The 57,039-nt window shown below is 55.9% G+C and carries 54 protein-coding genes (1 of these 54 only partly in view); 33 read left to right on the forward strand and 21 right to left on the reverse strand.

What is annotated here, in order from left to right:
• Positions 1–88: 88 nt before the first annotated feature.
• A complete protein-coding gene (locus F9C28_RS07330) occupies positions 89–385 on the reverse strand; it encodes a helix-turn-helix domain-containing protein (RefSeq protein WP_233148972.1) in 297 nt (98 codons plus the stop codon).
• Between the two features lie 239 nt (positions 386–624).
• Positions 625–1,776 carry a D-alanyl-D-alanine-carboxypeptidase/endopeptidase AmpH gene (gene ampH, locus F9C28_RS07335; protein ID WP_332909405.1) on the reverse strand — a complete coding sequence of 384 codons (1,152 nt, stop codon included), beginning with the start codon at positions 1,774–1,776 and terminating at the stop codon, positions 625–627.
• 171 nt (positions 1,777–1,947) lie between these two features.
• On the opposite strand from ampH, the gene F9C28_RS07340 reads away from it, so the two are divergent.
• Both F9C28_RS07340 and sbmA read left to right on the forward strand, forming a co-directional pair.
• A complete protein-coding gene (locus F9C28_RS07340) occupies positions 1,948–2,466 on the forward strand; it encodes an isochorismatase family protein (protein ID WP_199014664.1) in 519 nt (172 codons plus the stop codon).
• Positions 2,467–2,668: 202 nt separating this feature from the next.
• On the forward strand, positions 2,669–3,895 hold the full coding sequence (gene sbmA, locus F9C28_RS07345; protein ID WP_199014584.1) for a peptide antibiotic transporter SbmA: 1,227 nt from the start codon (positions 2,669–2,671) through the stop codon (positions 3,893–3,895).
• A gap of 37 nt (positions 3,896–3,932) precedes the next feature.
• Here sbmA and F9C28_RS07350 read toward each other — a convergent pair whose 3' ends face one another.
• From F9C28_RS07350 to F9C28_RS07360, 3 genes are read right to left on the reverse strand one after another with little or no spacing between them, the layout of a single operon-like run.
• On the reverse strand, positions 3,933–5,468 hold the full coding sequence (locus F9C28_RS07350) for a DHA2 family efflux MFS transporter permease subunit (RefSeq protein ID WP_199014665.1): 1,536 nt from the start codon (positions 5,466–5,468) through the stop codon (positions 3,933–3,935).
• 5 nt (positions 5,469–5,473) lie between these two features.
• Entirely contained in the window at positions 5,474–6,655 is a 1,182-nt protein-coding gene (locus F9C28_RS07355; protein WP_199014585.1) for an efflux RND transporter periplasmic adaptor subunit, read from the reverse strand.
• Between the two features lie 17 nt (positions 6,656–6,672).
• Positions 6,673–7,125: a MarR family transcriptional regulator gene (locus tag F9C28_RS07360; protein ID WP_199014586.1), complete on the reverse strand. Its 453-nt coding sequence runs from the start codon at positions 7,123–7,125 to the stop codon at positions 6,673–6,675.
• Positions 7,126–7,286: 161 nt separating this feature from the next.
• Between F9C28_RS07360 and F9C28_RS07365 the strand changes: the two genes are divergently transcribed.
• Positions 7,287–8,372: a DUF1615 domain-containing protein gene (locus tag F9C28_RS07365; protein ID WP_408641455.1), complete on the forward strand. Its 1,086-nt coding sequence runs from the start codon at positions 7,287–7,289 to the stop codon at positions 8,370–8,372.
• Here the strand turns inward: F9C28_RS07365 and F9C28_RS07370 are convergent.
• Complete coding sequence (locus tag F9C28_RS07370) at positions 8,369–8,674, reverse strand: DUF2755 family protein (protein ID WP_199014588.1); 306 nt, start codon at positions 8,672–8,674, stop codon at positions 8,369–8,371. The two genes, F9C28_RS07365 and F9C28_RS07370, sit on opposite strands and share 4 nt — an antisense overlap.
• Before the next feature lie 267 nt (positions 8,675–8,941).
• On the opposite strand from F9C28_RS07370, the gene F9C28_RS07375 reads away from it, so the two are divergent.
• On the forward strand, positions 8,942–9,154 hold the full coding sequence (locus F9C28_RS07375) for a DUF2754 family protein (protein ID WP_199014589.1): 213 nt from the start codon (positions 8,942–8,944) through the stop codon (positions 9,152–9,154).
• Between the two features lie 5 nt (positions 9,155–9,159).
• Here the strand turns inward: F9C28_RS07375 and ddlA are convergent, their stop codons facing one another.
• Positions 9,160–10,260 carry a D-alanine--D-alanine ligase gene (gene ddlA, locus F9C28_RS07380; RefSeq protein WP_199014590.1) on the reverse strand — a complete coding sequence of 367 codons (1,101 nt, stop codon included), beginning with the start codon at positions 10,258–10,260 and terminating at the stop codon, positions 9,160–9,162.
• Positions 10,261–10,510: 250 nt separating this feature from the next.
• Here ddlA and F9C28_RS07385 point away from each other — a divergent pair, with 250 nt between their 5' ends.
• From F9C28_RS07385 to F9C28_RS07395, 3 genes are all read left to right on the forward strand, one after another.
• Positions 10,511–11,734, forward strand: coding sequence for a multidrug efflux MFS transporter (locus tag F9C28_RS07385; protein ID WP_199014591.1), 1,224 nt, complete (start codon positions 10,511–10,513; stop codon positions 11,732–11,734).
• 428 nt (positions 11,735–12,162) lie between these two features.
• On the forward strand, positions 12,163–12,405 hold the full coding sequence (locus tag F9C28_RS07390; RefSeq protein WP_199014592.1) for a sigma-S stabilization anti-adapter protein IraP: 243 nt from the start codon (positions 12,163–12,165) through the stop codon (positions 12,403–12,405).
• 418 nt (positions 12,406–12,823) lie between these two features.
• Complete coding sequence (locus F9C28_RS07395; RefSeq protein ID WP_199014593.1) at positions 12,824–13,138, forward strand: PsiF family protein; 315 nt, start codon at positions 12,824–12,826, stop codon at positions 13,136–13,138.
• A gap of 78 nt (positions 13,139–13,216) precedes the next feature.
• Here the strand turns inward: F9C28_RS07395 and proC are convergent, their stop codons facing one another.
• Positions 13,217–14,026, reverse strand: coding sequence for a pyrroline-5-carboxylate reductase (gene proC / locus F9C28_RS07400; RefSeq protein WP_199014594.1), 810 nt, complete (start codon positions 14,024–14,026; stop codon positions 13,217–13,219).
• Positions 14,027–14,241: 215 nt separating this feature from the next.
• Here proC and F9C28_RS07405 point away from each other — a divergent pair, with 215 nt between their 5' ends.
• On the forward strand, positions 14,242–14,694 hold the full coding sequence (locus F9C28_RS07405) for a YaiI/YqxD family protein (RefSeq protein ID WP_199014666.1): 453 nt from the start codon (positions 14,242–14,244) through the stop codon (positions 14,692–14,694).
• A 7-nt stretch (positions 14,695–14,701) separates the two neighbouring features.
• On the opposite strand, the gene F9C28_RS07410 is transcribed toward F9C28_RS07405, so the two are convergent.
• Complete coding sequence (locus tag F9C28_RS07410) at positions 14,702–15,454, reverse strand: DUF2076 domain-containing protein (RefSeq protein WP_199014595.1); 753 nt, start codon at positions 15,452–15,454, stop codon at positions 14,702–14,704.
• 354 nt (positions 15,455–15,808) lie between these two features.
• Here F9C28_RS07410 and aroL point away from each other — a divergent pair, with 354 nt between their 5' ends.
• The 3 genes from aroL (at position 15,809) to ppnP (ending at position 17,696) form a co-directional block, all read left to right on the forward strand.
• Positions 15,809–16,333, forward strand: a complete 525-nt coding sequence (gene aroL / locus F9C28_RS07415; RefSeq protein WP_199014596.1) for a shikimate kinase AroL — start codon at positions 15,809–15,811, stop codon at positions 16,331–16,333.
• Positions 16,334–16,651: 318 nt separating this feature from the next.
• Positions 16,652–17,329: an AroM family protein gene (locus tag F9C28_RS07420; protein ID WP_199014597.1), complete on the forward strand. Its 678-nt coding sequence runs from the start codon at positions 16,652–16,654 to the stop codon at positions 17,327–17,329.
• An 82-nt stretch (positions 17,330–17,411) separates the two neighbouring features.
• A complete protein-coding gene (gene ppnP / locus F9C28_RS07425; RefSeq protein ID WP_199014598.1) occupies positions 17,412–17,696 on the forward strand; it encodes a pyrimidine/purine nucleoside phosphorylase in 285 nt (94 codons plus the stop codon).
• 30 nt (positions 17,697–17,726) lie between these two features.
• On the opposite strand, the gene F9C28_RS07430 is transcribed toward ppnP, so the two are convergent.
• Positions 17,727–18,623, reverse strand: a complete 897-nt coding sequence (locus tag F9C28_RS07430) for a LysR family transcriptional regulator (RefSeq protein WP_199014599.1) — start codon at positions 18,621–18,623, stop codon at positions 17,727–17,729.
• Between the two features lie 90 nt (positions 18,624–18,713).
• Between F9C28_RS07430 and F9C28_RS07435 the strand changes: the two genes are divergently transcribed.
• Positions 18,714–19,460, forward strand: coding sequence for a pirin family protein (locus F9C28_RS07435; protein ID WP_199014600.1), 747 nt, complete (start codon positions 18,714–18,716; stop codon positions 19,458–19,460).
• 47 nt (positions 19,461–19,507) lie between these two features.
• Here the strand turns inward: F9C28_RS07435 and rdgC are convergent, their stop codons facing one another.
• Entirely contained in the window at positions 19,508–20,419 is a 912-nt protein-coding gene (gene rdgC / locus F9C28_RS07440) for a recombination-associated protein RdgC (RefSeq protein ID WP_199014667.1), read from the reverse strand.
• Positions 20,420–20,589: 170 nt separating this feature from the next.
• Here rdgC and mak point away from each other — a divergent pair, with 170 nt between their 5' ends.
• Positions 20,590–21,495 (forward strand): fructokinase, encoded by a 906-nt coding sequence (gene mak / locus F9C28_RS07445; protein ID WP_199014668.1) that lies wholly within the window; start codon positions 20,590–20,592, stop codon positions 21,493–21,495.
• A 43-nt stretch (positions 21,496–21,538) separates the two neighbouring features.
• On the opposite strand, the gene sbcC is transcribed toward mak, so the two are convergent.
• Together sbcC and sbcD are read right to left on the reverse strand one after the other, a co-directional pair.
• The gene (sbcC, locus tag F9C28_RS07450; protein ID WP_199014601.1) at positions 21,539–24,694 is read right to left on the reverse strand and encodes an exonuclease subunit SbcC; all 3,156 of its coding nucleotides are present in this window, start codon (positions 24,692–24,694) and stop codon (positions 21,539–21,541) included.
• Positions 24,691–25,911: an exonuclease subunit SbcD gene (gene sbcD, locus F9C28_RS07455; RefSeq protein ID WP_199014602.1), complete on the reverse strand. Its 1,221-nt coding sequence runs from the start codon at positions 25,909–25,911 to the stop codon at positions 24,691–24,693. Before sbcD ends, sbcC begins: the two co-directional genes overlap by 4 nt.
• 235 nt (positions 25,912–26,146) lie before the next feature.
• Here sbcD and phoB point away from each other — a divergent pair, with 235 nt between their 5' ends.
• From phoB to malZ, 5 genes are all read left to right on the forward strand, one after another.
• Complete coding sequence (gene phoB, locus F9C28_RS07460) at positions 26,147–26,836, forward strand: phosphate response regulator transcription factor PhoB (protein ID WP_199014603.1); 690 nt, start codon at positions 26,147–26,149, stop codon at positions 26,834–26,836.
• A gap of 23 nt (positions 26,837–26,859) precedes the next feature.
• Complete coding sequence (gene phoR / locus F9C28_RS07465) at positions 26,860–28,146, forward strand: phosphate regulon sensor histidine kinase PhoR (protein ID WP_199014604.1); 1,287 nt, start codon at positions 26,860–26,862, stop codon at positions 28,144–28,146.
• 447 nt (positions 28,147–28,593) lie between these two features.
• Positions 28,594–29,913 (forward strand): branched-chain amino acid transporter carrier protein BrnQ, encoded by a 1,320-nt coding sequence (gene brnQ / locus F9C28_RS07470; RefSeq protein ID WP_199014605.1) that lies wholly within the window; start codon positions 28,594–28,596, stop codon positions 29,911–29,913.
• 79 nt (positions 29,914–29,992) lie between these two features.
• The gene (gene proY / locus F9C28_RS07475; RefSeq protein ID WP_199014606.1) at positions 29,993–31,360 is read left to right on the forward strand and encodes a proline-specific permease ProY; all 1,368 of its coding nucleotides are present in this window, start codon (positions 29,993–29,995) and stop codon (positions 31,358–31,360) included.
• A 159-nt stretch (positions 31,361–31,519) separates the two neighbouring features.
• Complete coding sequence (malZ, locus tag F9C28_RS07480) at positions 31,520–33,352, forward strand: maltodextrin glucosidase (protein WP_199014607.1); 1,833 nt, start codon at positions 31,520–31,522, stop codon at positions 33,350–33,352.
• On the opposite strand, the gene F9C28_RS07485 is transcribed toward malZ, so the two are convergent.
• Positions 33,324–34,241 (reverse strand): LysR substrate-binding domain-containing protein, encoded by a 918-nt coding sequence (locus tag F9C28_RS07485; protein ID WP_199014608.1) that lies wholly within the window; start codon positions 34,239–34,241, stop codon positions 33,324–33,326. The genes malZ and F9C28_RS07485 overlap by 29 nt on opposite strands.
• 313 nt (positions 34,242–34,554) lie before the next feature.
• Between F9C28_RS07485 and F9C28_RS07490 the strand changes: the two genes are divergently transcribed.
• Genes F9C28_RS07490 through F9C28_RS07500 form a run of 3 tightly spaced genes read left to right on the forward strand, consistent with a single transcriptional unit; the run spans position 34,555 to position 37,701 of the window.
• Positions 34,555–35,196 carry a hydrolase gene (locus tag F9C28_RS07490; RefSeq protein WP_199014609.1) on the forward strand — a complete coding sequence of 214 codons (642 nt, stop codon included), beginning with the start codon at positions 34,555–34,557 and terminating at the stop codon, positions 35,194–35,196.
• A 60-nt stretch (positions 35,197–35,256) separates the two neighbouring features.
• Entirely contained in the window at positions 35,257–35,808 is a 552-nt protein-coding gene (locus tag F9C28_RS07495; RefSeq protein ID WP_199014610.1) for an antibiotic biosynthesis monooxygenase, read from the forward strand.
• A 24-nt stretch (positions 35,809–35,832) separates the two neighbouring features.
• Positions 35,833–37,701 carry an amidohydrolase gene (locus tag F9C28_RS07500; protein ID WP_199014611.1) on the forward strand — a complete coding sequence of 623 codons (1,869 nt, stop codon included), beginning with the start codon at positions 35,833–35,835 and terminating at the stop codon, positions 37,699–37,701.
• Positions 37,702–37,813: 112 nt separating this feature from the next.
• Here F9C28_RS07500 and F9C28_RS07505 read toward each other — a convergent pair whose 3' ends face one another.
• Both F9C28_RS07505 and acpH read right to left on the reverse strand, forming a co-directional pair.
• Entirely contained in the window at positions 37,814–38,134 is a 321-nt protein-coding gene (locus F9C28_RS07505; RefSeq protein WP_199014612.1) for a putative quinol monooxygenase, read from the reverse strand.
• A 105-nt stretch (positions 38,135–38,239) separates the two neighbouring features.
• Positions 38,240–38,821, reverse strand: coding sequence for an ACP phosphodiesterase (gene acpH / locus F9C28_RS07510; RefSeq protein WP_199014613.1), 582 nt, complete (start codon positions 38,819–38,821; stop codon positions 38,240–38,242).
• 121 nt (positions 38,822–38,942) lie between these two features.
• Between acpH and queA the strand changes: the two genes are divergently transcribed.
• The 6 genes from queA to F9C28_RS07540 all read left to right on the forward strand — a co-directional run bounded on the left by queA (position 38,943) and on the right by F9C28_RS07540 (position 46,442).
• Positions 38,943–40,016 carry a tRNA preQ1(34) S-adenosylmethionine ribosyltransferase-isomerase QueA gene (gene queA / locus F9C28_RS07515; protein ID WP_199014614.1) on the forward strand — a complete coding sequence of 358 codons (1,074 nt, stop codon included), beginning with the start codon at positions 38,943–38,945 and terminating at the stop codon, positions 40,014–40,016.
• A 175-nt stretch (positions 40,017–40,191) separates the two neighbouring features.
• Positions 40,192–41,322 (forward strand): tRNA guanosine(34) transglycosylase Tgt, encoded by a 1,131-nt coding sequence (gene tgt / locus F9C28_RS07520; RefSeq protein WP_199014615.1) that lies wholly within the window; start codon positions 40,192–40,194, stop codon positions 41,320–41,322.
• Between the two features lie 14 nt (positions 41,323–41,336).
• Positions 41,337–41,669 carry a preprotein translocase subunit YajC gene (gene yajC / locus F9C28_RS07525; protein WP_199014616.1) on the forward strand — a complete coding sequence of 111 codons (333 nt, stop codon included), beginning with the start codon at positions 41,337–41,339 and terminating at the stop codon, positions 41,667–41,669.
• Positions 41,670–41,696: 27 nt separating this feature from the next.
• Positions 41,697–43,544, forward strand: coding sequence for a protein translocase subunit SecD (gene secD, locus F9C28_RS07530; RefSeq protein WP_199014617.1), 1,848 nt, complete (start codon positions 41,697–41,699; stop codon positions 43,542–43,544).
• A 10-nt stretch (positions 43,545–43,554) separates the two neighbouring features.
• Positions 43,555–44,526, forward strand: coding sequence for a protein translocase subunit SecF (gene secF, locus F9C28_RS07535; RefSeq protein WP_199014618.1), 972 nt, complete (start codon positions 43,555–43,557; stop codon positions 44,524–44,526).
• A gap of 755 nt (positions 44,527–45,281) precedes the next feature.
• Complete coding sequence (locus tag F9C28_RS07540) at positions 45,282–46,442, forward strand: porin (protein WP_199014619.1); 1,161 nt, start codon at positions 45,282–45,284, stop codon at positions 46,440–46,442.
• 367 nt (positions 46,443–46,809) lie between these two features.
• Here F9C28_RS07540 and F9C28_RS07545 read toward each other — a convergent pair whose 3' ends face one another.
• Together F9C28_RS07545 and F9C28_RS07550 are read right to left on the reverse strand one after the other, a co-directional pair.
• Positions 46,810–47,691, reverse strand: a complete 882-nt coding sequence (locus F9C28_RS07545; RefSeq protein WP_199014620.1) for a nucleoside-specific channel-forming protein Tsx — start codon at positions 47,689–47,691, stop codon at positions 46,810–46,812.
• A 318-nt stretch (positions 47,692–48,009) separates the two neighbouring features.
• Complete coding sequence (locus tag F9C28_RS07550; RefSeq protein ID WP_199014621.1) at positions 48,010–48,543, reverse strand: DUF3251 domain-containing protein; 534 nt, start codon at positions 48,541–48,543, stop codon at positions 48,010–48,012.
• Between the two features lie 158 nt (positions 48,544–48,701).
• Here F9C28_RS07550 and nrdR point away from each other — a divergent pair, with 158 nt between their 5' ends.
• The 6 genes from nrdR to pgpA all read left to right on the forward strand — a co-directional run bounded on the left by nrdR (position 48,702) and on the right by pgpA (position 52,780).
• Positions 48,702–49,151 (forward strand): transcriptional regulator NrdR, encoded by a 450-nt coding sequence (gene nrdR, locus F9C28_RS07555; RefSeq protein WP_199014622.1) that lies wholly within the window; start codon positions 48,702–48,704, stop codon positions 49,149–49,151.
• A gap of 4 nt (positions 49,152–49,155) precedes the next feature.
• Positions 49,156–50,259, forward strand: coding sequence for a bifunctional diaminohydroxyphosphoribosylaminopyrimidine deaminase/5-amino-6-(5-phosphoribosylamino)uracil reductase RibD (ribD, locus tag F9C28_RS07560; RefSeq protein WP_199014623.1), 1,104 nt, complete (start codon positions 49,156–49,158; stop codon positions 50,257–50,259).
• A gap of 86 nt (positions 50,260–50,345) precedes the next feature.
• Positions 50,346–50,816, forward strand: a complete 471-nt coding sequence (gene ribH, locus F9C28_RS07565; RefSeq protein WP_199014624.1) for a 6,7-dimethyl-8-ribityllumazine synthase — start codon at positions 50,346–50,348, stop codon at positions 50,814–50,816.
• A 22-nt stretch (positions 50,817–50,838) separates the two neighbouring features.
• Positions 50,839–51,258 carry a transcription antitermination factor NusB gene (gene nusB / locus F9C28_RS07570; protein WP_199014625.1) on the forward strand — a complete coding sequence of 140 codons (420 nt, stop codon included), beginning with the start codon at positions 50,839–50,841 and terminating at the stop codon, positions 51,256–51,258.
• 51 nt (positions 51,259–51,309) lie between these two features.
• Positions 51,310–52,281: a thiamine-phosphate kinase gene (thiL, locus tag F9C28_RS07575; RefSeq protein ID WP_199014626.1), complete on the forward strand. Its 972-nt coding sequence runs from the start codon at positions 51,310–51,312 to the stop codon at positions 52,279–52,281.
• The gene (pgpA, locus tag F9C28_RS07580; RefSeq protein ID WP_199014627.1) at positions 52,265–52,780 is read left to right on the forward strand and encodes a phosphatidylglycerophosphatase A; all 516 of its coding nucleotides are present in this window, start codon (positions 52,265–52,267) and stop codon (positions 52,778–52,780) included. Before thiL ends, pgpA begins: the two co-directional genes overlap by 17 nt.
• Before the next feature lie 860 nt (positions 52,781–53,640).
• Here pgpA and F9C28_RS07585 read toward each other — a convergent pair.
• From F9C28_RS07585 to ispA, 3 genes are all read right to left on the reverse strand, one after another.
• The gene (locus F9C28_RS07585; RefSeq protein ID WP_199014628.1) at positions 53,641–54,615 is read right to left on the reverse strand and encodes an aldo/keto reductase; all 975 of its coding nucleotides are present in this window, start codon (positions 54,613–54,615) and stop codon (positions 53,641–53,643) included.
• Between the two features lie 70 nt (positions 54,616–54,685).
• Positions 54,686–56,548: a 1-deoxy-D-xylulose-5-phosphate synthase gene (dxs, locus tag F9C28_RS07590; protein ID WP_199014629.1), complete on the reverse strand. Its 1,863-nt coding sequence runs from the start codon at positions 56,546–56,548 to the stop codon at positions 54,686–54,688.
• Between the two features lie 17 nt (positions 56,549–56,565).
• Positions 56,566–57,039: the 3' portion of a (2E,6E)-farnesyl diphosphate synthase gene (gene ispA / locus F9C28_RS07595; protein ID WP_199014630.1), read on the reverse strand. 429 nt of this gene lie beyond the right edge of the window; the window shows 474 of its 903 coding nt (coding positions 430–903); its start codon lies off the right edge, out of view; it ends in the stop codon at positions 56,566–56,568.

Here is a 57,039-nt window from a genome sequence, read left to right on the forward strand (position 1 = left end):
TTTTGAACTTTTGCTTTGTCACAGGATGTCGCTACAGGGTCAGGAGTGTGGTGATCTGATCCTAATTTCGGCTAAAAGTTCGATTTATTCAACAAAGCCAGGTGCGGGTATAAGATTGCTGGGAGCTGAAGCCGTATTTTTCCGCGATGGCAATGATATTGCGATCGCTGAATTTTAAATCGATGACCGACCGCATTAATTTCGCATTGCGAATATAGCTGGCGGCGGTAATAGACATCCGGGCGTAGAACAACCGCTGGAAGTGCCATTTAGAATATCCTGTTTTGCGCGCCAGATCGTCCAGAGTAACACGTTCATGAATATTTTCGTCAATCCAGTGTAATGTCTGATCGATAACGCCATTGGTGAAAGAGTCCCTTTTCATCCCGTTATTCCTCATGTGAATATTTAACGTACTGCGTCCATTATGCTTGAATCATTTCTTATTCGGAGTGATGTTGTCCTGTGATTAGTTTAGTTATCTGTTTTTTTGTAAAGCAGCGTGAGTATAACGCCTGTTCTCACTGTTCTACTTTATAGAATAAACCACATGTTGATATGTGGTAACAAGTGCTTTTGCACGAAAAAGATAATCCGGCAGGGATATTCCCTGCCGGATGTCAGTCAGATACTTGGGGAAGTGGCGGTATTGGTGCGCGGTGTGCTCAGCTCGGACACCAGATCGTTGATGCCGTCGCTCATGTTTTTAAAGCGGGTCAGCGGTGAACGGGTGATAACCACAAACGCGCCGACATTACTCTGGGGCACCATCGCCATATAGGTGATAAAGCCGCCGCCACCGCCGGTTTTCTGAATAATACCCGGGTGGCCCGCCTTCGGTGCCATATAGACCCAACCCAGCCCCAGGGCATCTGCCCGGCCTGGGACATCCATTCCCACTACCCGGCGGAACTGGCTGCGCTGATAGATAAGGGTTTGCATCCGGTCCGCCTGGCGGCTGCGGGCGTGGAAATCAGAAGAGAGGAATTGCTGCATCCAGCGCATCATGTCGTCCGGGGTGGAATAGACCCCGCCGCTGCCCATGGCGGCCAGCGTATTGTTACAGGGGCTGGCGCCTTTTTCTGCCACCATCAGGCGGGCGCACTGGTCAGGCGAGGGGGTAAAGGTGGTGTCCTTCATCCCCAGTGGGCGGGTGATCTGCTCTTCGAAAAGCTGATCATAAGGTTTACCCGCCGCCCGGCCAAGGGCATCGGCCAACAGATCGAAGGCCACATTGGAATAGCCCACCACGCTACCCGGGGCGGCGGTCAGCTTCGCGGTAGAGAGCCAGTGCCAGCGCTGTTCTTTGGTGGGCCAGACAAACACCGGGCGGCGCGCCGGTCCGCCGGGCTGTTCCCGGGGCAGGGCGCTGGTGTGGGTGGCCAAATTCACCAGATCAATCGGTTTACCATCAAAACTGGGCACCCGAGTACCGGCCGGGGCATATTTGCTCAGCGGATCGTGAAGATTTACTACCCCCTGATCCAGCAGCTTCACCAGCATTTCGCTGGTCATGAGTTTGGTCAGTGAGGCGATGCGGATCACTGAGTCCATCTGCGGGTGAACGTTATTGCCTGGCCGGGTTTCCCCGAAACTGCGAAAAACACGCTGATTACCGTCAATGACCACAATGGCCATCCCGGTGGCGCCACTGCCGTAAAAAATGTGGCTGGCGTAGCGGTCGACGATGTCCGATGAAAAGACCGGATCCGGCGACGTTTGAGCATGGCTAATGGCTGGTAGTATGGATAATGCCAGCGCAACGAGTTTGGTGATATGACGTTTCAAGAAGGAACCCACTGCACAAAGAAATTTATAATATCCGTATTTATACTACTCCGCTGCGTTGTGCAAAGGGATGTTGGTTAATTGATGTAATCAATGTCACTATTTCCGGCCTGCATACCGGTGATTGCAGCAAAAATGGACCGCACAAGAGGTGAGATCATGGTAGGGGTTGTGGTGGTTGTGGATATGCAAAACGGTGTTCTGGCGTTGCCCCGTCATCAGGTGGCGCACTGTATTGACCAGATTAACGCGCTGACCGCCGCCGCGGAGCAGACGATTTTCATTCAGCACAGCGAAGGGGAAATGGTACCGGGCAGCACGGCGTTTGCTCTGGCACCCGGGATACACCAGCCGGATAATGCGTTATATGTGACAAAAACCGCCTGTGATGCCTTCTGGCAGACGGCCCTGGCCCAGGTGCTGGCGGGTATCGGCCAGCGGGCGTTTATTATTTGTGGATGTGCTACCGATTATTGTCTTGATACCACCATTAAAGTGGGGGCCAGCCTGGGCTACCGGATCACCGTGGCGGCGGATGCTCACACTACCGCCGATCGCGAGGCGGTAAGTGGCGCAGCACTGATTGCTCACCACAATCAGGTATGGGCAACATTAACCCTGCCGGGGAATCCGGTGCAGGTTAAGCCGGTGGCGGTAATTATGGCCGCTAACCGGTGACAATAAGACATAAACCGGATTTTCAGACGTAAAATCATTGCCCCAGGTCATGCTTTGAAACAAGATTTCCCAGTCCGCTACTGCACTTAGCGATAAGGTAACAGGCCGGTGCGAGTATGCGCCGCGATGGAATGCCTCCCGCTGCACACCTGTTGGGGGATAGTGAGCGGGAAGAACAACAAAAATCCACAGGAGTTTCCAGATGTTTAAGTCTTTTTTCCCCCGGCCGACGGCATTTTTTACGTCGGCATTTATTTGGGCGCTTATCGCCATTATTTTTTGGCAAGCGGGCGGTGGAGGCTGGCTGGAGCATGCCGTTGGGGCAACCAAAGATTTGCCGGTCAGTGCCGCCCGGTTCTGGACCCGGGGCAATCTGGTGTTTTATGCCTATTATGCGGTGTGCGTAGGGCTGTTTGCCGGGTTCTGGTTTATCTATAGCCCTCATCGCTGGCAGAAATGGTCGATCCTCGGTTCGGCGCTGATTGTGTTTGTCACCTGGTTCCAGGTGGAAGTGAGCGTGGCGATTAACGCCTGGTATGCGCCGTTCTACGACTTGATCCAGAAGGCGCTGAGCTCGGCGAATAGCGTACAGATTGGCCAGTTCTACCGCGAGATAGGGATCTTCCTCGGCATTGCGTTAATTGCCGTGACCGTGGGGGTGATGACCTATTTCTTTATCAGCCACTATGTCTTCCGCTGGCGTACCGCCATGAACGAATACTATATGGCCAACTGGCAGCATTTGCGCCATATCGAAGGGGCCGCCCAGCGTGTCCAGGAAGATACTATGCGTTTTGCCTCCACCGTTGAGGATATGGGGGTCAGTTTTATCAATGCCATTATGACCCTGATTGCCTTTTTACCGGTGCTGGTGGCGCTCTCTCCCCATGTTCCGGACCTGCCGATTATCGGCCATATTCCTTATGGTCTGGTGATTGCGGCCATTGCCTGGTCCCTGCTGGGTACCGGGTTACTGGCGATTGTCGGGATTAAACTGCCGGGGCTGGAGTTTAAAAATCAGCAGGTGGAAGCCGCCTACCGTAAGGAGCTGGTGTACGGTGAAGATAATGCTGACCGCGCCCAGCCCCCCACGGTGCAGACGCTGTTTCGCAATGTGCGCCATAACTACTTCCGGCTCTATTTCCATTACACCTACTTTAATATCGCGCGCATCCTCTATTTGCAGCTCGATTCGGTGTTCGGGATTTTCCTGCTGTTGCCTTCGGTGGTGTCGGCGGGGATCACCCTCGGGTTGATGACCCAGATAACCAACGTGTTCGGCCAGGTGCGCAGCGCGTTCCAGTATCTGATCAGCTCCTGGACCACGCTGGTGGAATTGATGTCTATCTATAAGCGTTTGCGCAGTTTTGAGCGCCAGCTCAATGACAGCCTGCTGCGGGAACAGCAAGAGCAGCACATCGCCGGTTAATCCCCGTCCCGCCGGAGTACCGGCGGGCCTTTCCCCGCTAATGCCCCGCCGCCGGGGCGCCACTGCCGCCATCGCGCATAAACGGCGGTTTGGCAAACCAGATAATCACCATCAGCCCCATAAATCCCCAGCCCAGCAGATGGAAGTAGTCGATAGTCGACATCATATAGGCCTGGTTTTCGACCAGCCGGTCAATCTGCGCCATCGTGGTCTGGCTGGCGCCGCCGATATGCTGAAGGTAACGCTGGGTGGCCGGGTCCCAGACGGAGACGCTCTCCGCCAGCCTGGCGTGGTGGAATATTTCCCGCCGGGACCAGATCCAGGTGGTCAGCGACGAGGCGAAACTTCCCCCCAGCACGCGCAGGAAGGTGGCCAGCCCTGAACCGTCGGGAATATCATTACCCTGCAAGCGGGACAGCAAGATGGTGGTGATCGGCATAAAAAATAGCGCCACCCCCACCCCCATAAACAGCTGCACTTCCGCAATGGTGTCGTAGTCGACATCGGTGTTAAAACCGGCGCGCAACAGGCAGGAGCTCCCCATAACCAGAAATGAGAGCGAGGCCAGCAGGCGTAAATCAACGCGCCCGGCGTAGCGCCCGACAATCGGGGTCAGCATCAGGGGGATAACCCCCATCGGGGCTGAGGCCAGCCCGGCCCAGACGGCGGTGTAGCCCATTTGGGTTTGCAGCCACTGGGGCAGAATAATATTAATGGCAAAGAAGGCCGCATATCCGAGGCTCAGGGCAAGGGTGCCGACGGTGAAGTTACGGTCGGCAAACAGGCGCAAATTCACGATCGGGTGCCGGTCACCCAGTTCCCAGATAACAAACGCGACCAGTGCCACCAGGGAGATAAGCGACATGGTGACAATCGCGTCGGAGGCGAACCAGTCCAGATCGTTGCCTTTATCCAGCACCACTTGTAGCAATCCAACCCCGAGGACCAGTAACCCAATGCCGATATAGTCGATAGGCACCCGCTGGGTGTGCTCTTCCCGGGCGCGTAACTGCCCCCAGACCGCAATAGCCGCAAAAATACCGATCGGCACATTAATATAGAAAATCCACGGCCAGGTGTAGTTATCGGTTATCCAGCCCCCGGTGATTGGGCCGACAATGGGCGCCACCACGGTGACCATCGACAGCAGCGCCAGCGCCATAGTGCGCTTTGAGGACGGGAAGATAACCAGCAACAGGGTCTGGCACATGGGGAACATCGGGCCGGCAAAAAAGCCCTGTAGCGCCCGGAAGATAATCAGCTCGGTCATACTGTGGGCGAAGCCACACAGGAATGACGCCAGAGTAAACAGCATCACCGAGGCGATAAACAGCCGCAGCTGGCCGAAGCGGCGGGTGAACCACCCGGTAAGCGGCAGGGCGATGGCGTTACAGACCGCAAAAGAGGTAATAACCCAGGTGCCCTGATCGGCGCTGACCCCCATATTACCGGCAATCGTGGGCAGCGCCACGTTGGCAATGGTGGAGTCCAGCACCTGCATAAAGGTGGCCAGCGACAGGGCGACTGTCGCGAGCACCATATTGGGGGGCGTGAAGGCGGCTTTATCCTGCATCGTGGTCACTGGCTACCGGCGTGTGGCTGGCTGTTTTGTTGCAGAATTTTGTTCACCAGTTGCTCGGCGTTAGCCAGCGGGTCGTTATACACATCGGTGGAGAAGCGCGGATGCGCCACGGTTTTATCCGGCAGCAGTGCCCCCTGGGTATGGCGTAAATCCACCGTGGCCAGCATTGACAGGCCAATGCGCAGCGGGTGTTTCGCCATATCGTGTGGATCCAGGGTGATCCTCACCGGCAGGCGCTGGACGATTTTGATCCAGTTACCGCTGGCGTTCTGGGCGGGCAGCAGGGAGAAGGCGCTGCCGGTGCCGATGCCGAGGCTTTCAATCCGGCCACGGTAGGTCACATCATCACCGTAGAGATCCGCGGTCAGCGTGACCTGCTGACCAATGCGCATCTCGCGCATTTGGCTCTCTTTGAAGTTGGCATTCACCCACACTTGATCCAGCGGCACGATGGCCAGCAGGGTGGTACCGGCGTCGACCCGCATCCCTAACTGCACGGCGCGTTTGGCCACAAAACCACTTACCGGCGCCACAATGGTTGTGCGGGCGTGATCAAGGTACTTCTGGCGCAGATCGGCCACGGCGCTTTTGATTTCCGGGTGGCTGTTGATAACGGTGTCATCCACCATCGCCTGATTGGTTCGCAGGGCCTGTTCGGCGGCTATCAGGTCATTACGGGCGGTGTTTACCGTGTCGCGGTAGTGGGACAGATCTTCTGCAGAGACTGCGCCGCTGGCAAAAATCCGCTGGCGGCGGGCGTAGTCGCTTTCTGCCTGTTGCAGGGCAACCTTTTTGGCCGCCACCTGGGCCCGGTAGTTATCGGCGGTGCTGTACAGGCCGCGCACCTGGCGGACCGTGCTGGCGAGGGCCGCTTCGGCTTGTTGCAGGGCAACGTCGGTGTCGCTGGGGTCCAGCAACACCAGCGGCTGGCCTTTTTGCACATAATCCCCTTCATCAACGCTGACTTGGGTAACGGTGCCGCTGACGCGCGGGGTTAAGATAACCTGATTACCGTCCACGTAGGCATCATCGGTCTCTTCATAATAGCGGCCATACAGCAGATACCAGGTGAGGGTGCCTGCTACAGCCAGGGCGATGATAATCAGCAGAATGGCAAAATTGCGTTTGCGCTTACTGGCGCGCTGGCGCTGTTCGGTAGTATCTGGCGTGGTGTCCATGAGCAGACCTTTAACTGTTAAACCGGTAAATTCAGGTATGGGGTGGTGGTCTCATCGGGCAGCATCTTGAGTAAGAGCTGCTCCAGCTGTCCGGCTTCCTCCGGGGTGAGCCGGCGGGTGAGATCGGCCAGGAAATGCCCCAGTATCCGGGTCTGAAAGTGCTCGCACAGTGCCTCGCTTTTGGCCGTTAACTGGAGGATAACCTGGCGTTTATCCTGAGGATTATTGGTGCGAATAATCAAATCCCGTTTGACCATCCTTTCCAGCATGCGGCTCATGGCCCCGGCATCCATCATCAGACAACGGCTGATCTCAACCGGGCTGGTGATCCCTTTATATATGGTTATCAATACTTTGAACTGGGCTGCGGTAATGTCTGCCCCGGAGAAATACTGGTTAATAAGCTGATCTTTAAACTGATTGGTCAGGTGGATCAGCAGCGCCAGATGAAGTTTTTTATGAGAAAGCATAATGAGAGCAAGGTCTTTGCCATGGCATTTAATGCAAATGAAATTACTGCCATGGCAAATATTTGTCAAGCTGGATTCTTATTTCGTCAGTAAACGTAAAAATGATAGGGTGTGACGGATAACGGCCATAAGAAGGAAAGGGTGTGAAATCGCAGCAAAATATTGTCCGGCCCCTGGCACTATTGGGATTACTGGTATTGGCCGGGTGTAGTACCAAAACGACGGCACCGGTTACCCACAGCGACCAAAAACCGCTGGATGTCGCCAGCGTGGTTAAGCAAAAAATGCCGGCCAGCGTGAAGGATCGTAATGGCTGGGCCAGCGATATCGCCACCGCGTTTGCCAGCCAGAAACTGGCGCCGAGCGAAGAGAATATCTGTTCCGTGCTGGCGGTCGCCGCCCAGGAGTCCACCTATCAGGATGATCCTCAGGTGCCGGGGCTGGGGAAAATCGCCTGGCAGGAGATTGATCGCCGGGCCGGGAATATGCACATTCCCGCTTTCCTGGTCCATACCGCGCTGTTGATTAAATCCCCTAACGGCCAGAGCTACAGTGAGCGGCTGGATAAGGTAACAAGTGAAAAACAACTCAGCGCCATTTTTGATGACTTTATCAATATGGTCCCCATGGGGCAGACACTGTTTGGCAATTTGAACCCGGTACACACCGGTGGGCCAATGCAGGTGAGTATCGCGTTTGCGGAGCAACATACCCGGGGTTACCCGTGGAAGATGGAAGGGACCGTGCGCCAGGAGGTGTTTAGCCGCCGGGGCGGGATCTGGTTCGGGACCTATCATCTGCTGAATTACCCGGTTAACTATACCCAGCCGCTGTACCGCTTTGCGGACTTTAATGCCGGCTGGTATGCCAGCCGCAATGCGGCCTTTCAGTCGGCGGTGGCCAAAGCCAGCGGCGTGAAACTGGCCCTTGATGGCGATGTGGTGCGTTACGACACTGATGAGCCCGGTAAAACGGAGCTGGCGGTACGCAAACTGGCGGGCAAACTGGATATGAGCAACAGCGAGATCCACCGCGCGTTAAAGCAGGGGGATAGCCTGGCGTTTGAGAAAACCGCGCTCTACCAGGGCGTTTACCGGCTGGCGGAAGCCAAAGCAGGAAAATCTCTTCCCAGGGAGATGCTGCCGGGGATCACCCTCGAAAGCCCGAAAATTACCCGTAATCTCACCACGGCGTGGTTCGCAAAACGGGTGGATGAACGGCGCGCGGCCTGTATGAAGCAGCGCTAACCGTGGCGGCGGCGCAGGCGGAGGTAAAGCCCCACGGCACCGAGTATTACCAGGCCACCGGCAACGGTGGCAATACCGAATATCAGCCCGACACTGGGGCTCATTTCAATGGTTGGCCGGGCGCTGCTGTGGGTTTGCATGATGTGTTCGAGCAAACCCGGCGCATGGGCCAGCAGGCTGATAATTTCTGACCCCCCCCACAGGCACAGCACCACAAATGGCGCCCAGGACAAATTACCGGAGTGGGAAAACTCCCGCCGGATTTCGGATGTAAAAGATTTCGGCGATGTAATACCTGCCATAACCCCTCCCGATATCATTCCAGACAAATAACTGACCACAATGGTTCTGCCGATTGATAGCCAGTGTGGCCCGCGGCGAGAAAATGCAATATCAGATTTCTGGTAAATCCCCGCCAGAAAATTCCTGAAATGTATTATTTGTAACCGATCACACTTTTATCCTATGGGGCGGCCAATTGCGGGGGGCGTGCTGTTGTCTGGCCGGGAACAAGGTTACTATGCCGCACCGCCAGAGAGACGGGTTCTGACAGACAGGAGTAGCGCACCATGAAAAACCTGCCGCAAAAAATACGCCGGGACTGGCACTACTATGCCGTTGCCATCGGGCTGATTTTTATACTTAACGGGGTGGCCGGGCTGGCGGGGATCACTGCAGAAGGGTGGCGGCAATATGCCCTGGGGCTGGTGACCTGGGGGCTCGGGTTCTGGCTGGCGGGGATGATTATTCGCCGGCGTCCGGAGCAACCGGACGCCGGGTAAGCCATTTAGTGGCTGATGGTGCTGACTAAGGCGCTGTCCTGCTGATGGCGCTCAATGGCCAGCTCAATCAGACGGGTTATCAATGTCTGATAGTCGATACCGCTGGCCTGCCACAGTTTGGGGTACATGCTGATGTTGGTAAACCCAGGCAGGGTATTGATTTCGTTAATAATGACATCATTTTCCGGGGTTAAAAATACATCCACCCGGGACATGCCGCTGCATTCCAGTGCCTGGTAGGCGCGGATGGCGATAGCGCGGATCTTGTCGTTGATGTCCGGGGCGAGAGCGGCCGGAACCACAACCTGCGCGCCTTTGTCATCAATATATTTGGTGTCGTAGGAGTAGAAGTCGCTGTTGATAACAATCTCACCGCAGGTACTGGCCTCGGGATAGTCATTGCCGAGGATGGCGCATTCGATTTCCCGGCCGACGATGCCTTTTTCCACCACCACCTTGCTGTCAAACTGGAACGCCAGAGCGACAGCGTCCTGATACTGCGCGGCGCTATTCACTTTACTGACCCCCACAGAAGAGCCCTGGTTGGCGGGTTTGACAAACATCGGCAGGCCCAGCTGTTGCGCCAACTGGTCAAAGCTGACGCTGTCGCGGTTTGCCCGGGTGAGGGTGACAAAAGGCGCCACGTTGAGGCCCGCATCGCGCAGCAGGCGCTTAGCAACGTCTTTATCCATGCTGACCGCAGAGCCGAGCACCCCGGAGCCGACGAACGGCAGGTTCGCCATGCGCAGCATTCCCTGCAGGGAGCCATCTTCGCCGAGAGTGCCGTGAACAATCGGGAAGACCACATCCAGCTGGGGCAGCGGGCTGGCGTTAGCGGCATCAATTAACTGTTGGCGCTGCTGGCCAGGGGCAACGGCCAGATTTACGCCGGAATGGTTGAGGGCGATATGGGCCGGGTCCGTGGCGTTCGCCAGGTAATTAGCCGCATCATTCACGTGCCACTGACCTTGCTTATCAATCCCTAACAGCACTACGTCGAATTTCGTTTTATCAATTGCGTCGACAATGTTTTTCGCCGACTGAAGAGAGACTTCATGTTCAGCGGATTTGCCGCCAAAGACGATCCCTACCCGTAATTTTGCCATGTCACACCTGAGATTTAGCTTACGCGCTACGAAAGCTAACAAAATAGCACGCCTGCCGGTGGGTTTCATGCTCCAGCGCGTTCTGGGGCGGCAACTGACCAATTGGCGAACAGGTCGCGCAACCGCAGGGCAGCTTAGGCTACATGCCTGGTGTTTTTGTATGATAAACTAGTTAGTCTGTGAATTATTTCACCCGGAAACCGGGTGGGCCGGGCCCGGTGTCCGCTGCCTTGATGAAAGCTTGCGACCTATGGAATCCTGGAAAGTAAATCTTATCTCGGTGTGGTTTGGCTGTTTTTTTACTGGCCTCGCCATTAGCCAGATCCTGCCATTCCTGCCGCTCTATGTTGCGCAATTGGGGGTCAGCTCCCATGAAGCGTTGTCGATGTGGTCAGGGCTGACGTTCAGCGTGACGTTTTTGATTTCGGCCATTGTCTCCCCGATGTGGGGCAGCCTGGCAGACCGCAAAGGCCGTAAGCTGATGTTGCTGCGTGCCTCGCTGGGGATGGCTATCACCATCTTATTGCAGGCGTTTGCGACCAACGTCTGGCAGCTGTTTATTCTGCGCGGCATCATGGGGCTGACCTCCGGCTATATTCCGAATGCGATGGCGCTGGTGGCCTCACAGGTGCCCCGTAACCGCAGCGGCTGGGCGCTGAGCACCTTGTCTACCGGGCAGATAAGCGGGGTTATCCTCGGGCCACTGATGGGCGGCCTGATGGCGGACCATCTGGGGTTGCGCACGGTCTTTTTGGTCACCTCTGGCTTGCTGGTAATTAGCTTCCTGGTCACCCTGTTTCTGATTAAAGAAGGCCCGCGCCCTGAACAAAACAAAAGCCAGCATTTAAGCGGCAAACAGGTATTTGCCTCGCTGCCGTATCCCTTATTAATGCTAAGCCTTTTTATCACCACCATGGTGATTCAGATGTGCAACGGCTCAATTGGCCCAATCCTGGCGCTGTTTATTAAATCCATGACCCCGGACAGCAATAATATTGCTTTTGTGAGCGGGCTTATTGCCGCCGTGCCCGGGATCTCGGCGCTGATTTCCGCCCCCCGGTTGGGGAAATTGGGAGACCGGATCGGCACCGCCCGTATTTTGATGGCCACCCTCTGTTGTGCGGTGGTGTTATTCTTTGCCATGTCCTTTGCCACCACGCCATTGCAGTTAGGCATATTGCGTTTTTTACTCGGCTTTGCCGATGGCGCGATGTTGCCGGCGGTGCAGACCTTACTGATGAAATATGCCAGTGAGCAGGTGACCGGGCGTATTTTTGGTTATAACCAATCTTTTATGTACCTCGGGAACGTACTGGGCCCGTTAATGGGGGCCGGTATTTCCGCGATGGTGGGGTTCCGCTGGGTGTTTTTGGCCACGGCGATAACGGTGCTGATAAATATTGTCCAGCTTAGCTGGGGGCTGCGCTACCGCCGCTGTCTGGATATTCAGCGCAGAGCCAGCGGGGAAAAATAACCGGGCAGAGGGGGAAGCATACCTTGCTTATGTAATACCCCTCTAATTATTAGGTGATAATGCATTTGTGCGTCAGCTAACATTTTATTGTCGTACGACGCATTACTTCCGCCGGGTAATAAAAAAAGGATCTGGATAGGATAAAATAAATATCGGATGACATTGCCCCTTTATGGCATTAAATAACACGATAAAACAGGGAGTGATTCAGAATTACAGACCATGATTAATGCCGCTGCGCGCGGCCTGGTATGGGGCGCAGTGATAAAATAAAACGGCCTTCCACAATGTATTTAAACGTTTCGCTGTATCATATTCCTTAGGGTAAATACATACCCAAAATAAAGCATAAAATAATTTCCTTATAGACTAGGAATATTCAGATGGTGATGATAGATTTTTAATACATGATTGCCAGAGAGCTTGCCATGAGATCTTTAATTTCAGAGTTGCTGGTCATTCTTGCCGCCAGGGAAGAGGAGTCCATCCGTCTTGAACACCGGGTTGCGGTGATGGAGCTTTTTTTTCGCCAGATGATGGACAAGATGAGCAGTGATGAACGCCAGCGTCTGATTGAAGGGACGATAGCAAAAGTAAATCGCGATGAGCTGGATTCTGCCGGCTACGATGTGAACCTGCTACATCAACAAATTCATAAACTGCTCGACTAGCTATTCTTATCACCTATACAGCACGACGGGGTAGCTGTTATATATTAAATATCAGTAGAATAACTGCGGTTGAACCCCCGAAATTGCACTCTAAATAAGCAAATGTAACTTCAGTGTAATGCGTTGCTAATACCCATAGCAGATGGCCTGTAGCCGGATGTTATCGGTTATGTGTGCTTGTTAGCTGGTTCACAGAAAGTGCCAGTGTCCGGGTGCTATTTCCCGGAATTCATACCAGACTTAATCTGTGCCCTGCGGGCTATTATTGATGGCCCCGCGTGGGCTGGCGGCTGTCTGAGGGCCTGATATATGGCAAGGGGATTGCAGTTTCTGCCCAGTGCCGGTGCCCCCGGCATCCGCCTTACTCACCCCGAGTGAGGCAGACTCTGATATAGCGATATTTGCGATAGGATAGATTATGAAAAAGACAATAATGGTGATGCTCCTGGCGGGGATGATGGGATCGGTTGTGACGGCGCAGGCCGCGGATAAACCGCTGACCAGCCAGCAGATGCGGATGCAAAGCTGCAATCAGCAGGCGGGTACTAAGGCCCTGAAGGGCGATGACCGTAAAAGCTTTATGAGCAGCTGCCTGAAGAGCCCGGCAGCGGCCCACGGTAAGGCATTGACACCGCAGCAGGTGAAAATGCAGGAATGTAACGGTGAAGCCAGCAAACAGGCACTGAAAGGCAGCCCGCGCAAAGCCTTTATGAGCACCTGCCTGAAAAAATAATGCCGGGTAACCCACCCCGGCAGCAGACGTTAACGTCGAATGATCCAGAGTGGCACGGGCGTGCCACTCTGTCTGCTATCAGGATTTGCTCAGCTGAATAGACTTCTGCATGCATTTATCCATTGCGTCCATTACCGCGGCGCGGAAGCCTTTCTCTTCCAGCACTTTTACCGCTTCAATTGTGGTTCCCCCCGGGGAGCACACCATATCTTTTAGCTCCCCCGGATGTTTGCCGGTTTCCAGCACCATTTTGGCAGAGCCAATCACCGCCTGTGCGGCAAATTTATAGGCCTGTGCCCGGGGCATTCCCCCCAGTACGGCGGCATCCGCCATTGCTTCAATAAACATAAACACATAGGCCGGAGAAGAGCCGCTGACGCCAACCACCGGGTGAATCAGGTATTCGTCTACCACTTCAGCCTGACCAAAACTGCGGAAGATATTCAGCGCATTGGCGATATCTTCCTGGGTGACCAGGGCATTCGGGGTGAGCGAGGTCATGCCCGCATTCACCAGCGCCGGGGTATTTGGCATGGCGCGGATAATCTTGCGATCGTGGCCGAGAATAGACGCCAGATTATCCAGGGTTATCCCCGCCGCAACGGAGATAACCAGGGTCTCTTTATTCAGGCTGTTGTTTATCTCACTCATCACTTTGAGCATGATATTGGGTTTTACGGCGCCAAAGACGATATCGGCAATTTGCGCCACTTCCTGGGGGCTGTGTGCCTGATTTACCCCGTATTTAGCGCTCAGCGCCGCGACTTTGTCCGGTGATGGGGTATAAATCCAGATGTTTGCCGGTTGAACTTGTCCACTGGCCAGCAGCCCGCCGAGGATGGCCTCTCCCATATTGCCGCAACCAATAAAACCAATATTTTTATCCACGAATCATGCTCCTTACTTTTGAGTGGCGACTGGCGATAGCGGGTGATAGCTGTCCGTTATGGCCCCGGCGTGAGCGTGCGGGGAAGCACGACGCAGACCAGCGCTGTGAAGTGTCTCTGCCACCAGTACACCAGAAAGTGAAATAAGTCGGTTGCCTGACAACGCGATGCAGGCAACAATTCGCCACTGAGTGTATCAGAACAGGAGAGAGAATGATGGCAATCTGGGTGGATGCCGATGCGTGCCCTGGGGTAATTAAAGAGATTTTATTCCGCGCCGCACAGCGTACACAAATCACGGTGACTCTGGTGGCAAACCAGAGTTTGCGAATCCCGCCATCCCCGTATATTCAAATGCTGCGGGTGCCCGCCGGTTTTGATGTCGCTGATAACGAAATTGTCCGCCGCTGCGGGCCGGGGGATTTAGTGATAACGGCGGATATTCCGCTGGCGGCGGAAGTGCTGGAGAAGGGCGCCGATGCGCTGAACCCCCGGGGAGAGCGTTATACCGCCGCCACCATCCGCGAGAAGCTAACCCTGCGTGACTTTATGGACACGATGCGGGCCAGCGGTGTGCAAACTGGCGGCCCGGCGGCCATGAGCCAACGGGAACGCCAGCAATTTGCCAATGGGCTGGAGCAGTGGTTACAGGCCAGCCTGCGGGGCTAATGGCGGATTATACCCAGCTGTCGTCATCGCCGAAGTCATCACCGGCGAAGTCGTCATTGTCATAGCTGTTGTCATCATAGCCGCTATTGTCATCCTGCCAGGCGGCATTTTGCACCAGGCCGTCATCGCTATTATCCGCAGCGCTGCTGTTATCAGCGTTGTTGGCCGTCGGGTTATTATCCCCGGCTTTTTCCGGCTCGTTAATGATATTGACTATCTCTTCCGGGGCGGTGTGGTGGAACATGTTGGTCAGCATGTTGCCGAGCACCACGCCACCGGCCACGCCGGCGGCGGTTTGCAGGGCCCCGGCCATAAAGCCGCCGCTGCGCGCGGCCTGGGGGGCAGCTTGCGGGGCCGGTGCGCCATAGCCGGAAGCATTATTGGCGGCAAACGGGTTGTTCCCCGGGCGGGTACCCGGAATCGGGGCTGACCCCCCGGACTGGCGATAGCCGTTATCACTGGCCGGGGCTTTCTGGCCGCCGCCAAACAGCCCGGCGAGGAAGCCGCCGCTGGATGGGCGTGCGGTTTCACGCAGTTGGGTGGCTTCGGTCTCCAGCGCCTCAACCCGGCTGGTTAATTGTTTGATGGCGGCCTCCTGGATAAGGATGGTCTGGGCCATATAATAAGGGGCGCCGGGTTGCTGCTTCAGATGCTCAGCAATCAGCGCCTCAGCTTCAGCCTCACGGGCTCCACTTTGGTTTTCTGCTTGTTGCAGGCGGGCAAAAAGACCATCAATCAAGCGCTGTTCTTCAGATTGCATTGTGACTACCTTAAAAAGAGTTATCGTAAAAACCAGCATAGTTTGACCGAAAACCGGTCGTTGTAAATATGGTGTTACGTAAAGCTTTGCACAGATTTCTTTACCAAAAATGAATGGCTGAAAGGGGATGATCGCTGCCGTCGGCCGCTGTTGATTTTGTGTAATTATATCTTTACGAATACGGTGCGTTTTTGTGGGCTATAGTGTGCCAGTCAGGACATTATCGCTTACGATATGTAATGAAATATTTACAGATTTCACCGAGGCGTGATTACTGCTATCATCCGCTTTTGTTGTTTGCGCTGTCAGCCAGTCTTCACCCTGAAGAGCTGGTATGAAGAGGATTTACCATTCATGACTCGACCTGTTTTCTTAGTTGGCGCCCGCGGGTGCGGGAAAACCACGACTGGAAATGCACTGGCCCGGGCACTGGGTTTTCGTTTTACCGACACCGATCGCTGGTTGCTGGAAACCACACAAATGACGGTTGCCGACATGGTTGAACAGGACGGATGGCCGGGGTTCCGGCGCCGGGAGAGCGAGGCATTACGGCAGGTGACGGCCCCGGGTACGGTGGTGGCCACCGGTGGCGGGATCGTGCTGGCGGAAGGTAACCGCCACTTTATGCGGGATAACGGCCAGGTTATCTACTTACAGGCGCCGGCAGAGATTTTAGCCGGGCGTCTGACGGCATTTCCGCAAGAGGATCAGCGCCCAACCCTGACCGGCCGGCCCATTGCGGACGAAATGGCCGATGTACTGGCCGCCCGGGATGCGCTCTATCAACAAGCCGCCCACCATATTATTGATGCCAACCGCCCGCCGGAGCAGGTGGTTGAGGCCATTCTTGAGGCGTTACACTACGCCAGAGCCAGTTAATCCCCCCTGTGCCAGCCCCGGGCCATCGCCTGTCGCGGGGGCTGAGGCCCGGCCCCCGCACCGACAGTGAACAGGGGCCGATCCGCAGGATATTTTTTCTGGTTTTGTGCCTTTTCTCCCGTCTGCTCGCCGAATCCTTGGTAATTTCGTCATTATTCTGCCTTTTATGTGTAAAAGTGTATTTTTTAGCTATTAATTAGTTAATCACATGTTGTGATTTGGTTTCTTGCGCGGCGATATTCACTGCCGCATGCACCGGGACCAGAAACGTTGTGGCCAGTTGGCTCAGCCGGTAGAACAGTAACGCGGATCACCTTTATGAATACAGAGTTGGCAATTCTCACCATTGGGGCAATCCCGGTCGGTGATATCAAAAATATGCTGACGGAACAGCTTACTGAACACCAGTTTCGGCATATATGCCTGCTGAGTGGTATGTCTCGCCAGCAAGTGGAACAGGAGTACGGTTATCAACCCGGGGATACACCGTTATTTACCCTGCTGGAGGACAAACAGACCATTTGCCTGTCGAGAGCGCGCGTCGAAGACGCCCTTACAACTATCGTGCAACTGCTGGAACGGCAGGGGGTTAGCGTCATTTTGCTGCTGAGCTCGTCGCGTTTTGAGTCGCTCACGGTGCGGGACGCGATGTTACTTGAGTCCGAACGTATTATCCCGCCGCTGGTGGCCTCTATTGTTGAAGGGCACCAGGTTGGGGTGGTGGTCCCCGCGCAGGAGCTTTTGCAACAGCAGCGGCTCAAATGGCAGGGGCTGGATAACTCACCGCTGTTTACCCTGGCAAACCCACTTAGTGAGGACGATGACTCGGTACTTGACGCCGGCCGGGAGCTGGTAAACCGGGGGGCCGACGTGATTGTGCTTGATAGCGCCGGATACCGGCTAAAACACCGGGATCTACTGCAAAAGGCGCTGGATGTTCCGGTGCTGTTATCGGCATCATTGCTGACGCGGCTGGCCTCAGAATTGGTTGTTTAATATAGGGAAGATAGTGCGTGACAGCGCTTGTTGCCCGCGACTATATTGGATGTTTCAGCGAACATTCATGTAAGGCGCCGTCATGCTCCAGAGTAATGAATATTTTGAAGGGAAAGTGAAGTCGATCGGTTTTACCAGCAGTGCCACCGGGCGCGCCAGCGTCGGGGTGATGGCCGCCGGTGAATATACCTTTGGCACCGGTCAACCGGAAGAGATGACCGTTATCAGCGGAGAACTGAATGTCCTGCTGCCGGGGAGCACCGCGTGGCAGGTATTCGGTGCCGGGGCGTCATTCCAGGTGCCGGGTAACAGTGAGTTTGCCCTCGAAGTGGCGGAACCCACCGCCTACCTGTGCCGTTATCTGTAATATCTGCCGGTGTGGTCCCCACACCGGCGTCTATTTTCCCGCTTGCGGCGCCAGCGCCGTTTGCAGAAACTGCATCAGTGCCGTTACCCGCACCGGGGTAAACTGGCGGGAAGGCCGCACCAGCGATAACGGGAGCGGCGAGGGCGCGGCATCTTCCAGCAGGCGCACCAGGCTGCCGCTATTCAGCGCATCTTCCACCATAAACTCAGGCAACATGGCTATCCCCATCCCGGCAACCGCCGCGGTGGCCAGCACATCACCGTTATTGACCGCCAGCGGGGTATAATACTCGGTGGCCTGGCTGCACTCTGGCAGATTCCACTCGTCCCGGGCCGGCAGCAGCGAATAGCGCAGTAAGGCATGCTGTTGCAGCTGTTCAGGGGTGTGCGGTGTTCCGTGGCGGGCCAGATAGTCCGGGGCGGCACAGAATGTGCGCGGCAACAGGGCAATACGCCGGCTCACCAGCGTTGAATCCGCTAACTGGCCAATCCGTAGCGAGAGGTCCAGCCCCTCGGTCACCATATCGGTTACCCGATCGTCCATATGCAGTTGCAGCGTGATATGGGGATATTGCTGCATAAATTGCGGTAACAGCGGGGCGAGCTTTTTCATCCCGAAGCTCAGCGGCGCCCCGAGCCGCACGGTGCCATTATAGGTTTCCTGGGCGCAGTTTAGCCGCTCCTCCGCCTGTTCAAGGGCGTTAAGGACGGCGGTGACATCCTGATAGAACTGCTGGCCCGCGGGGGTGACATCCAGCTGGCGGGTGGTGCGGTTGAGCAGCTTAACCCCAAGGCTTGCCTCAAGGGCCGAGATCCGGCGGCTGATTGCCGCGCTGCTGGCTTCCAGCTGCATGGCGGCGTGATAGAAACTGCCGCTGTCGACCACCGCAACAAAGCTGCGCAGGGCGGTTAAATCATATTCTTTCATTTTGCGTAATAGAGTCTTACGGGAGGGCCCATTTATCCCTGTCAGGGGTAAGCCTACTATGTGGCCATCAACAATATTGAGGACACTGCCATGGGCACACATTATCGTTTAAAACCCGCTGATTCGCTGCATTATTTACCGGCCAGCGAGTATCACCCGGCCAATACCCGGTTCCATTTCTCATTTGCCAATTATTACGATCCAGACAATATGCACTACGGGGTATTGCGGGTGGTCAATGATGACGATGTAAAACCCCACAGTGGTTTTGATCGCCATCCCCATAAAGATATGGAAATCGTCAGTTATGTGGTCCACGGTCATCTGACCCACTGGGACAGCGCCACCCAGCAAGAAGAAGTGCTGAGCCGCGGTGATGCTCAGGCGATCACCGCCGGGAGCGGTGTCTGGCACTCAGAGCTGAATAACCATGATGACTGGTGCCGTTTTTTACAGATCTGGATTTTGCCGCCGAAACAGGGGCTGGACGTTCGTTATCACAGCCACCACTTTAGCGAGCAGGACCGCGAGAACCGGATTGCGCACATTGTCGGCAGTATTAAAAATGACGATGCGCCGCTCCAGCTGAATCAGGACATTAATATGTATGTCAGCGAGCTGACCAATAGCGATGCCGAGGTGAGCTGGAGCCTGGCCGCCGGGCGTCAGGCTTATATCAGCAATATTGAAGGGAGCCTGGCCATTGCGGATTTACCCACCCTGAATGCGCGGGATACCCTGGAAATTACCGGCCCGGTAACCCTGACGTTCCGTGCCCCCGAGCAGCATGCGCATATGATTATTATTGAGATGCCAGAATGGCCTGAGGATGAATAACCATTGCGGATCACGCATCTGGCCCGGCTTGCCGGGCCAGATGGCGTTTAGCGCTGGGCTTCGCCGCCCAGCCCTTCCACCAGACTCTGGATCAGCGCCGCCAGCTCACCGGTCATCAGCGTGAAGTCGGCATCGAACCGCTGGGCATAATCTTCCCGATCGATATCATCATTCTGATCGCGCAACTCGTCACAGAACTTCAGACGCTTCACGGAACCGTCATCGCACAACATAAACTGGATCCGCTGCTGCCAGTCGAGGGCCAGTTTGGTGACCACTTTACCCGCTTCAATATGGGTGGCTATCTCATCGCTGACCAGATCCTGTTTTTTACAGCGGATAACTCCGCCATCTTCGAGGATAGCTTTCAGTTCGGCTTCATCCAGCAGCTGGAAGCCCTGCGCCGTACTGCCGGAACGTACCCATTCGGTGAGCGTCAGCTCGATAGGGGTTTCCAGGGTGAGTGGAACCACCGGCAGGGAGCCGAGGCTTTTACGCAACAGGGCCAGGGTATCCTCGGCCTTTTTGGCGCTGGCGCAGTCCACCATGATCAGACCGTTAACGGTATCGATCCACATCATGGTCTGGCTAAAGCGGCTGAATGCCCGGGGCAGCAGCGAGTGCCGCACTTCATCCTTCAGCGCGTCTTTTTCGGTCTTTTTCAGCTTACGGCCTTGATCCGCTTCCAGCTTATGGATCTTCGCTTCCAGCGCTTGTTTGATCACCGGCGACGGCAGGATCTTCTCTTCTTTACGGGCGCAAATCATAATTTGCCCGTTAACGGCGTGGGTTAACGCATCACTCTGTGCGCCCATTGGCGGTACCCAGCCCGTTTTTGCCATATCCTGACTGCCACAGGGGGTGAACGACAGCGGAGCTAACTGTTTTTCCATCTCGTCCTGACGCAAAGTGACGTCACGGCTTAAACGGTAAACCATTACATTTTTAAACCACAGCATGATGATGTTTTGCCTTGTCATGAAACGCAGCGGGCATGATAGCGAATCAGGGGCCTGGTTTCATCGTTTCCGGGGCGGCCGCGGTAAAAATGCCGCAACGTTTTCTGGCGCGCGGGCGGCGCGATTAAAGCGTATACTGATAAAATTCAACATGATGGAGGTAAATGCAGGTGCGAATTGGTATTGATTTAGGCGGGACGAAAACCGAAGTGATTGCACTGGCCGACAGCGGAGAGCCACTGTTTCGCCACCGGCTACCCACCCCGCGTAATGATTATGCGCAAACCATCGAGACCATTGCTCAACTGGTGGCGCAGGCGGAATCCGCCACCGGCCAGCGCGGTAGCGTTGGCGTGGGCATTCCCGGTAGCCTCTCGCCGCTGAGTGGCAAGGTCAAAAACGCCAACTCCACTTGGCTCAATGGCCAGCCTTTTGATAAGGATCTCGCCCGGCGCCTCGCACGGGAGGTGCGCATTGCCAATGACGCAAACTGCCTCGCGGTTTCCGAGGCGACAGACGGCGCGGCCGCCGGGGCGGCAACGGTGTTCGCGGTGATTATCGGTACCGGCTGCGGTGCGGGTATCGCCCTCAATGGACAAACCCTGATCGGGGCCAACGGCAATGCCGGCGAGTGGGGCCATAACCCATTGCCCTGGATGGATGACCAGGAGTTGCGTTACCGCCAGGAGGTACCGTGCTATTGCGGTAAACAGGGCTGCATCGAGACGTTTATTTCCGGCACCGGATTTGCCACAGACTACCAGCGCGTGACCGGTACGGCCCGGAAAGGGGCGGAGATTATTCAGCGGGTAGCGCAGGGCGATCCCGGGGCAGAACAAGCCCTGGCCCGCTATGAAATGCGGCTGGCAAAATCCCTCGCCCATGTGGTGAATATGCTGGATCCAGACGTTATCGTGTTAGGGGGCGGGATGAGCAATGTGGATAGGCTATACCAGACCGTGCCGCCCCTGATAGCAAGCTGGGTGTTTGGCGGCGAATGCCGCACCCCGATCCGTAAAGCGCAGCACGGGGACTCCAGTGGTGTCCGGGGCGCTGCCTGGCTGTGGCCGCTGTAAGCCGCTTATCACCCGGGGGCGGGGAGGCCCGCCCCGCCGGTATTTATCCCACCGCGTAGGTTTTGGCCAGCCGGCTAAAGCCCAGACCGTTGACCTTATGGACCTTGATTTGCACCGGGATACGCTCCTTCATCGCCTCTACATGGCTTATCACGCCGATATGCTTACCGCTGGCGTTGAGGGTATCCAGGGCGTCGAGGGCGGTGTCCAGGGTGTCCGCATCGAGGGTGCCGAAACCTTCATCAAGGAACAGAGAGTCAATACGGGTCTTGTGGCTCACCAGGTCCGACAGGGCAAGGGCGAGGGCAAGACTGACCAGGAAGCTCTCCCCGCCAGATAATGTGCGGGTATCGCGCACCGCATCCGCCTGCCAGGTATCCACCACTTCCAGCTCGAGGGCTTCGCTCTCTTTGCGCTGTAAAAAATAGCGACCGTGCAGCCGCAGCAACTGCTGGTTAGCCAGCCACACCAGGTTATCCAGGGTCAGCCCCTGGGCAAAGCGGCGGAATTTATCCCCCTCCCGGGAGCCTATCAACTCGTTAAGATACCCCCAGTCTTCCGCCTGCTGGCGCTGGCGGGCGATGTCGTCCAGCAGCCCCTGTAAACGGACCTGGTTTGCCGCATCGGCCCGCAACTGGTGCTGGATCTCTCCCTGGCGGCTGGTGCATTCGCGCAGGGCCTGGCCGCTGGCGGCGAGGGCGCCGGCAACTCCCTCTGGGGTCTCTTGCTGGGGCAGATGCGCCGGGCGGGCGGCCCGGTGGCTCTCCAGGCCTTGTTGGGCCTGGGACTCGAGGGTTTGTTGCGCAATCAGGGTCTTGCTGAGGCTATCCCGCAGGGCCTCCAGCCCCAGACGCTGGTTGTCATCCAGCAACGCGGCCTGGAAGGCCGCGCTGTCCGGGAAGGGGCTACTTGCCAGGGCGGCGTCAAACGCCGCGCAGGCCGCAGCGAGCTGGGCGGTATCCCGCTCAACCTGGCGGGCGAGGCTTTGTTGTTCCCCGTTGAGGGTGGCACAGCGGCTGTGGATCTGCTGCCACTGGCTCAGATCGGGGCTGCCATCGCTATGGGTTGCCCCGTCAGGCGGCAGTTCGTCGTCCGGCAGGCTTTCCAGCAGGGGCAGTAACTGGGCCAGTTGACCTTGCAGGGCGGTGAGCCGGGTTTGCTGTTGTTGCCACTGCTGGGCTTCTGCCTCACGGGCGGTGAGCCACTGGGTGCTGCTGTCCAGCGCTGGAGGAGTGAGCCCCAGGCCCTGTAATTGCCCGGTTAATGCCGCAAGTTGGCTGTCATGGGCCGCCTGTTGCCGGGTAAGGCGCTGCTGGATGGCGAGCAGCTGCTGTTCCAGCCCCAGACGCTGCTGGTGCAGGCGTAATTGTTGCTCACGGCTCTCTTCGGCCGCCAGCCAGTCGCTGGCCTGATCCCCCGGCGGGAAGTGTTGTCCAAGGCGGGCGCACAGGGCCTGCCAGTTGCCTTCGGCCTGCTGGCGCTGGGCATCCAGTTGTTGTAACTCCCGGGTGACCTGCTGGTGCTGTTCGGTTAACTGGCTGAGGCTGCCTTTCAGGGTGGCGCCGGCGTCGGCCAGTTGCTGGAGCTGGGCCTCCAGCGCCTGTAAGCGCTGCTGGTTTTCCCCCGGGGCGAGGGTCTGATAGCGGGCCACCGCCGGGTGCTGTTCCGAGCCGCACAGCGGGCAGGGCTGGCCGGGCTGCAAATGGGCGCGGTGTTCTGCCAGGCTAACAATGGTGGCTTCCAGTTCACAAATCCGTTTTACGTCGTCCCGTTCACGCTTTTTTCCGCTCCATTGCTGGCGTTTCTCTTCGGTTTGGCGGGCCAGTAACGCTAACTGCTGCTGGTGCCGGCTCGCCTGCTGCTGGAGTGATTCCTGGCGCTGATAGAGCGGGGCGAACCCTGCCTGTAACGTGCTGAGCTGCTGGTGGAGCGGGCGCTCACTCTCCAGGCGCTGTAATGCCCCGGCGGTATCGTCGCTGTTAAGGGCCAGCCCGCAAGGGACCAGGGCCGCCAGTTTCTGTTGCTGGGCGCGCTGCTCCCGGCCCAGCTCTTGTTGGCTCTGGCACAGTTCCTGAAGCTGGCGGAAGGTGGCATTCCAGCCGCTCAGCTCATGTTGCCAGTGGCGGTAACGTTCATGTTCCCCCAGCCACTGTTCCAGCTGGTGAATATCGCGGGTGAGCGCCTGCTGTTGCTGGACGGCGAGGTGGCGTACCTGCTGGCGGCGGGACGTTTCGGCCTGTAAGTGGGTGTTTACTTTTTCAAGCTGTTGCTGGCTGGTGTTCAGGGCCTGGCGCTGTTCTTGCTGGCGTTGCCACAGCGGGCGCAGCTTTTCTGCGGGCAGGCTTGCGGTCAACTGCGCCAGGCGCGGGGCGGCCTGGTGCTGGGCCAACCGGGCAGCCTGGTGCCCCTGACGCGCGCTTTCCAGGCTGGCCAGCAGTTGCTGTTCCCGGGCCAGCCATTGTTGGGACTGTTGCAGTGCCTGTTGCTGCTGGCGCAGGGCTTTTTCCTGTTCAGTAAGCGCTTGCAAACTTTCCTCAAGGGCCTGCTTTTGCGGGGCGTCCAGCCGCTGAACGCCGGCGGCGGCGGCTTCCGCCTGGGCGAGCTGGTTTTTTATCTCCCGGTAGTGGTCAAAGACCGCGGCGGATAACCGGCCATAGATCTCAGTGCCGGTCAGCTCTTCCAGCAGGGCGGCGCGGTCGTTGGCGTCGGCATTAAGAAATGCGGCGAACTGCCCCTGGGACAGCATCATTGAACGGGTAAAGTGGCCGTAATCCAGCCCGGTTAGCCCGGCGATAGCGTCCAGTTTATCTTTTATCTTGTCCGCCAGAATTTTGCCATCTGCGCAGCGGGCCAGCTCCACTCTGGGGGGCTGGAGCTTGCCGCTGGCGCTATTACGCGCCCGGTTCTGGCTCCAGAAAGCCCGGTAAGCACAGCCCTGAACCTCAAATTCCACCTCGGCCAGGCACTCGGCGGTATCCCGGGTCATGATGTCATTGCGGGTGTGGGAGATGGTATCCAGCCGCGGGGTCTTGTGATACAGCGCGAGGCAAATCGCATCCAGCAGGGTGGTTTTACCCGCTCCGGTGGGCCCGGTAATGGCAAACAGGCCGCTACTGGCGAAGGGCTCTTGGGTGAAGTCTATTTTCCATTCCCCTTTCAGGGAGTTGAGGTTCTTTAACCGCAGGCTGAGAATTTTCATGCCGGGTCCTCCTGCTGGTTGAGGCTTTCCAGGGCGCAGGCAAATAAGGTGCGCAGCCGCGCCCGCCGGGCATCATCGGGTTGTGCGGCATCAAGCCGCCGCTCAAACACATCGCTGACACTCAGCTCACTTAAGGTTTCACTATGCTGGCTGGCAATCACTTGCTGGCGCTGCTCCCGGCTGCGGCGTACCAGCAGTACTTCTACCGGTAGCGGTGCCGTGATTTCCCGGATCTGGCGCTGCACATCGTGCAGATAGTCACTGCTGTTGATTTCAATATCCAGCCAGCAGGGAGGGAGTGCCGGGTCACTTTGCCAGTGGCTGAGCCGGTCTGTAAGCTGCGCCATAGTGCCACGCAGGGTGGCCAGGGGCTGGGTAACCGGGACCGCCAGCGGGGTGACCTGGGCCAATTTGCCCTGTTCGAAGGTCACCAGGTTGACACTTTTGGCCGGGCCGGTCTCATCAAAACTCAGGGCAATGGGGGCGCCGCTATACCAGATATGCTGGCTGCCGCCCACAGCCTGGGCGCGGTGAATATGCCCGAGGGCAATATAGTCTGCCGGGGGGAAATGGCTGGCGGGGAAAGCGTCCAGGGTGCCGATATAGATATCGCGTACCGCATCACTGGTGGTAGCCCCAACGGTGGTCAGGTGTCCGGTCATGATAATTGGCAGCGGCCGCTCACCGCGCAGCGCCACGGCCGCCTGATAACAGTGCTGATAATGGCCGGTGATGGCGTCCAGCAGATCGCTGTGCTTTTCCCGGGCGGATTGCCCGGCCTGGCTGTGGAGAATATCCCGGGGGCGTAAGAACGGGATCGGGCAGAGAATGGCCCCCGGGGTGCCGTCGCGCTGGGGGATTTCCAGTGCGCAGGGCTCCCCCTCGGGTTGGCGAGCGCTGGCGATAACATGGGTGTTGAGGCACGCCAGTAGGTCACGGGATTCATTGAGCGTGGCGACGCCATCGTGGTTGCCGCCGAGAATGTAGAGCGGGCAGCCGGTTTGGCGCAGGTTGACCACAAAGCGGTTGTAGCATTCCCGGGCGTAACTGGGGGGCGCCCCGGTATCAAAAATATCACCCGCCACAATAATGGCGTCTATCTGCTGTTGGGTTACCGTTTCCAGCAGCCAGTCCAGAAAAGCACTGTGTTCAGCAGCACGGCTTTTGGTATAAAAGTTCTGGCCAAGGTGCCAGTCTGAGGTGTGTATCAGGCGCATAACCCGTTCCGGTGGCGAAAAGCGTGGCTGAGATTATACCCGCGCTGCGTCAATCTGCATCTTTGTTGGGCGGGTGGGGCCCCCAGGGGAGTAAACGCAGGTCACCAGGTCAAAAAATGTCATCCGGTGGTGTAGTGACGTCATACTGGTGTCATGTTTTTAATAAATCTGTCACAAATCTGACGCATAATGACCGCGCATTACACTTTAGCGACTTAATTTGACAAGGCTAATCATGGCGAAACGCATACTGGTTGTAGAAGATGAAGCCCCAATCCGTGAAATGGTCTGCTTTGTACTTGAACAGAACGGTTTCCAGCCGGTAGAGGCGGAAGATTATGACAGCGCGGTGAACCAACTGAATGAGCCCTGGCCGGATCTGGTCCTGCTGGACTGGATGTTACCCGGCGGCTCCGGCATTCAATTTATCAAACACCTTAAGCGCGAACAGCTCACCCGGGATATTCCGGTGGTGATGCTCACCGCCAGAGGCGAGGAAGAAGACCGGGTACGGGGCCTGGAAACCGGGGCGGATGATTACATCACCAAGCCGTTCTCGCCCAAAGAGCTGGTGGCCCGGATCAAAGCGGTGCTGCGCCGCATTTCCCCGATGGCGGTGGAAGAGGTGATTGAGATGCAGGGGCTTAGTCTTGATCCGGGATCACACCGGGTGATGACCGGGGAGAACCCGCTGGATATGGGGCCCACGGAATTTAAGCTACTGCACTTTTTTATGACCCACCCGGAGCGGGTATACAGCCGTGAGCAGTTGCTGAACCACGTGTGGGGCACCAATGTCTACGTGGAAGACCGCACTGTTGATGTGCATATCCGCCGGTTGCGTAAGGCGCTGGAACACAGTGGGCACGATCGTATGGTGCAGACTGTACGGGGCACGGGCTACCGTTTTTCTGCCCGATTCTGATCCTCTGACAGGAGTAATGACCCGTGCTCGAACGGTTGTCATGGAAAAGGCTGGTGCTGGAGCTGGTGCTATGTTGCCTGCCCGCACTGCTATTAGGCGCTATTTTCGGTTATTTATCGTGGTTTTTGCTGGCGTCGGTAACGGGGTTACTGGTCTGGCATTTTCATAATTTGCTGCGTCTTTCCTGGTGGCTGTGGGTGGACCGCAGTATGACCCCGCCGCCGGGGCGCGGTAGCTGGGAGCCGTTGCTCTACGGTTTGCACCTGATGCAGGTGCGTAATAAAAAACGGCGTAAAGAGCTGGGAAACCTGATCAAACGCTTTCGCAGTGGGGCTGAATCGCTGCCGGATGCGGTGGTATTAACCACCGAGGAAGGGGCGATTTTTTGGTGTAATGGCCTGGCCCAGCAGCTATTGAACTTACGCTGGCCCGACGATAACGGCCAGAATATCCTTAACCTGCTGCGTTACCCGGAGTTCAGCCAGTACCTCAACACCCGGGACTTCTCCCGGCCACTGAATGTGGTGCTGAATACCGGGCGCCATATTGAAATCCGCGTGATGCCCTACAGTGACCACCAGTTGCTGATGGTGGCCCGGGATGTTACCCAGATGCACCAGCTGGAAGGGGCGAGGCGTAACTTTTTTGCCAATGTCAGCCATGAGCTGCGCACGCCGCTGACCGTGCTCCAGGGATATCTGGAGATGATGGAAGAGCAGATCCTGACTGGTGCCGTGCGTGAGAAAGCGCTGCACACCATGGGGGAGCAAACCCAGCGGATGGAAGGGCTGGTTAAGCAACTGCTCACCTTGTCCCGGATTGAGGCCGCCCCGGTGGTGCCGCTCAATGAGCCCGTTGATGTGCCCGGCATGTTACATCTGCTGGAGCGGGAAGGGCAGACCCTGAGCCACGGCAGGCAGCAGTTGACCTTTACGGTGGACCGCACCCTGCGGTTGTTGGGCAGCGAGGAGCAACTGCGCAGCGCCATATCTAACCTGGTCTACAACGCCATCAATCACACCCCGGCCGGCAGCCATATTACGGTGCGCTGGCAGCGGGTACCCGCCGGGGCGCGTTTTAGTGTTGAGGATGACGGCCCGGGGATTGCCGCCGAGCATTTACCGCGCCTGACGGAGCGCTTTTACCGGGTCGATAAGGCCCGCTCGCGCAGTAACGGCGGTAGCGGCCTGGGGCTGGCCATTGTAAAGCACGCCCTCAGCCATCATGACTCGCGCCTTGAGGTTACCAGCACCCCCGGCGAGGGCAGCTGTTTCTCTTTTGTGTTACCGTCGCGTTTTATCGCATCCTGAGCCGTTACGCCCGCCTGTCACCAGGCCGCCAGGCGGGCAAAATGGCGGCAACTTAACTTTCCGAATTATCCCCTGACGCTAAATTTTGCATCGGATCACATTTCGTAACGAAGTGTGGTTTTTCTTTTTGGTGGTTTTTTAACCACATTATGAGCCATGACTTTTGCTTATAAATGGATAATTCATCCAATCTGATTTTGATAACCAGTGAATAACTCTGGTTTTTGGATCGGTTATTGCCTTCAAACGATATAAGCGTTTTAATGAGCGCCATGTCGATGTCGGACTAACCAGAATCGTTTGCTATTTCGAATAACTATTCTTTACTGACCGCGAATAGTAAGCATTTTTCTCTGATTATTTCCGCTATTGCCGTGTTATCACCGTGTTCTGTGAACAATTGCTTAACATTTTTCAACACCACACATCCACAGGCTGTAATTATTTATGACCCGTCATTTAAGATCGCGCGACATCATCGCTTTGGGCTTTATGACCTTTGCGCTGTTTGTCGGTGCAGGTAATATCATCTTCCCTCCTATGGTTGGCCTGCAGGCCGGTGAACACGTCTGGTGGGCGGCCATTGGCTTTCTGATTACGGCAGTGGGTTTGCCGGTGCTAACCGTGGTGTCTCTTGCCCGGGTAGGCGGCGGTATGGATCTGCTCAGCGCGCCGATTGGCCGTACTGCCGGGGTGCTGCTGGCGACCGTGTGCTATCTGGCCGTTGGGCCGCTGTTTGCCGCCCCGCGTACGGCGACAGTCTCTTTTGAAGTGGGCATTGCCCCGCTGACCGGTGACGGCGCGATGCCGCTGTTTATCTACAGCCTGATTTACTTCGCGCTGGTTATCGGTGTCTCTTTATATCCCGGTAAATTGCTGGATACCGTGGGCCATTTCCTGGCGCCGATTAAAATTATTGCGCTGATTATTCTGTCTGTGGCGGCGATTATCTGGCCCGCAGGCGGTATCAGTAGCGCCACGGAGGCGTACCAGAATGCGGCGTTCTCCAATGGCTTTGTGAATGGTTACCTGACCATGGACACCCTCGGGGCGCTGGTGTTCGGTATCGTGATTGTTAATGCCGCGCGCTCTCGTGGGGTAACCGAAGCGCGCCTGCTGACGCGTTATACCATCTGGGCTGGTCTGATTGCCGGTGTTGGCCTGGCGCTGCTTTATCTGGCGCTGTTCCGCCTGGGTTCAGACAGCGCTACGCTGGTAGACCAGAACGCCAACGGTGCCGCTATCCTGCATGCTTATGTACAGCACACCTTTGGTGGCGCCGGGAGTATGCTGCTGGCGGCGCTTATCTTCCTCGCCTGTATGGTGACGGCAGTGGGGCTGACCTGCGCCTGTGCGGAATTTTTCGAGCAGTATTTGCCGCTCTCTTATCGCGCGCTGGTGTTTATCCTCGGGGCGTTCTCCATGGTTATCTCTAACCTGGGCCTGAGCCACCTGATCCAGATTTCGGTGCCGATCCTGACCGCTATCTACCCGCCGTGCATCGTGCTGGTGGTGCTGAGCTTTACCCGTCCGCTGTGGAATAATTCTTCGCGGATTATCGCCCCGGCGATGCTGGTCAGCTTCCTGTTTGGCATTATTGACGGGGTGAAAGCCTCGGCCATCAGCGATATTTTACCGGCCTGGAGCACCCATCTGCCGCTGGCAGAGCAAGGGCTGGCATGGGTTCCGCCAACGTTTGTGGTGCTTATTCTGTCAATTATCTGGGACAAGGTTGCTGGCCGTAAGGTAACATCTGCCGCCCACTAAATGTTGGATTCCTTTTTTAGCCACGGGGCCTCCCCGTGGTTTTTTTATTTTGTCTTGTAGTAAAGAGTGGATAAACCCGATGGAAAAAAACGCGCTTAAACGAGGTTTAAGCACCCGGCACATTCGCTTTATGGCGCTGGGATCTGCGATTGGTACCGGGCTGTTCTATGGCTCGGCAGATGCAATAAAAATGGCGGGGCCCAGTGTTCTGCTGGCCTACATCATTGGCGGCGTAGCGGCGTATATTATTATGCGCGCCCTGGGTGAGATGTCGGTTCATAACCCCTCAGCCAGTTCATTTTCCCGCTATGCCCAGGAAAACCTTGGCCCGCTGGCCGGGTATATTACCGGCTGGACCTACTGCTTTGAGATCCTGATTGTCGCCATTGCCGATGTGACCGCCTTCGGGATCTATATGGGGGTCTGGTTCCCGACGGTGCCGCACTGGGTCTGGGTGCTGAGTGTGGTGTTACTGATCTGCGCCATCAACCTGATGAGCGTCAAAGTGTTCGGTGAGCTGGAGTTCTGGTTCTCGTTCTTTAAAGTGGCGACCATTATTCTGATGATAATCGCCGGCTTTGGCATCATTATCTGGGGGATCGGTAACGGTGGCCAGCCAACGGGTATCCATAACCTGTGGAGCAATGGCGGGTTCTTTAGCCACGGCTGGCTGGGCATGGTAATGTCCCTGCAAATGGTGATGTTTGCTTATGGCGGTATTGAAATTATCGGTATTACCGCCGGTGAAGCTGAAGATCCAGAGAAGTCGATTCCCCGGGCGATTAACTCGGTACCGCTGCGTATTCTGGTGTTTTACGTGGGCACACTGTTTGTGATCATGTCGATTTACCCGTGGAACCAGGTCGGTACCGACGGCAGCCCGTTTGTGCTGACCTTCCAGCATATGGGGATTACGTTTGCGGCCAGCGTTCTGAACTTCGTGGTGCTGACTGCGTCCCTGTCGGCGATTAACAGCGATATTTTCGGCGTGGGCCGTATGCTGCACGGCATGGCCGAGCAGGGCAGCGCCCCGAAAGTGTTTGCGAAAACCTCTCGCCGCGGGGTGCCCTGGGTTACCGTCACGGTGATGACCGTGGCGCTGCTGTTTGCGGTATACCTGAATTACATCATGCCGGAGAGCGTTTTCCTGGTTATTGCCTCCCTGGCGACCTTTGCTACGGTGTGGGTGTGGATAATGATTTTGCTGTCGCAAATCGCCTTCCGCCGCCGGTTATCGGGTGATGAGGTGAAGGCGCTGAAGTTTCCGGTGCCGGGCGGGGTGGTGACCACTGTTATTGGTCTGGTTTTCCTGGCCTTTATTATTGCCATGATTGGCTACCATCCTGAGACCCGCATTTCACTGTACGTGGGGTTGGGCTGGATTGTGTTACTGCTGGTGGGCTGGCGGTTTACCGCCCGGCGGCTAAGGTCTGGCGCTAAAGCGTAATTAACAACGGCACCCCGGCGGGTGCCGTTTTTTTTGGCGCGTGACCTTCTCATCCTGCGCTCTGCGCCCCTTTAATTTACCACAATGATGAGCAGCCCCTGGGCGGGTTATGGCAAGCTGGCACTCTTTATCCTGATGACGCCAATAAGGGAGACGGTTATGGTTGACGCCTGGCATCTGCCGGTAGCCCCGTTTGTGAGGCTACGCCAGCAGCGCTTGTGGATCACCCTCTGGTTACGGGGGGAGGCATTACCCGGGCAGGTGATTTTGCGCCATGAGTGGGATAACGAAGAGTGTGCGGTGCCGATGATACGGCAGAAAAAGGCCGGCCCCGGGGGGGTGAGTGTCTGGCGGGGGGCCATTGATGTCCACCACGGGCAGCCACCCCGGCGCTACAGTTTTAAACTGCTCTGGCTAGACCGCCAGCGCTGGTTTACCCCCCAGGGAATGGCCGATTTCCCGCCTGCGCGGCTGGCGCAGTTTGCCATTGATACCCCGGATGATGGCCCGGATTGGGTGGCGGATCAGGTGTTCTATCAGATTTTCCCCGACCGTTTCGCCCGGGGCAGTGAGCCGCAGCCCCGGGATATCTGGCACCATGCTGCTGTCGGCCACGATATTATTCGCCGCGAATGGCATGAGCCGCTTAGCGGGGAGGCCGGTGGGTCGACATTTTATGGCGGCGATCTGAATGGCATCACCGAACGTCTGCCCTGGCTGCGGGCGCTGGGGGTAAGTGCGATTTACCTTAATCCGGTATTTACCGCCCCCAGCGTGCATAAATATGACACCGAAGATTACCGCCATGTGGACCCGTCCCTGGGCGGCGATGACGCCCTGCTGCGGCTGCGCAAACATACCCGCCACCTGGGAATGCGGCTGATCCTTGATGGGGTGTTTAACCACAGCGGTGATACCCATCCGTGGTTTGACCGCTTTTCGGCACACGACAACGGCGCCTGCCATCATCCTGGCTCCCCCTGGCGCCACTGGTACAGTTTTAGTGACGAGGGAGAGGCGCTTGGCTGGCTGGGGTACGCGCATTTGCCGAAGCTGAACTATCGCGACCCGGCCCTGGTTGAGGAGATCTATCAAAGCCCGGACAGCATTGTACGCCACTGGTTAAAAGCCCCGTGGTCCATGGACGGGTGGCGGCTGGATGTGGTGCATATGTTGGGCGAGGACGGCAGCGCCGGGAACAACTTGTACCACGTGGGGCAGATAACCGCGGCGGCGAAAGCCGAAAACCCGGACGCCTATGTGGTTGGCGAGCATTTTGGCGATGCCCGCCAGTGGTTACAGTGCCGGGCAGAAGATGCCGCCATGAACTATCGCGGCTTTACCTTCCCGCTCTGGGGATTTCTGGCCCATAGCGACATCAGTTATCAGCCCCAGGATATTGACGCGGCGACCTGTATAGCCTGGATGGAGGATTACCGGGCCGGGCTCACTCACCAGCAGCAACTGCGGATGTTTAATCAGTTGAACAGCCACGACACTGCGCGTTTTAAAAGCCTGCTGGGCCATGATGTTGCCCGCCTGCCTCTGGCGGTGGTCTGGTTATTTACCTGGCCTGGGGTGCCCTGTATTTATTATGGCGATGAAGTTGGCCTGACCGGGGATAACGACCCCTGGTGCCGTAAACCCTTTCCCTGGGACCCGCAGCAGCAGGATAAAACCCTGCTGGCGCTGTATCGCCAGTTGGGGGCATTACGTCGCCAGAGCCGTGCGCTGCGCCGGGGCGGCTGTCAGGTGCTGTATGCCAAAGGGGATGTGGTGGTCTTTATGCGGGTGCTGGGGGATGACAAAGTACTGGTGGCCCTGAACCGCGGGGCGGCACAGCACTGCCCGTTGCCGGACTCACCGCTGCTGGCCGGGAGCCAGTGGCAGCGGGAATACGGCGACGCCGATGCGCAAGACGATGGCATCCATTTGCCGGCGATTTCTGCCACCCTGTGGTGCCTCAGGGATGAGGGGGCTGGCCCCAGGTAGCGGTCAGGGCCGGTTCATTGAGCAAGCGTTCGCGCCACCAGCGGTTGGCTAAGCCATCACAGCTGGTGCGCCACGCCATATAGACATTATCGTAGCGGCGGAATGACTCCACCTGTTTTTCGATAAGCGTACCGGTCTCCAGATAGGGGCAGGCAATGTGGCGCGGCAGGAAGCCACAGCCGATCCCGGCCAGCAATAACGGGATCTTTGATTCAAAACTGTCCACTACGATCCGCGGTTGCTCTTCCAGCAGGTTGATTTTTAGCTGCGGTGATTTGCGGGCGCTGTCGCTCACCACCACGCCGCGATGCAGGGCTATCTCCTGATTACTGAGGGGCTCCCGTGTAGCGGCCAGCGGATGGGCAGGAGCCACCACAAAGACATTTTCCAGACGGCCCATTTCCCGGTAAGCATAGGCGGCGGACGCAGGGGGCTCGTTCACGGCGCCGACAATAATATCCGCATTATCATGGGTTAATGCCTCCCAGGCGCCGGCTAATGTTTGCTGGCTGAATTTCAGGCGGGTTTGTGGTGCCTGCTGATAGAACTCACTAATAAGCGGTAACAATAATGTAAATGGAAATGAGCTATCCAGCGCAATATTCAGCTCCTTCTCCCAGCCGAATGACATTTGTATAGCGTTTTTTTCCAGGGCTTTAGCGGCGTCGAGCAGCGAGCGTCCCTGTTCCAGCACCATTCTTCCGGTATCGGTAAATTTTGCCCGGTGGCCACTGCGATCGAGAATTAAAATATCCAGCTCGTGTTCAAGTTTTTGAACCATGTAACTCAGTGCGGCCGGTGTTTTAAATAATGACTCGGCAGCTGAAGCAAAACTACCGTATTTATCAATAGCATCCAGAATAAGTAGCACATCAAGATTTACGCGCATAATTACAAATCCAGTCCGGGTGATTTATTTATTAATCATGGTGTTATCCGCATTATCGTGCGGTAAGTAAACCAGAAAATAATTAGGCGACTATATTATCTCTGCTTTCTTAAATGAAATATATCATAACGTTAATAGGGTATTTGCATGCAGATTTTTGATTGGCTTGTTCTATTAATTTGTTGCCCTGCCATGTTAAATGACTTGTTTAATTTTTTCAGACTATACTGTTTAAGGTAACCAAATTAGTATCATTACGTAACGATGTAATAAAAAGTGTGTATTAACAACTATTTGATTAATAAGGTGTTATATGTCTATACGGGAACTTCTTGATCCGAATAACTCTGTACTGATTTTTATTGATCATCAGCCGCAAATGTCTTTCGGTGTAGCAAATATCGACCGCCAAACCCTGAAAAATAATACGGTTGCGTTGGCGAAAGCCGGGAAAATATTTAAGGTACCCACCATTTATACGTCGGTAGAAACCAAAAGTTTCAGCGGCTATATCTGGCCTGAACTGTTGGCGGTACACCCTGAATCAACGCCGATTGAGCGTACCTCTATGAACTCCTGGGAAGATGCGGCGTTTGTGGCGGCGGTGAAAGCCACCGGCCGTAAAAAACTGGTGATTTCCGCCCTGTGGACCGAGGTCTGCCTGACATTTCCGGCGCTGATGGCACTGGAAGAAGGCTTCGAAGTCTATGTTGTTACCGATACGTCTGGCGGTACCTCAGTGGATGCCCACGAACGCTCGATTGATCGCATGGTGCAGGCCGGGGCTGTGCCGGTCACCTGGCAACAGGTACTGCTGGAGTACCAGCGTGACTGGTCACGCAAAGAGACCTATGACGCGGTGATGGATCTGGTGCGTGAGCACAGCGGTGCTTATGGTATGGGCGTTGATTATGCCTACACCATGGTTCACGGCGCGCCGGAACGCAAAGTCTGATAGCCGCTTACCGGGCGGTGTATATCCGCCCGGTTCTCTCTTAGTCTCAGGATGATAGTTATGTCCGTCACGGCAGAAAACCGACCCGTTACCCTGGTTATCACCCACTCGCTATTACCCGAACATCACGCCCGGTATCAGGCCTGGCTTGAGAAAATCACCCCGCTGGCGGCCACCTTTCCTGGCCATCTGGGGGCCAGTGTGATCCGCCCGGTTGCCGGCAACAATAACTGGAATGTGGTCATTCATTTTGATTCTATCGATAACCTCTATGCCTGGACCCAATCCGAGCAGCGTAAAGCACTGGTTGCCGAGATCACCCCTTTTTTGGCTGAAGGTGACCACACTGAGGTGCGTACCGAGGCCGAGTTCTGGTTTACCCCGGCCAGTGCGCAAGTGCGACAGCCTGCCCGATGGAAGCAGTTTCTGATCACCTTATTGGTTATTTTTCCGAGTACTAACCTGGTTCCGGCAATAACGGGGGCGTTGTTGCCCGGCTTATCCGGCACCTTGTTACTGCATTTCATTAATGATGCCTGTGTCGTGGCGCTGGTGGTCTGGCTGTGGATGCCGGTAATGACCCGCCTGTTTGCCCGGTGGCTGAAAAAATAGCGTTACGCTTTGGGGGAATTATCCATGTCTGACAACGCTTCATTGATCCTTACTAACGGTAAATTTCATACTCTCGATCGGGAAAACCCGCTTGCGGAGGCTGTCGCCATCGCGCACGGGAAGATCCTCGCCGCGGGCAGTGAGTCTTATGTGATGGGCTTTGCCGGTGAGCAAACCCAGCGGGTTGATCTCCAGGGGCATACCGTGATCCCCGGCCTTAATGACTCCCACCTGCATTTGATTCGCGGCGGTCTGAACTACAACCTCGAACTTCGCTGGGAAGGGGTGCCGTCTCTGGCGGATGCGCTGCGGATGTTGAAAGATCAGGCAGCACGCACCCCGTCACCCCAGTGGGTGCGGGTGGTGGGGGGCTGGTCTGAATTTCAGTTCGCCGAACGGCGGATGCCCACCCTTGAAGAACTGAACGAGGCCGCGCCGGATACCCCGGTCTTTGTGCTGCACTTATATGATCGCGCCTTGTTGAACCGCGCCGCCCTGCGGGCTGTCGGTTATACCAAAGATACCCCGGCCCCGGCGGGGGGCGAGATAGTCCGCGATGCCAAAGGTAATCCCACCGGGATGCTGATAGCCAAACCCAATGCCACCATCCTCTACGCCACCCTGGCAAAAGGGCCGACGCTGCCGCTGGAAATGCAGGTGAACTCGACTCGCCAGTTTATGCGCGAGCTGAACCGGCTGGGGATCACCAGCGCCATTGATGCCGGCGGCGGCTTCCAGAACTATCCCGAGGATTATCAGGTTATTGAACAACTGCACAGCGCCGGACAGATGACCGTGCGGATTGCCTATAACTTGTTTACCCAGCGCCCGCAGCATGAGCTGGAGGATTTCGAAAAATGGACCGATATGCTGAAGCCAGGCCAGGGAACGGATTTTTACCGTACTAACGGGGCGGGAGAGATGCTGGTGTTCTCGGCGGCTGACTTTGAAGATTTCCTGCAACCGCGCCCTGATTTACCCGCCGGTATGGAAGGGGAACTGGAGCGGGTGGTGCGCCATCTGGTGGAAAACCGCTGGCCGTTCCGTCTGCATGCCACCTATAACGAATCCATTAGCCGAATGCTGGATGTGTTCGAGAAGATCAACCGCGAGGTGCCATTTAACGGGCTGCACTGGTTCTTTGACCACGCGGAAACCATTACCGAACAGAACATTGAGCGCGTCAAGGCGCTGGGGGGCGGGATTGCGGTGCAGCACCGGATGGCCTTCCAGGGGGAATACTTTGTGGACCGCTACGGCAGTGATGCGGTGAAACATACCCCGCCGGTGGCGAAAATGCTCAGTATGGAAGTACCGGTGGGGCTGGGGACCGACGCCACCCGGGTGGCCAGTTATAATCCATGGACCGCGCTCTACTGGCTGGTATCTGGCCGCACCGTTGGCGGCCTGAAAATGTATGACGACGATAACCGTTTGCCCCGGGATGTGGCCCTCGAACTGTGGAGCGCCGGGAGTGCCTGGTTTTCGAATGAGCAGGGGAAAAAGGGCCGTATCCAGGCCGGGCAACTGGCGGACATGGTGGTGTTATCTAAGGACTACTTCAGCGTTCCCGAAGAAGAGATCAAGGGCATTGAGTCAGTATTGACGCTGGTGGACGGCAAAGTGGTGTATGCCACCAGCCGGTTCAGCCCGTTAGCCCCGCCGCCTATTCCGGTGGTGCCGGACTGGTCGCCAGTGGTGAATGTTCCGGGTCACTACCGTTCCGCCCCGCCCGCGGCGGCGAAAGTGGGCATGATGGCCCAGGTTCATCAGTGTTGCGGTAGCTGTAATGTCCACGGGCATCAGCATGATATGGCGCGTTTGTCAGGGATCCCGGTGTCTGACGATAACGCCTTCTGGGGGGCATTAGGCTGTTCGTGTTTCTCGTTCTGATTGTTGGTTGTGCTTGCTTTGCCCGGTTGGTAGTGACTCCTGAAAGGTGCCCATTTGGCACAAGGCCACAGCGTTGCTGTGGCTTTTTTTTTGGATATTGCGCCGGGCGGCGTTAGCTCAGTAGCGCCATACGCTGGACACTCAGGCTTTCCAGCTTGCCATCGAGGAGGGCGAGAAAGTCATCGTGATAGGGCATCGCCACGTGTTTTTTCAAATCCGCCTCTGAGGCCCAGCGCTCAATAAAGACAAACGAGACAGCCCCGGTGTTGGCCAGATTGCGCACGTCGGGAATGGCGTGGCTCTCATGCAGATCATATTGCAGACACCCCGCCTCCCGGTGGGTGGGGGCGACCATGGCCCGGGCGGCGGCTCTGACCGCATCAATATCTGCCGGGAACGGGGTTAGCGTAGCGACTATTTTAACTTCACTCATAGGGGCCTCTTATGTCATTGTCATCGACCCGGGGAGGCCGGGCCTGCGTTATTCAGGGTAGTGATGAAGCGCGGGATCTGCCAGACAGGTGGCGAGAGGTGAGATCTACAACTGCTTATTTCCCGCCTGCTGCATCATGCGTGGGTAAAATTGCCAGAATAATTGCTCCAACTGGTGGTAATGCTGGTCAAGATCTTGCCAGGAATCACTGAGTGCCGCCAGGCGCGGGCGGCGGCTGGCCATCCTGTTCAGCACCCCGGCAATAAACGCCATTTCGCGGTAGCGCTCCAGCCAGCGTTCGGACCACATGACATTATTGAGATGAATAAAAGAGGGCGGTGTGCCGGGCAGGGCGGGGACAATCTCAGCCTCGGCCTGGTGAACAAAGTCTGCCAGGGACTGGTGTGGGGAGATCTGCTGCCAGTGGCGGGAGAGAAAATGGTCCCACATGACGTCCAGGGTGATCGGCGCCACGCGGCGGGTGTGGGGGCTGAACCACTCCCGGGCAATACGCACCTCCGGGAGGTTATCTGTCAGGGCGTCGATACGGCGGTGCATATAAATGCCGGCCACTACGTCCGGTTGCCAGTTATCCGCGGGGTTACCGCGAACAAAGTCCGCCAGAATATTCCCCAGCAGCGAGCTGTTCGCCAGGCTGGCAAGATGCAAATGTGCAAGAAAGTTCATCGATCCGGGTTGTCGCCTGTTAATTCACCCCTGAGGGTTCAAAAAATAGCTTATCGGTTGCAGGGAGCGCGCCCCGGCACTAGACTAAGCCGCCTGTTTTTTCTGTCATGAGTGTACCACCATGCGTCTTAGTGATTTTTCTTTTGAATTACCCGAGTCCCTGATTGCCCACTATCCCCAGCCGCAGCGTAGTGCTTGCCGCTTACTGTCTCTGGACGGGCCGACCGGAGCGCTGACGCACGGGGTATTTACCGATCTGCTGGAGAAACTTAACCCCGGTGACCTGCTGGTGTTTAACAACACCCGGGTGATCCCGGCCCGCCTGTTTGGCCGTAAAGCCAGCGGCGGTAAAATTGAGCTGCTGGTGGAACGGATGCTGGACGACAAGCGCGTGCTGGCCCATATCCGCGCCTCTAAAGCACCGAAACCGGGCGCCGCGCTGCTGCTGGGTGACGATGACAGCATCAAGGCTACCATGATAGCGCGTCACGATGCCCTGTTTGAAGTGCAGTTTGAGGATGATCGCCCGGTACTGGATATTCTCAACCAGATTGGCCATATGCCGCTGCCGCCTTATATTGACCGGCCAGACGAAGACGCCGACCGTGAGCTGTACCAGACAGTATACAGTGCCCGGCCTGGCGCCGTTGCCGCGCCCACCGCGGGGCTGCATTTTGACGAACCGCTGCTGGCGGCGTTACGGGCGAAAGGGGTGGAGCTGGCGTTTGTCACCCTGCATGTGGGGGCCGGGACCTTCCAGCCGGTGCGGGTAGACAGCATTGAAGAGCACGTGATGCACTCTGAGTATGCGGAAGTGCCCCAGCAGGTGGTGGATGCGGTGCTGGCCTGTAAAGCCCGGGGGAACCGGGTGATCGCCGTGGGCACCACGTCGGTACGTTCTCTGGAGAGTGCGGCCCAGGCGGCACAAGCGGCGCTGATTGCGCCATTCTTCGGCGATACCCAGATCTTTATCTACCCAGGCTACCAGTATCAGGTCATTGATGCGCTGGTCACCAACTTCCACCTGCCGGAGTCCACGTTGATTATGCTGGTGTCGGCTTTTGCCGGTTATCAGCACACCATGCACGCCTATCATGAGGCGGTAAACGCCGAATATCGGTTCTTCAGCTATGGCGACGCGATGTATATCACGTACAATCCGCAGGCCATTAATGAACGCCCCGGGCAGGATTAACGCCTCTGGTGGCCGCCCGGCGGTCACTGTTCTGGCCGCGCCCCGGTAATTCGGGGCTTCTGGCTATTTTCAAACTGATGCCGTCTGATACCGGCAGCCAGATTAACCACTGACTGCGGGGCGACCCCGCGGTAATGATTAACCATCAGACTGTTTTTCTGATGCGGGAGGAAATGTGAAATTTGAATTGGATACTACCGACGGTCGCGCCCGCCGCGGTCGCCTGGTATTTGAGCGCGGTGTTGTCGAAACCCCGGCATTTATGCCAGTGGGGACTTACGGCACGGTGAAAGGAATGACCCCGGAAGAAGTTGAAGCCACTGGTGCGCAGATAATTCTCGGCAATACGTTCCACCTGTGGCTGCGCCCGGGCCAGGAGATCATGAAGTTGCACGGGGATCTGCATGATTTTATGCAGTGGAAAGGGCCGATTCTGACCGATTCCGGCGGCTTCCAGGTTTTCAGCCTCGGGGATATTCGCAAGATAACCGAAGAGGGGGTTCACTTCCGTAACCCTATCAACGGTGACCCTATCTTCCTGAGCCCGGAAAAATCCATGGAAATCCAGTATGACCTGGGTTCCGACATCGTGATGATCTTCGATGAATGCACGCCGTACCCGGCAGACTGGGATTATGCTAAGCGCTCGATGGAGATGTCCCTGCGCTGGGCAAAACGCAGTCGCGATCGCTTTGATGCATTGGGTAACAAAAATGCGCTGTTTGGCATTATTCAGGGCAGTGTTTACGAAGATTTACGCGATATCTCTATAAAAGGTCTGGTGAATATTGGCTTTGATGGCTACGCTGTCGGCGGTTTGGCGGTCGGCGAGCCGAAGCCAGACATGCACCGTATCCTTGAGCACGTATGCCCGCAAATACCGGCGGATAAACCGCGTTATCTGATGGGGGTTGGTAAGCCGGAAGATTTAGTGGAAGGGGTACGGCGCGGTATTGATATGTTTGACTGCGTCATGCCAACCCGTAATGCGCGTAACGGGCATTTATTCGTCACCGACGGTGTCGTAAAAATCCGTAATGCGAAGTATAAAAGCGATACTTCTCCGCTGGATGAAGGTTGTGATTGCTATACGTGTCGCAATTATTCACGTGCTTACTTGCATCATCTGGACCGTTGCAACGAAATACTGGGTGCTCGTCTGAATACAATCCATAATCTGCGCTACTATCAGCGTTTAATGGCCGGTTTACGCCAGGCCATTGAAGAGGGTAAATTAGAGCAGTTTGTCGCGGATTTTTACACGCGCACAGGTAAACCGGTTCCACCTTTAAATGTTAATAAATAAACGAGGGAATTTTCATGAGCTTTTTCATTTCTGATGCGGTAGCCGCCACGGGTGCTCCAGCGCAGGGCAGCCCGGTATCACTGATTTTGATGTTGGTGGTTTTCGGTTTGATCTTCTATTTCATGATCCTGCGTCCGCAGCAAAAACGTACTAAAGAGCACAAGAAGCTGATGGAGTCCATCGCTAAAGGTGATGAAGTGCTGACCAATGGTGGCCTGGTGGGTCGCGTCACCAAAGTGGCAGACAATGGTTATATTGCTATCGCGCTGAATGAAACCAATGAAGTGGTTATCAAGCGTGATTTTGTCGCAGCCGTTCTGCCGAAAGGCACAATGAAGGCGCTGTAATTTTTCGTTTTCCCAAAGGGAACTGCCGTGTTAAACCGTTATCCTTTGTGGAAGTACATTATGCTGGTCGTCGTGATTATCGTCGGCCTGCTGTATGCGCTCCCCAACCTGTATGGTGAGGATCCGGCTGTTCAGATCACTGGCGCGCGCGGTGTCGCCGCCAGTGAAAAAACGCTGATCCAGGTCCAAAACACTTTAAACCAGGAAAAAATAACCCCCAAAGCCGTGGCGCTGGAAAATGGCGCAATTCTTGCGCGTTTTGACTCCACAGATACCCAGCTGCGCGCCCGCGAAGCGTTGATGTCTGTGATGGGTGACCAGTATGTTGTCGCGCTTAACCTGGCACCGGCTACGCCGATGTGGTTAAGGATGATCAACGCTGAGCCGATGAAACTGGGTCTTGACCTGCGCGGTGGTGTGCACTTCCTGATGGAAGTCGATATGGACACTGCCCTGGGTAAACTCCAGGAACAAAACATGGATAGCCTGCGCAGTGACCTGCGTGAAAAAGGCATCATCTGGACCAACGTTCGCAAAGCGGATAACTACGGTCTGGACATTATCTTCCGTGACAGCCAATCCCGCGATAACGCCATCTCCTGGCTGCAGCCGCGTCACCGTGATCTGGTTATCAGCTCTCAGGGGAGTAACGGTCTGCGTGCGGTAATGAGCGATGACCGCCTGCGTGAAGCGCGTGAATATGCGGTACAGCAAAACATCACTATTCTGCGTAACCGTGTTAACCAGTTAGGGGTTGCCGAGCCGCTGGTACAGCGCCAGGGGTCTGACCGTATCGTGGTTGAGCTGCCGGGTATTCAGGATACCGCACGTGCCAAAGAGATCCTCGGCGCGACAGCGACCCTGGAGTTCCGTCTGGTCAATACTAACGTGGATCAAACTGCAGCAGCATCTGGCCGGGTGCCGGGTGATTCTGAAGTGAAACAGACCCGCGAAGGCCAGCCTGTGGTCCTCTTCAAGCGCGTGATCCTGACCGGTGACCATATTACTGACTCAACGTCCAGCATGGATGAGTACAACCAGCCCCAGGTTAATATCTCCCTGGACAGCGCTGGCGGTAACATCATGTCTAACTTCACCAAGGACAACATTGGTAAACCAATGGCGACCCTGTTTGTGGAGTACAAAGACAGTGGCAAGAAAGACAGTAACGGCCGCGCGGTGCTGATGAAAGAAGAAGAAGTTATCAACGTGGCGAACATTCAGTCTCGTCTGGGTAACAGCTTCCGTATCACCGGTATCAACAACCCGAATGAAGCGCGCCAGTTGTCTCTGCTGCTGCGTGCCGGTGCGTTGATTGCGCCTATTCAGATTGTCGAAGAGCGTACCATTGGCCCAACCCTGGGGATGCAAAACATCAAACAGGGTCTGGAAGCGTGCCTGTGGGGTCTGCTGGTGTCTATCGCGTTTATGATCATCTTCTATAAGAAGTTTGGTCTGATTGCGACCACGGCGCTGATTGCTAACCTGGTGCTGATTGTGGGGATTATGTCTCTGCTGCCGGGGGCAACGCTGACCATGCCTGGTATTGCCGGGGTCGTGTTGACACTGGCGGTAGCGGTGGATGCTAACGTACTGATTAACGAGCGTATTAAGGAAGAACTTAGTAATGGTCGTACAGTACAGCAAGCCATTGACGAAGGTTACCGCGGGGCGTTTAGCTCAATCTTTGATGCCAACATCACTACGCTCATCAAGGTTATCATCCTGTACGCGGTAGGGGTCGGGGCTATTAAAGGCTTTGCTATCACTACCGGTATCGGTGTTGCCACGTCAATGTTTACCGCAATCGTTGGTACCCGTGCCATCGTAAACCTGTTGTACGGCGGCAAACGCATCAACAAGCTGTCTATTTGAGGAGTGCGTTGTGGCACAGGAATATACGATTGAACAATTGAACCACGGCCGTAAAGTCTATGACTTTATGCGCTGGGATTATGTGGCCTTTGCTATCTCCGGCATTTTGCTGATCGCCTCCATTGTTATCATTGGGATGAAAAGCTTTAACTGGGGGCTGGATTTTACCGGCGGTACCGTTATCGAAATTACGCTGGAAAAACCAGCGGATCTCGACACCATGCGCGGTGCGCTGGAAAAAGCCGGTTTTGCCGATCCGCTGATCCAGAACTTTGGCAGCAGCCGCGACATTATGGTGCGGATGCCGCCAGCGTCTACCGAAAACGGTAGCCAGGAGCTGGGCAGTAAAGTGCTGGGGGTGATTAACCAGTCCACAGACCAAAACGCGGCGGTTAAGCGGATTGAGTTTGTTGGGCCCAGCGTCGGGGCTGACCTGGCGCAGACCGGCGCCATGGCGCTGCTGGTGGCACTGATCAGTATCCTGGTGTACGTTGGTTTTCGCTTTGAATGGCGTCTGGCGGCGGGGGTCGTTATCTCCCTGGCGCATGACGTGGTCATTACCCTGGGGATCTTGTCACTGTTCCATATCGAAATTGATATGACCATTGTGGCGTCCCTGATGTCGGTTATCGGCTACTCGCTCAATGACAGCATCGTGGTATCTGACCGTATTCGTGAGAACTTCCGTAAGATCCGCCGCGGTACCCCGTATGAGATCTTTAACGTCTCGCTGACCCAGACACTGCACCGTACGTTGATAACCTCGGGGACCACGTTGATGGTTATCCTGATGCTGTATATCTTCGGCGGGGCGCTGTTACAGGGCTTTGCGCTGACCATGCTCATCGGGGTGTCTATCGGTACCGCCTCTTCTATTTATGTTGCCTCTGCGCTGGCCCTGAAACTGGGGATGAAGCGTGAACATATGCTGCAGCAGAAAGTAGAGAAAGAAGGGGCCGATCAGCCGTCCATTCTGCCGTAAGGCTGAGGTCTACCGGGCAGTTGAGGCCCGGTAGACCTCAAAAGTTGTGATGAGAAGGGCCCATGTTCAGCATGGGCCCTTTTTTTGTCTGGGGTTAGCGGGGCGGTGTGCGCTTAACCGGCATAACCCACCCGCCCAGATGACTGGCCGGGATACCCATCCGGGTTAGCTGCCGATAGCGCCAGCAACACGGCCAGCATAAATAGCCAGAGTAGTCTCAATCCCCATTGGGGGGCAGGGCGGGTAATACTGCGATATTTATTGGGGGAAACGGGCAAAAAGGACGATGACAACAGTAACTTTGAATTATAGACCCACTATTTGGATCGCGAATGAAAAATAATAGTAGGTGATTATTATGCGGTTACCTGGACAGTTTTATTTCGGTGGTTTATAGTTTGTACGGTGAATTATGTATAAAAACACCGGCTAAGTTGCTGTAATCAATGATAATTATAGGGTGTCTTTTGTTGTCATTTTTTTATCAACAAAAAATGTATGGATATCATGATAACAAGTAGAGGTTCTTGAGGATTATCTGTTGTCATTACCGGATAAGACATAAAACGTTACATCCTTGTTGGTTAGCATTCTGTGCCCTTAAAAAGGATGGCAATTAATTTATATGCAACTTTCTGTATAATCCGGGCTCCTGTTGGCTGGCGATAATTTTATTAAATCAACTCTAAGATTAGCTCCAATATCAATATTCTTTATCGCCTTAATATTTCCTTACTGTTATACTGGAGACTGAAGTGCAATTTACCAAAGCAGCTTCAATTCGTATTCTTACCAGTAGCGCGGCACTGGCATTAGCAGTGTTGAGCGTACCGGCTCATGCAGATATAACTGTATTGAGTAAAAATAAAACCGGTTCTGCGATTCTCGACCCGCTCACTGTAGCGGTCGGTGGTAGCCTTCGTCCGGGGTTTGTATGGAATAATGGCCCGGAGCCGGGATACTATAAAAACGGATACGATACCGGGAGCCGTTTACATGCGGTAGGATCTTATGATCTGTCCGATCATACCTCTCTGATTGCTTATTATGAGATGGGTCTGGATATGGGGCATGTCCTGAAATGGGATGCGCACTATGATCATGATGGTTATAAAGATATTCAGCGCCAGATGTACGGCGGTATTAAAGATGACACCTGGGGTACCCTGACTTACGGTCACCAATATGGTGTGTACTACGATACCGTTGGTGGTAAGAGTGATATGTGGGACAACGATGGTCTCGCAAGTGCTAACTGGATCGGTTTTAACGGTGATTATGATGGCGGTGAACGCCCGAAAAACACCATTAAATACAGCAATACCTGGGGTAAATGGACAGTACGCGCTGACTATCTGCTGCCGGAAGATGAAAAGTATGCTGACGAATCCATGCGCTACCGCCGTAACCACGGTATGGGCCTGGGTGTGGAATATGCCTTCCAGGATGATTTAACCCTGGGCGCCGCATGGAACCAGACCACCGCCACGGTAAAAGACGACACCAACGACGGTCAGAGCCGGAAATATAAACAGAAATTCTCCGGTATGGCGTTAACCTGGACCCCGAACAACTGGTACCTGGTCACGACCGCGACTTACTATGATCACTATGTGCCGAGCCGTCGCGATACCGCGAATGCCACGCACTACTTTGCCGGTGATGGTTATGGTCTGGAAGCCTTCGGTGGTTATACCTTTAACATCGATAAGCCGTGGCTGACCTCTATCATGCCGTATGTGGCACAGGATACGTTACGCCTGAAAGGCGGTGAAAATTACCAGGCAAACCACACCTATGTGGGTGTGTGGACAACGGTTGCTTATGGCTTCTCGTTCTACCTGGAACGTACTTTCGCCAGCTCTTCAGACAACGAGCCGGATACCACCTGGTTTACCATCTACTACGATTTCTGATCCCTTATCAGATGTCGCTTTCCAAACTCCGGGCCCTGGCCCGGAGTTTTTTTTTGCCCGCCAGACGCAGTCTGCTACGGCATTTCTTGTCTTGTGATCAATATTGCGCGTTATATAACTGTGGCGTAACCGAATACAAATCAATAATAGACTGCGGCGGGAAGGTTCCCGCCAGACATATATTGATGAGGGAATAGTGAATTATTATTGGTGGTGGGGTGAGGGCGGAGCTTGCTATTTGGCTCACGGCACCATAAGAAATCAGTATCAATAACCCGGCGCTGGGGGGCATTATTTTGTGCAGGCTTGGTGATAAATAAAAAGGGCCGGTATCACCGGCCCTGATATTGTTGCCCGGAAGAGGGGATCAGAAATTGTAGCCCACGACCAGATAACCACCCCAGCCGGTGGAGCGCACGTTGAAATTACCGTTGCCAAAGTTCAGCTCGGCATTGTCATTCCACTGGCCACCGTTATGGAAGTAACGGGCCACGACGGAGTAGTGCCAGTGATCATAGTTCAGGGCCAGAATGTGGCTGGATGCGATAGAGTTATCGGTACGCATTTTGCCGCCGTTCAGGTCGGTGCCACCGTTTTTGTCCAGATCAGAGCCCCAGTCAAAGTTAGTGAACCCGATATAGGTCAGGTTACCGCCCCACAGGCTGGTGATTGGAATAAAGTATTTTACTTTGAAGCGGTAGCCGTCCCATTCGTTCTGGTTGGCGGCGCCGTAGTTTTGCCACTGATATTTGGCATAGATATTCAGTGACAGGCCGATGGGCAGGCCGGTGTTGATATCTGTCCCAAGGCCCATATACCAGGTGCTCTGGCGGCCTGCGGCATTGTGGCCCATGTCATAAATGTAGTTATTGGCAAAATACCATTCTTTAAACGGCCCGAAGCTCAGGTCCAGCCCGGTGAGCTTATCAATGGAAAAACGCGGCTCGATTTCCATAAACAGCGGGGAGCCGTGGTTCCAGATCCCGGTGGAGTTACCGTCACCACCAAAGAAACGGGGGGCATCCACATAGCCGTAGAAATCAAACCAGTCCTTTTTCGCAAAGGCTTCATATTCGAGGTAGGTATCGTTACGCAGTTGGGGTCCGAAACGGGTGTGATAGCTACTGACAACGTTGACGCTCTGGTGCCACCAGTCGGAGAGGTATTCACCCTGGTTATTCGCTGCTACCGCGGAAGACGCGCCGGAAAATGCCATCACTGCACCGGCAGCTAAAAGCGTTTTTTTCATTTTTTTGCCACTATTTGTTGGTGAGACCTGCGGGACGGGGGGGTCACGCCTGTTCTGAATTACCGGTTATCTCCCCGGTTTTTTCTGGGCTCTATTATAGAAATCATTGCTCACAAAAATACGTGTTGTTTCACAATAACGCGACACACGTAATCGATTGCTTTCACGTTTTAGAGCATTGGGTGCGAGATTCTAGCGGCATTCGCTGATTTGTCCACTCTTTTGGGCGTTTTTTGGCATTTATCCGGTAAGCGGTGCGCCCTGTGGCAGCGGGCGCCGCAAAAAAAGTGTTACCCGATGCGAAAATATTACCTGGGGTTATTGATCGACCGGCTGGATGTTATGCACCCGAATAAACGTATTGTCGTCGTCAATCAGGCCAGGGAGTTCAATGGACTGATCGACCGTGGTACTGGTTGCCGGGAAGTGTACCGTCTTGTGGCGGGTTTCGGTTTCCACCGGGTGCCCGACAGTACCGGTTAATTGCCCCCAGACAATGGCGGCAGTGAAGGCCGGTAGGGCCCGGCCGGATTGGGTATGAATATGCATCACGGTTTGCATCCGGCCATCAATATTCTGGGCAGGATCAAGGGTTATCACCAGGGTGCCGAGTTGGCTATACAGTTTTGCCGGGCCGTTAGCGTTGGGCAGCAGATAAGCGCCCTGTTCTGATGCCGCATTCAGGGCATTTTGGCGGCTGAGGGCTACACTTTGGTCACTGAGCTGATCCATTTGATGGTTCAGACTGGTGACTTCCTGACGGATTTGCCGCACCTCACTGCGCTGGGCACAGGCGGTTAATGTCAGGCACAGTAGCGGCGCCATTATTTTCAGGTAACGTCCTGGTTTCATCGGTTATTTCCTGGTGATTTTCACTCTCTTTATGGTAGTCGTCTGGCGCGGGAAAATCAGGTGGTATTTGTCCCAAAGCGTGCTCTTGCTTTTGTCCCGGTGGGAGTCGCGGTAAACTAGGCGATATTTCTCCCCATTATCGTTACTCAGGAAGCACTATGCATTGCCCATTCTGTTTTGCCGTGGACACGAAAGTGATCGATTCCCGCCTGGTAGGGGAAGGGGCATCAGTCCGTCGTCGTCGTCAGTGTCTGGTTTGCCACGAACGCTTTACCACGTTTGAAGTCGCCGAACTGGTGATGCCCCGGGTGATTAAAAGCAACGATGTGCGCGAGCCGTTCAACGAAGAAAAGCTGCGTAGCGGCATACTGCGCGCGCTTGAGAAGCGCCCGGTCAGCGCCGATGATGTAGAAAACGCCGTGAACCATATTAAGTCCCAGCTGCGCGCCACCGGCGAGCGCGAAGTACACAGCAAATTTATTGGCAACCTGGTGATGGAACAGCTTAAAAAGCTGGATAAAGTTGCCTATATCCGTTTTGCCTCGGTGTATCGTAGTTTCGAAGATATCCGGGAGTTTGGCGAAGAGATCGCCCGTTTACAGGATTAATACTATGAAGGACGAGTATTACATGGCCCGGGCCCTTTCGCTGGCGGGCAACGGACGTTTTACTACCGCCCCTAACCCGAATGTGGGCTGCGTGATTGTACGCGACGGGGAGATTGTCGGCGAAGGCTTTCACTATCGGGCCGGTGAGCCCCATGCCGAAGTGCATGCCCTGCGTATGGCGGGGGATAAAGCCTGGGGGGCGACCGCCTATGTCACTCTGGAGCCCTGTAGCCATCATGGCCGTACCCCGCCGTGTTGTGAAGCGTTGATCAATGCCGGGGTTACCCGGGTGGTGGCCGCCATGCAGGACCCGAACCCCCAGGTGGCCGGGCGCGGGCTGCACAGCCTGCAACAGGCCGGTATCGCGGTCAGCCACGGGCTGATGATCAGCGAAGCCGAAACCCTGAACCGCGGCTTTCTGAAGCGGATGCGTACCGGTTTTCCGTGGCTACAGGTGAAGCTGGGGGCCTCTCTGGACGGGCGTACTGCCATGGCGTCGGGTGAGAGCCAGTGGATAACCTCTGCGCAGTCGCGCCGGGATGTACAAAGGCTGAGAGCCCAGAGTGCCGCGATTCTTACCAGTAGTGCCACGGTGCTGGCGGACGATCCGTCACTGACCGTGCGCTGGGATGAACTGGACAGCGCCAGCCAGGCGATATATCCCCGGGAAGATCTTCGCCAGCCGGTGCGGGTGGTTATCGATAGCCAAAGCCGGGTTACCCCGCAGCACCGGATTATCAGCCAGCCGGGTAACACCTGGCTGGTGCGGCCGCAGGCGGATGACCACGTGTGGCCTGAGTCAGTTGAACAACTGATTATTCCCCGCCACCAGGGGCATATCGATCTGGTCCTGCTGCTGATGCAACTGGGCAAGCGCCAGATCAACAGTGTCTGGGTTGAAGCGGGGCCACAACTGGCCGGGGCGCTGTTACAGGCCGGGGTGGTTGATGAATTGATTCTGTATATTGCCCCCAAACTGCTGGGCAGCGATGCCCGTGGCCTGTGCCATTTACCGGGCCTTGAACACCTGGCAGACGCCCCGGCGTTCAGTTTTAGTCAGGTCCGCCAGGTTGGCCCGGATCTGTGTGTGCATTTGTCACCGGCTTAAGTCGCTATGTAAAACGTAAGCAGTGACGAAAAGATTATGATAAAATCCGCCCCCCTCAGGGGCACCTGAACCTGTTAAGGAAGAATATGAACATTATTGAAGCTAACGTATCTGCACCAGATGCTCGTGTTGCCATCACCATTGCCCGTTTCAACCACTTCATCAATGACAGCCTGCTGCAAGGGGCTCTTGATGCGCTGAAACGCATTGGTCAGGTGAAAGATGAAAACATCACCGTGGTCTGGGTTCCGGGTGCATACGAGCTGCCGCTGGCGACAGGTGCCCTGGCGAAGTCCGGTAAATACGATGCCGTGGTGGCGTTAGGGACAGTAATTCGTGGCGGTACCGCGCATTTTGAATATGTTGCCGGTGGGGCCAGCAATGGCCTGGCGCACGTCTCCCAGGACTGTGAGATCCCGGTTGCCTTTGGTGTTCTGACGACCGAAAGCCTGGAACAGGCTATCGACCGCGCCGGGACCAAAGCCGGTAATAAAGGCGCCGAGGCGGCCTTGACCGCGCTGGAAATGATTAATGTATTGAAAGCCATTAGGGCTTGACCAATTTTGTAAGGGGAATTCCGTGAAACCTGCTGCTCGTCACCGCGCTCGGGAGTGTGCCGTACAGGCGCTTTACTCCTGGCAGTTGTCCCATAACGATATTGCTGATGTTGAATATCAGTTCCTGGCTGACCAGGATGTGAAAGATGTGGACGTGTTGTACTTCCGCGAGCTGCTGACCGGTGTGGCAACCAATAGCGCTTATCTGGATGGCCTGATGAAACCCTGGCTGTCCCGCCAACTGGAAGAGCTGGGGCAGGTGGAAAAAGCCGTTCTGCGTATTGCGCTGTTTGAGCTGGCAAAACGTTCTGATGTGCCGTACAAAGTGGCCATCAACGAAGCCATCGAGCTGGCAAAAACCTTCGGCGCCGAAGACAGCCATAAATTTGTCAATGGCGTGCTCGATAAAGCCGCTCCGCAGATCCGTCCCCACAGAAAGTAATCTTTAAGGCCGGTCCATCCGGCCTTGTTTTCTTCTGCCGAGGCAAAACCTATGGCTTGTGGCGAATTCTCTCTGATTGCCCGTTACTTTGATCGTGTCCGCCGCGCACGCGCGGATGTTGATACCGGTATCGGCGACGATTGTGCACTTCTCACTGTCCCTGATAAACAACTGCTGGCCATCAGCACCGATACGCTGGTATCGGGGGTTCACTTCCTGGCCGATATCGATCCGGCGGATCTGGGCTATAAAGCGCTGGCGGTTAACCTCAGCGATTTAGCGGCTATGGGCGCTGATCCCGCCTGGCTGACCCTGGCCCTGACGCTGCCAGAGGTGGACGAAGCCTGGCTGGAAGCCTTTAGCGACAGTCTGTTTGAACAACTCAGTTATTACGAAATGCAGCTGATCGGCGGCGATACCACCCGGGGCCCGCTGGCGATGACCCTGGGTATTCACGGGTTAGTGCCTGTTGGTCGGGCGCTCACCCGCAGCGGGGCTAAACCGGGGGACTGGATCTACGTGACCGGTACCCTCGGGGACAGCGCCGCCGGGCTGGCTATCCTCCAGCAGCGGCTGACCGTGCCTGATGCCGCCGCCCGGGATTATCTGGTACAGCGCCATCTGCGCCCGACACCGCGCATTTTACAGGGGCAGGGGCTGCGGGAGCGGGCCAGCAGCGCTATCGATCTCTCTGACGGGCTGGCGTCTGACTTGCGCCATATTCTCACCGCCAGCGACTGCGGGGCGCGCATTGATGTTGATGCGTTACCGTTATCGGACGCCTTACGCAGCCACTGTGATGCCGCACAGGCCCTGCGTTGGGCGCTGAGCGGCGGCGAGGATTATGAGCTGTGCTTTAGCGTGCCGGAGCTTCACCGCGGCGCACTGGATGTGGCACTGGGCCATTTAGGCGTTCCCTTCACCTGCATTGGACAAATGTGCGCGCCATCGGACGGGCTACTCTATACCCGCCACGGTGAGCCAGTTATTCTGGATGAAAAAGGCTATGACCATTTCGCGTAGCGATAAACAACAGGCAAAACAGCGCCTGAATTTAGCTAACCCCTGGCACTTACTGGCCACCGGGTTTGGCAGCGGCCTCAGCCCGGTTGTACCGGGCACCATGGGGTCGTTAGCGTCGATCCCGTTCTGGTGCCTGTTGATTATGCTGCCCTGGCAGCTCTATTCGCTGGTGGTGATGTTCGCCATCTGTATCGGGGTGTACCTGTGTCACGTTACCGCAAAGGACATGGGGGTTCATGACCACGGCAGCATCGTCTGGGACGAGTTTGTCGGGATGTGGATAACGCTGATGGCGTTGCCGGTGAATAACTGGCAGTGGGTACTGATTGGCTTTGTGGTGTTCCGCATCCTCGACATGTGGAAGCCCTGGCCGATCCGCTGGTTCGATAGCAATGTCCAGGGCGGTATGGGGATCATGATCGACGACATTGTCGCAGGGGTGATTTCCGCCGGTATTATTTACCTGGTTGGCCACCACTGGCCGCTGGGGATAATCTAATTTACCCATCAGGGAGCGTCGGCTCCCTTTTTGTTGGCCGCTGGTGGTATGGGGCGCGGGTAAAGAATTTGATAAATAAACACCTCAGATAATGGCGGTATTTTTTGTCAGGTAATAGCGCCGGCTGCCGCCAGCGGTTAATTCGCCATAAATGCGCCGAACGTTTCTTGCTATTTTAGCCATCGCTATCATTACTGCTGTCTGGGCGGGAGAGCGATTATTATTTCGCTAAAACCGCAGAGTAGCCGGCGGATATTTTGTAAAAAGTCAGAATTATATCCCCCCCGTATTGTGTGAACGTTCTCACCCCTGGGCTTCGGTGGCTCTGGTAGGCTATGCTAATCAGAGCACCGACACCGCCTGTGGCGCAGGCTGCCGCGGGTGGCCTGCCGGTTGTCGTCAGGCAGGCCCGGAAAAATGAAAAAGTGTGTTTCATGCGCGTAGGGTATATCCGGAAAACAGGGGGTATCCGCGCCAGTAATATTTATCCTTTTTTGTTTTTTTTCATTAATTAGCCGGGGGATGGGCAGGCAGTAAATAGCATAACGAGTAGGGTACTGCGGCGTTGCTTACTGCGGTAATTGTGAGCAGACTAACTTAAATAATCGCGTTAGGTTATTTTCCCATGATGCTATTAGAATTTTCGGCCATTATTGCTGTCGTTTTTTTATTACCGCTCCTTTTTATTTGGGTGATAAAGAAAATCGAACAAGATGCTGAATGAGCACCGGCCAGGCCGGCGCCGGGTAGCGACGCAATAACGGTATCACCCCCGCCGGTTCTGCGCTTTTTGTGGTGCAGCGCGTGCTGTTGCCTCGCAACGGGCCCCGCTCCCGGGGCCCATAGCACGCCGAAAACGATCAGCTAAATCCGACCACATGATGGGGCTGGTAAGGGGTTTCCAGCTCGGCAATCTGTTCCGGGCTCAGGGTCAGATCTACGGCGTTAAGCAAATCATCCAGCTGTTCCTGGCGCGAGGTGCCGATAATCGGCGCGGTGACCCCGGGTTTGCTCAGCAGCCACGCCAGCGCCACCTGGGCGCGGCTGGCCCCGGTATCGTGGGCGATATATGCCAGGCGCTCGGCGATTTGCGCGTCGTTCTCTTCACTGCTCTGGTAGAGGCTCTTGCCGAACTCATCGGAAATCAGCCGGGCGGTGGTCTCCCCCCAGGGGCGGGTCAGACGGCCCCGGGCCAGTGGGCTCCATGGCAACACCGCGATCCCTTCGCTGTAGCACAGCGGCAGCATCTCCCGTTCTTCTTCGCGCTGGATAAGGTTGTACTGATCCTGCATGGTCACGAAGCGGGTCCAGTTATGCTTGTCCTGGGTGTAGATGGCTTTGGCAAACTGCCAGGCATGCATCGAGGAGGCGCCAATATAGCGGGCCTTCCCGGCTTTCACGACATCGTGTAAAGCTTCGAGGGTCTCTTCCAGCGGGGTAGTGTAGTCCCAGCGGTGAATTTGCAGCAGATCGACATAATCCATTCCCAACCGGGTCAGGCTGTCGTCAATTGAGCGCAGGATCTGGGCCCGGGAGAGCCCCTGGGGGAGGTCCCCCACCTGGTGATACACTTTGGTGGCGACCACTACCTCATCACGGCGGGCAAAATCACGGAGCGCCCGGCCAACAATCTCTTCACTACTGCCAGCGGAGTAACTGTTAGCGGTATCGAAGAAATTAATGCCGCGCTCAAGGGCGTGCTGGATAATCGGGCGGCTGCTCTCTTCAGGCAGCGTCCAGGCGTGGTTACCCCGGTCCGGTTCGCCAAACGTCATACAGCCGAGGCACAGGCGGGATACCTTCAGATCGGTATTGCCGAGTTGCTGATAGTGCATTTATTTCACTCCTGCTGATGCTAGTGTTCTGTTGCTTTAGCATAGCAGGAGTGGGGTCAGGGGGCGGCGATCAGGCCAGCCAGTTTTTGATGCGGGTCAGGATCTGGTCACTATTCAGGCCGGCATCGGCCCGGGCTTCATCCTGGGTACCCTGGGGGATAAAGTGGTCAGGCAGGCCGATATTCAGTACCGCTACCGGGCGACGGTGGGCCATCAGCACTTCATTTACGCCGCTACCGGCACCGCCCATAATGGCATTCTCTTCGAGGGTGATCAGCGCGTCGTGGCGGGCGGCCAGTTCGAGGATCAGCGCCTCATCGAGGGGTTTAGCAAACCGCATATCCACCAGGGTGGCATTGAGGGTTTCCGCCACGGATGCGGCTTCGCCAATCAGGGTGCCGAAGTTGAGAATCGCCAGTTTTTCCCCTTCACGCTTAATGATCCCTTTACCGATGGGCAACCGCTCGAGGGGCTGTAACGCCACCCCGGTAACATTGCCGCGCGGGTAGCGCACGGCGCAGGGCCCTTTCGGGTAGTGGTAGCCGGTGTACAGCATCTGGCGGCATTCGTTCTCATCACTCGGGGTCATGATAACCATGTCGGGAATGCAGCGCAGGAAGGACAAATCAAACGCGCCCTGGTGGGTCTGGCCGTCCGCGCCGACAATACCGGCCCGGTCAATGGCAAACAGCACCGGCAGTTTTTGAATGGCGACATCGTGGATCAGCTGATCGTAGGCGCGCTGTAAGAAGGTGGAGTAGATAGCCACTACCGGCTTATAGCCACCAATGGCGAGGCCCGCCGCAAAGGTGACTGCGTGCTGCTCGGCAATGGCGACATCGAAATATTGTTCGGGGAACTTGCGCGAGAATTCCACCATCCCGGAGCCTTCACGCATCGCCGGGGTGATGGCCATCAGTTTGTCGTCCCCCGCGGCGGTTTCACACAGCCAGTCACCGAAGATCTTCGAGTAGGTCGGGGTGGTATTGGTACTCTTCGGCAGTTGCCCGGTCAGGGGATCAAATTTCGGCACCGCGTGGTAGCTGATGGGGTCTTTTTCGGCGGGGGCATAGCCCCGGCCTTTCTTGGTCATGATATGTAAAAACTGCGGGCCTTTCAGGTCGCGCATGTTTTTCAGGGTGCTGACCAGCCCCAGCACATCGTGGCCATCCACCGGACCAATATAGTTAAAGCCCAGCTCTTCAAACAGGGTCCCTGGTACCACCATGCCTTTGATATGCTCTTCGGTGCGTTTGAGCAGCTCTTTAATTGGCGGCACGCTGGAGAACACTTTTTTGCCGCCTTCCCGCAAAGAGGAGTACAGCTTGCCGGACAGCAACTGGGCGAGGTGGTTATTCAGGGCGCCGACATTTTCAGAAATTGACATCTCATTGTCGTTCAGCACCACCAGCATATCCGGGCGAATATCCCCGGCGTGGTTCATGGCTTCAAAGGCCATTCCGGCGGTGATTGCGCCATCGCCAATCACGCAGACCGTGCGCCGGTCTTTGCCTTCTTTGGCGGCCGCCACCGCAATACCGATACCGGCGCTGATCGAGGTGGACGAGTGGCCAACGCTTAACACGTCGTACTCGCTCTCCTGGCGCCACGGGAACGGGTGCAGGCCATTCTTCTGGCGAATAGTGTCGATTTTGTCACGGCGACCGGTGAGGATCTTATGGGGATAGGCCTGGTGGCCCACATCCCAGATCAAGCGGTCAAATGGGGTGTTATAGACATAATGCAGTGCTACGGTGAGCTCAACAGTACCGAGCCCGGAAGCAAAATGTCCACTGGAGCGGCTTACGCTGTCCAGCAGATAGCGACGCAGCTCGTCACATAATTTGGGCAGCGTCTCTTTCGGGATCAGACGCAATTCTTCAGTGGACTCTACCAGTGCCAGAGTGGGGTATTTGGCAATATCAAAACTCATCACAGACTCATTATGTGTTATTTGTCACGCTGTACAATGTACCGGGCTAACGCTTCAAGGGTTGAGGTGTCCAGCGACTGTTGTGCCGCGAGCGTTTCCAGAACCTGGCAGGCATTAAGATAAAGCTCCTGTGCTCTGGCTTTTGCCTGTTCCAGGCCTAATATCGCCGGGTAGGTGCTCTTACCCAAATGCTGGTCAGAGCCCTGGCGCTTACCCAGCACGGCAGTATCGCCCACCACATCCAGAATGTCATCCTGCACCTGGAATGCCAGGCCGATGCAGTCCGCGTAGCTATCCAGCAAAGGTAATGCCTGGCGGCCCGCGTCACCGGCCGCCAGCGCGCCCATACGTACTGCTGCGCGGATCAACATGCCGGTTTTATGGCGGTGGATCTGCTCCAGCTCCGTAAGGCTGACGGACTGGCCTTCTGCCGCCAGATCCAGCGCCTGGCCGCCGCACATCCCGGCAATACCGCTGGCGTTGGCCAGTTC

The sequence above is a fragment of the Shimwellia pseudoproteus genome, from assembly GCF_016415625.1.
GTDB classification, from domain to species: Bacteria; Pseudomonadota; Gammaproteobacteria; order Enterobacterales; family Enterobacteriaceae; genus Shimwellia; species Shimwellia pseudoproteus.

Excerpts from the sequence above, each read along its gene's own strand:
- ddlA (WP_199014590.1), bottom strand. The coding sequence starts at position 10,260 with ATGGCAAAATTACGGGTAGGGATCGTCTTTGGCGGCAAATCCGCTGAA.
- yajC (WP_199014616.1), top strand. The coding sequence starts at position 41,337 with ATGAGCTTTTTCATTTCTGATGCGGTAGCCGCCACGGGTGCTCCAGCG.
- nrdR (WP_199014622.1), top strand. The coding sequence starts at position 48,702 with ATGCATTGCCCATTCTGTTTTGCCGTGGACACGAAAGTGATCGATTCC.
- F9C28_RS07370 (WP_199014588.1), bottom strand. The coding sequence starts at position 8,674 with ATGGCAGGTATTACATCGCCGAAATCTTTTACATCCGAAATCCGGCGG.
- dxs (WP_199014629.1), bottom strand. The coding sequence starts at position 56,548 with ATGAGTTTTGATATTGCCAAATACCCCACTCTGGCACTGGTAGAGTCC.
- F9C28_RS07385 (WP_199014591.1), top strand. The coding sequence starts at position 10,511 with ATGGAATCCTGGAAAGTAAATCTTATCTCGGTGTGGTTTGGCTGTTTT.
- F9C28_RS07395 (WP_199014593.1), top strand. The coding sequence starts at position 12,824 with ATGAAAAAGACAATAATGGTGATGCTCCTGGCGGGGATGATGGGATCG.
- queA (WP_199014614.1), top strand. The coding sequence starts at position 38,943 with ATGCGTCTTAGTGATTTTTCTTTTGAATTACCCGAGTCCCTGATTGCC.
- rdgC (WP_199014667.1), bottom strand. The coding sequence starts at position 20,419 with ATGCTGTGGTTTAAAAATGTAATGGTTTACCGTTTAAGCCGTGACGTC.
- F9C28_RS07405 (WP_199014666.1), top strand. The coding sequence starts at position 14,242 with ATGGCAATCTGGGTGGATGCCGATGCGTGCCCTGGGGTAATTAAAGAG.
- F9C28_RS07495 (WP_199014610.1), top strand. The coding sequence starts at position 35,257 with ATGTCCGTCACGGCAGAAAACCGACCCGTTACCCTGGTTATCACCCAC.
- F9C28_RS07330 (WP_233148972.1), bottom strand. The coding sequence starts at position 385 with ATGAAAAGGGACTCTTTCACCAATGGCGTTATCGATCAGACATTACAC.
- phoB (WP_199014603.1), top strand. The coding sequence starts at position 26,147 with ATGGCGAAACGCATACTGGTTGTAGAAGATGAAGCCCCAATCCGTGAA.
- sbcD (WP_199014602.1), bottom strand. The coding sequence starts at position 25,911 with ATGCGCCTGATACACACCTCAGACTGGCACCTTGGCCAGAACTTTTAT.
- ribH (WP_199014624.1), top strand. The coding sequence starts at position 50,346 with ATGAACATTATTGAAGCTAACGTATCTGCACCAGATGCTCGTGTTGCC.
- F9C28_RS07340 (WP_199014664.1), top strand. The coding sequence starts at position 1,948 with ATGGTAGGGGTTGTGGTGGTTGTGGATATGCAAAACGGTGTTCTGGCG.
- F9C28_RS07410 (WP_199014595.1), bottom strand. The coding sequence starts at position 15,454 with ATGCAATCTGAAGAACAGCGCTTGATTGATGGTCTTTTTGCCCGCCTG.
- F9C28_RS07550 (WP_199014621.1), bottom strand. The coding sequence starts at position 48,543 with ATGAAACCAGGACGTTACCTGAAAATAATGGCGCCGCTACTGTGCCTG.
- F9C28_RS07350 (WP_199014665.1), bottom strand. The coding sequence starts at position 5,468 with ATGCAGGATAAAGCCGCCTTCACGCCCCCCAATATGGTGCTCGCGACA.
- F9C28_RS07490 (WP_199014609.1), top strand. The coding sequence starts at position 34,555 with ATGTCTATACGGGAACTTCTTGATCCGAATAACTCTGTACTGATTTTT.
- proY (WP_199014606.1), top strand. The coding sequence starts at position 29,993 with ATGGAAAAAAACGCGCTTAAACGAGGTTTAAGCACCCGGCACATTCGC.
- F9C28_RS07390 (WP_199014592.1), top strand. The coding sequence starts at position 12,163 with ATGAGATCTTTAATTTCAGAGTTGCTGGTCATTCTTGCCGCCAGGGAA.
- F9C28_RS07430 (WP_199014599.1), bottom strand. The coding sequence starts at position 18,623 with ATGAAAGAATATGATTTAACCGCCCTGCGCAGCTTTGTTGCGGTGGTC.
- aroL (WP_199014596.1), top strand. The coding sequence starts at position 15,809 with ATGACTCGACCTGTTTTCTTAGTTGGCGCCCGCGGGTGCGGGAAAACC.
- sbmA (WP_199014584.1), top strand. The coding sequence starts at position 2,669 with ATGTTTAAGTCTTTTTTCCCCCGGCCGACGGCATTTTTTACGTCGGCA.
- thiL (WP_199014626.1), top strand. The coding sequence starts at position 51,310 with ATGGCTTGTGGCGAATTCTCTCTGATTGCCCGTTACTTTGATCGTGTC.
- F9C28_RS07500 (WP_199014611.1), top strand. The coding sequence starts at position 35,833 with ATGTCTGACAACGCTTCATTGATCCTTACTAACGGTAAATTTCATACT.
- F9C28_RS07420 (WP_199014597.1), top strand. The coding sequence starts at position 16,652 with ATGAATACAGAGTTGGCAATTCTCACCATTGGGGCAATCCCGGTCGGT.
- F9C28_RS07435 (WP_199014600.1), top strand. The coding sequence starts at position 18,714 with ATGGGCACACATTATCGTTTAAAACCCGCTGATTCGCTGCATTATTTA.
- F9C28_RS07585 (WP_199014628.1), bottom strand. The coding sequence starts at position 54,615 with ATGCACTATCAGCAACTCGGCAATACCGATCTGAAGGTATCCCGCCTG.
- pgpA (WP_199014627.1), top strand. The coding sequence starts at position 52,265 with ATGACCATTTCGCGTAGCGATAAACAACAGGCAAAACAGCGCCTGAAT.
- ribD (WP_199014623.1), top strand. The coding sequence starts at position 49,156 with ATGAAGGACGAGTATTACATGGCCCGGGCCCTTTCGCTGGCGGGCAAC.
- malZ (WP_199014607.1), top strand. The coding sequence starts at position 31,520 with ATGGTTGACGCCTGGCATCTGCCGGTAGCCCCGTTTGTGAGGCTACGC.
- F9C28_RS07545 (WP_199014620.1), bottom strand. The coding sequence starts at position 47,691 with ATGAAAAAAACGCTTTTAGCTGCCGGTGCAGTGATGGCATTTTCCGGC.
- F9C28_RS07360 (WP_199014586.1), bottom strand. The coding sequence starts at position 7,125 with ATGCTTTCTCATAAAAAACTTCATCTGGCGCTGCTGATCCACCTGACC.
- brnQ (WP_199014605.1), top strand. The coding sequence starts at position 28,594 with ATGACCCGTCATTTAAGATCGCGCGACATCATCGCTTTGGGCTTTATG.
- acpH (WP_199014613.1), bottom strand. The coding sequence starts at position 38,821 with ATGAACTTTCTTGCACATTTGCATCTTGCCAGCCTGGCGAACAGCTCG.
- F9C28_RS07485 (WP_199014608.1), bottom strand. The coding sequence starts at position 34,241 with ATGCGCGTAAATCTTGATGTGCTACTTATTCTGGATGCTATTGATAAA.
- F9C28_RS07355 (WP_199014585.1), bottom strand. The coding sequence starts at position 6,655 with ATGGACACCACGCCAGATACTACCGAACAGCGCCAGCGCGCCAGTAAG.
- F9C28_RS07375 (WP_199014589.1), top strand. The coding sequence starts at position 8,942 with ATGAAAAACCTGCCGCAAAAAATACGCCGGGACTGGCACTACTATGCC.
- ppnP (WP_199014598.1), top strand. The coding sequence starts at position 17,412 with ATGCTCCAGAGTAATGAATATTTTGAAGGGAAAGTGAAGTCGATCGGT.
- sbcC (WP_199014601.1), bottom strand. The coding sequence starts at position 24,694 with ATGAAAATTCTCAGCCTGCGGTTAAAGAACCTCAACTCCCTGAAAGGG.
- F9C28_RS07505 (WP_199014612.1), bottom strand. The coding sequence starts at position 38,134 with ATGAGTGAAGTTAAAATAGTCGCTACGCTAACCCCGTTCCCGGCAGAT.